At 75.4% G+C, this 44027-nt stretch carries 42 protein-coding genes; 22 read left to right on the top strand and 20 right to left on the bottom strand.

Annotation, left to right across the window (positions count from 1 at the left end):
* From AB6N23_RS03795 to AB6N23_RS03780, 4 genes are all read left to right on the top strand, one after another.
* The coding region (locus AB6N23_RS03795) for an N-acetyltransferase (RefSeq protein WP_412864764.1) at nt 1–771 on the top strand (771 nt) is incomplete at its 5' end.
* Nucleotides 772–902: 131 nt separating this feature from the next.
* Nucleotides 903–1571: a DUF2238 domain-containing protein gene (locus AB6N23_RS03790; RefSeq protein WP_412864763.1), complete on the top strand. Its 669-nt coding sequence runs from the start codon at nt 903–905 to the stop codon at nt 1569–1571.
* Nucleotides 1572–1723: 152 nt separating this feature from the next.
* Nucleotides 1724–2215, top strand: coding sequence for a GNAT family N-acetyltransferase (locus AB6N23_RS03785; RefSeq protein WP_412864762.1), 492 nt, complete (start codon nt 1724–1726; stop codon nt 2213–2215).
* A gap of 145 nt (nt 2216–2360) precedes the next feature.
* Complete coding sequence (locus tag AB6N23_RS03780; protein ID WP_412864761.1) at nt 2361–3464, top strand: right-handed parallel beta-helix repeat-containing protein; 1104 nt, start codon at nt 2361–2363, stop codon at nt 3462–3464.
* A 100-nt stretch (nt 3465–3564) separates the two neighbouring features.
* On the opposite strand, the gene AB6N23_RS03775 is transcribed toward AB6N23_RS03780, so the two are convergent.
* The 4 genes from AB6N23_RS03775 to AB6N23_RS03760 all read right to left on the bottom strand — a co-directional run bounded on the left by AB6N23_RS03775 (nt 3565) and on the right by AB6N23_RS03760 (nt 6194).
* On the bottom strand, nt 3565–3903 hold the full coding sequence (locus AB6N23_RS03775; protein ID WP_412864760.1) for a DUF3140 domain-containing protein: 339 nt from the start codon (nt 3901–3903) through the stop codon (nt 3565–3567).
* Between the two features lie 37 nt (nt 3904–3940).
* Complete coding sequence (locus tag AB6N23_RS03770; protein WP_412864759.1) at nt 3941–4171, bottom strand: hypothetical protein; 231 nt, start codon at nt 4169–4171, stop codon at nt 3941–3943.
* 137 nt (nt 4172–4308) lie between these two features.
* Nucleotides 4309–5268 (bottom strand): NAD(P)/FAD-dependent oxidoreductase, encoded by a 960-nt coding sequence (locus AB6N23_RS03765; protein ID WP_412864758.1) that lies wholly within the window; start codon nt 5266–5268, stop codon nt 4309–4311.
* Nucleotides 5265–6194 carry a methyltransferase domain-containing protein gene (locus tag AB6N23_RS03760; protein WP_412864757.1) on the bottom strand — a complete coding sequence of 310 codons (930 nt, stop codon included), beginning with the start codon at nt 6192–6194 and terminating at the stop codon, nt 5265–5267. Before AB6N23_RS03760 ends, AB6N23_RS03765 begins: the two co-directional genes overlap by 4 nt.
* A 47-nt stretch (nt 6195–6241) precedes the next feature.
* On the opposite strand from AB6N23_RS03760, the gene AB6N23_RS03755 reads away from it, so the two are divergent.
* A complete protein-coding gene (locus AB6N23_RS03755; protein ID WP_412864756.1) occupies nt 6242–6823 on the top strand; it encodes a helix-turn-helix domain-containing protein in 582 nt (193 codons plus the stop codon).
* Between the two features lie 6 nt (nt 6824–6829).
* On the opposite strand, the gene AB6N23_RS03750 is transcribed toward AB6N23_RS03755, so the two are convergent.
* Nucleotides 6830–7120, bottom strand: coding sequence for a DUF4287 domain-containing protein (locus AB6N23_RS03750; protein ID WP_412864755.1), 291 nt, complete (start codon nt 7118–7120; stop codon nt 6830–6832).
* Between the two features lie 212 nt (nt 7121–7332).
* Between AB6N23_RS03750 and AB6N23_RS03745 the strand changes: the two genes are divergently transcribed.
* The 3 genes from AB6N23_RS03745 (at nt 7333) to AB6N23_RS03735 (ending at nt 11358) form a co-directional block, all read left to right on the top strand.
* Nucleotides 7333–8055, top strand: coding sequence for a DUF998 domain-containing protein (locus AB6N23_RS03745; protein ID WP_412864754.1), 723 nt, complete (start codon nt 7333–7335; stop codon nt 8053–8055).
* A gap of 248 nt (nt 8056–8303) precedes the next feature.
* Nucleotides 8304–9350: an alcohol dehydrogenase catalytic domain-containing protein gene (locus AB6N23_RS03740; protein ID WP_412864753.1), complete on the top strand. Its 1047-nt coding sequence runs from the start codon at nt 8304–8306 to the stop codon at nt 9348–9350.
* A gap of 346 nt (nt 9351–9696) precedes the next feature.
* On the top strand, nt 9697–11358 hold the full coding sequence (locus AB6N23_RS03735; RefSeq protein WP_412864752.1) for a glycosyl hydrolase family 18 protein: 1662 nt from the start codon (nt 9697–9699) through the stop codon (nt 11356–11358).
* 448 nt (nt 11359–11806) lie between these two features.
* Here AB6N23_RS03735 and AB6N23_RS03730 read toward each other — a convergent pair whose 3' ends face one another.
* The 3 genes from AB6N23_RS03730 to AB6N23_RS03720 all read right to left on the bottom strand — a co-directional run bounded on the left by AB6N23_RS03730 (nt 11807) and on the right by AB6N23_RS03720 (nt 14551).
* Nucleotides 11807–12601 (bottom strand): aldo/keto reductase, encoded by a 795-nt coding sequence (locus AB6N23_RS03730; protein ID WP_412864751.1) that lies wholly within the window; start codon nt 12599–12601, stop codon nt 11807–11809.
* An 11-nt stretch (nt 12602–12612) separates the two neighbouring features.
* Nucleotides 12613–13866: a PP2C family protein-serine/threonine phosphatase gene (locus tag AB6N23_RS03725; RefSeq protein WP_412864750.1), complete on the bottom strand. Its 1254-nt coding sequence runs from the start codon at nt 13864–13866 to the stop codon at nt 12613–12615.
* Between the two features lie 82 nt (nt 13867–13948).
* Nucleotides 13949–14551: a TetR/AcrR family transcriptional regulator gene (locus AB6N23_RS03720; protein WP_412864749.1), complete on the bottom strand. Its 603-nt coding sequence runs from the start codon at nt 14549–14551 to the stop codon at nt 13949–13951.
* A gap of 75 nt (nt 14552–14626) precedes the next feature.
* Here AB6N23_RS03720 and AB6N23_RS03715 point away from each other — a divergent pair, with 75 nt between their 5' ends.
* The gene (locus AB6N23_RS03715; RefSeq protein WP_412864748.1) at nt 14627–16531 is read left to right on the top strand and encodes an ABC transporter ATP-binding protein; all 1905 of its coding nucleotides are present in this window, start codon (nt 14627–14629) and stop codon (nt 16529–16531) included.
* 21 nt (nt 16532–16552) lie between these two features.
* On the opposite strand, the gene AB6N23_RS03710 is transcribed toward AB6N23_RS03715, so the two are convergent.
* Both AB6N23_RS03710 and AB6N23_RS03705 read right to left on the bottom strand, forming a co-directional pair.
* On the bottom strand, nt 16553–16915 hold the full coding sequence (locus AB6N23_RS03710; RefSeq protein ID WP_412864747.1) for an MmcQ/YjbR family DNA-binding protein: 363 nt from the start codon (nt 16913–16915) through the stop codon (nt 16553–16555).
* A 33-nt stretch (nt 16916–16948) separates the two neighbouring features.
* Nucleotides 16949–17641, bottom strand: coding sequence for a nucleotidyltransferase family protein (locus AB6N23_RS03705; protein WP_412864746.1), 693 nt, complete (start codon nt 17639–17641; stop codon nt 16949–16951).
* A gap of 128 nt (nt 17642–17769) precedes the next feature.
* Between AB6N23_RS03705 and AB6N23_RS03700 the strand changes: the two genes are divergently transcribed.
* Both AB6N23_RS03700 and AB6N23_RS03695 read left to right on the top strand, forming a co-directional pair.
* Nucleotides 17770–18552, top strand: a complete 783-nt coding sequence (locus AB6N23_RS03700) for an endonuclease/exonuclease/phosphatase family protein (RefSeq protein ID WP_378204219.1) — start codon at nt 17770–17772, stop codon at nt 18550–18552.
* Between the two features lie 179 nt (nt 18553–18731).
* Nucleotides 18732–19004, top strand: a complete 273-nt coding sequence (locus tag AB6N23_RS03695; RefSeq protein WP_412864745.1) for an adhesin — start codon at nt 18732–18734, stop codon at nt 19002–19004.
* Between the two features lie 81 nt (nt 19005–19085).
* Here the strand turns inward: AB6N23_RS03695 and AB6N23_RS03690 are convergent, their stop codons facing one another.
* The 7 genes from AB6N23_RS03690 to AB6N23_RS03660 all read right to left on the bottom strand — a co-directional run bounded on the left by AB6N23_RS03690 (nt 19086) and on the right by AB6N23_RS03660 (nt 25621).
* Nucleotides 19086–19469 (bottom strand): hypothetical protein, encoded by a 384-nt coding sequence (locus AB6N23_RS03690; protein ID WP_412864744.1) that lies wholly within the window; start codon nt 19467–19469, stop codon nt 19086–19088.
* A gap of 160 nt (nt 19470–19629) precedes the next feature.
* Nucleotides 19630–20247 (bottom strand): CE1759 family FMN reductase, encoded by a 618-nt coding sequence (locus tag AB6N23_RS03685; RefSeq protein WP_412864743.1) that lies wholly within the window; start codon nt 20245–20247, stop codon nt 19630–19632.
* Between the two features lie 113 nt (nt 20248–20360).
* On the bottom strand, nt 20361–21539 hold the full coding sequence (locus AB6N23_RS03680; protein ID WP_412864742.1) for an LLM class flavin-dependent oxidoreductase: 1179 nt from the start codon (nt 21537–21539) through the stop codon (nt 20361–20363).
* Between the two features lie 131 nt (nt 21540–21670).
* On the bottom strand, nt 21671–22039 hold the full coding sequence (locus tag AB6N23_RS03675) for a hypothetical protein (RefSeq protein ID WP_412864741.1): 369 nt from the start codon (nt 22037–22039) through the stop codon (nt 21671–21673).
* A complete protein-coding gene (locus AB6N23_RS03670) occupies nt 22020–22733 on the bottom strand; it encodes a signal peptidase I (RefSeq protein ID WP_412864740.1) in 714 nt (237 codons plus the stop codon). The genes AB6N23_RS03675 and AB6N23_RS03670 overlap by 20 nt, the downstream gene beginning before the upstream one ends.
* A gap of 17 nt (nt 22734–22750) precedes the next feature.
* Nucleotides 22751–23422 (bottom strand): TasA family protein, encoded by a 672-nt coding sequence (locus AB6N23_RS03665; RefSeq protein ID WP_412864739.1) that lies wholly within the window; start codon nt 23420–23422, stop codon nt 22751–22753.
* Between the two features lie 117 nt (nt 23423–23539).
* Nucleotides 23540–25621 (bottom strand): putative bifunctional diguanylate cyclase/phosphodiesterase, encoded by a 2082-nt coding sequence (locus tag AB6N23_RS03660; RefSeq protein WP_412864738.1) that lies wholly within the window; start codon nt 25619–25621, stop codon nt 23540–23542.
* A gap of 177 nt (nt 25622–25798) precedes the next feature.
* Here AB6N23_RS03660 and msrB point away from each other — a divergent pair, with 177 nt between their 5' ends.
* From msrB to AB6N23_RS03645, 3 genes are all read left to right on the top strand, one after another.
* Nucleotides 25799–26218 carry a peptide-methionine (R)-S-oxide reductase MsrB gene (gene msrB, locus AB6N23_RS03655; RefSeq protein WP_378204245.1) on the top strand — a complete coding sequence of 140 codons (420 nt, stop codon included), beginning with the start codon at nt 25799–25801 and terminating at the stop codon, nt 26216–26218.
* A gap of 86 nt (nt 26219–26304) precedes the next feature.
* A complete protein-coding gene (locus AB6N23_RS03650; protein WP_412864737.1) occupies nt 26305–27060 on the top strand; it encodes an NERD domain-containing protein in 756 nt (251 codons plus the stop codon).
* A 37-nt stretch (nt 27061–27097) separates the two neighbouring features.
* Nucleotides 27098–27568, top strand: a complete 471-nt coding sequence (locus AB6N23_RS03645) for a MarR family winged helix-turn-helix transcriptional regulator (RefSeq protein WP_412864736.1) — start codon at nt 27098–27100, stop codon at nt 27566–27568.
* A gap of 74 nt (nt 27569–27642) precedes the next feature.
* Here the strand turns inward: AB6N23_RS03645 and AB6N23_RS03640 are convergent, their stop codons facing one another.
* Both AB6N23_RS03640 and AB6N23_RS03635 read right to left on the bottom strand, forming a co-directional pair.
* A complete protein-coding gene (locus tag AB6N23_RS03640; protein ID WP_412864766.1) occupies nt 27643–29190 on the bottom strand; it encodes an MDR family MFS transporter in 1548 nt (515 codons plus the stop codon).
* A 309-nt stretch (nt 29191–29499) separates the two neighbouring features.
* Nucleotides 29500–30993: a sugar porter family MFS transporter gene (locus AB6N23_RS03635; RefSeq protein ID WP_412864735.1), complete on the bottom strand. Its 1494-nt coding sequence runs from the start codon at nt 30991–30993 to the stop codon at nt 29500–29502.
* Nucleotides 30994–31234: 241 nt separating this feature from the next.
* Here AB6N23_RS03635 and AB6N23_RS03630 point away from each other — a divergent pair, with 241 nt between their 5' ends.
* The 3 genes from AB6N23_RS03630 to AB6N23_RS03620 all read left to right on the top strand — a co-directional run bounded on the left by AB6N23_RS03630 (nt 31235) and on the right by AB6N23_RS03620 (nt 33786).
* Nucleotides 31235–31837 carry a hypothetical protein gene (locus AB6N23_RS03630; RefSeq protein ID WP_412864765.1) on the top strand — a complete coding sequence of 201 codons (603 nt, stop codon included), beginning with the start codon at nt 31235–31237 and terminating at the stop codon, nt 31835–31837.
* Between the two features lie 317 nt (nt 31838–32154).
* Entirely contained in the window at nt 32155–32775 is a 621-nt protein-coding gene (locus tag AB6N23_RS03625; protein WP_412864734.1) for a DUF47 domain-containing protein, read from the top strand.
* 6 nt (nt 32776–32781) lie between these two features.
* Complete coding sequence (locus tag AB6N23_RS03620) at nt 32782–33786, top strand: inorganic phosphate transporter (protein WP_412864733.1); 1005 nt, start codon at nt 32782–32784, stop codon at nt 33784–33786.
* 756 nt (nt 33787–34542) lie between these two features.
* Here the strand turns inward: AB6N23_RS03620 and AB6N23_RS03615 are convergent.
* Entirely contained in the window at nt 34543–35559 is a 1017-nt protein-coding gene (locus AB6N23_RS03615) for a LacI family DNA-binding transcriptional regulator (protein WP_412864732.1), read from the bottom strand.
* A 201-nt stretch (nt 35560–35760) separates the two neighbouring features.
* Here AB6N23_RS03615 and AB6N23_RS03610 point away from each other — a divergent pair, with 201 nt between their 5' ends.
* From AB6N23_RS03610 to AB6N23_RS03590, 5 genes are all read left to right on the top strand, one after another.
* Nucleotides 35761–37788, top strand: a complete 2028-nt coding sequence (locus AB6N23_RS03610) for a beta-galactosidase (RefSeq protein WP_412864731.1) — start codon at nt 35761–35763, stop codon at nt 37786–37788.
* A 129-nt stretch (nt 37789–37917) separates the two neighbouring features.
* Complete coding sequence (locus AB6N23_RS03605) at nt 37918–39171, top strand: sugar ABC transporter substrate-binding protein (RefSeq protein WP_412864730.1); 1254 nt, start codon at nt 37918–37920, stop codon at nt 39169–39171.
* A gap of 117 nt (nt 39172–39288) precedes the next feature.
* Nucleotides 39289–40911 (top strand): ABC transporter permease subunit, encoded by a 1623-nt coding sequence (locus tag AB6N23_RS03600; protein WP_412864729.1) that lies wholly within the window; start codon nt 39289–39291, stop codon nt 40909–40911.
* Entirely contained in the window at nt 40911–41810 is a 900-nt protein-coding gene (locus tag AB6N23_RS03595; RefSeq protein ID WP_412864728.1) for a sugar ABC transporter permease, read from the top strand. Before AB6N23_RS03600 ends, AB6N23_RS03595 begins: the two co-directional genes overlap by 1 nt.
* Nucleotides 41811–41887: 77 nt before the next feature.
* A partial coding sequence (locus tag AB6N23_RS03590; protein ID WP_412864727.1) for a glycosyl hydrolase 53 family protein occupies nt 41888–44027 on the top strand: 2140 nt, incomplete at its 3' end.

Raw genomic sequence — 44027 nt, 5'->3', positions numbered from 1 at the left:
CCGGCCGGCAGGGCGAGGTCGTCGGTGTGGTGGGTGCGCCAGGTGCGCCGCCCGGCCGGCGCGGAGGCCGCGGCACCCGCCGGCGGCACGGCGAGCGGCGTGGGCGACGCCGGCACGGTGGTCGTGCACGGCGTCGCGACCGACGAGCGCCCGGACGGCACGGTCGTCGACGTCGGCGGGCTGCCCGCCGGCGCGGCGGTCGCGGCGGGGCGCATCGGACGCGTGACGATGCGGGCCGGGTCGCTCCAGCTGCTCACCGTCGAGGTGCTCGGCGAGCACGCGGCGGCGGCACCCCGGCTCGTGCTCGTCGAGCGCGTGCGCCGCGGCGCCGACCCCGTCACCACCGAGCTCGTCGCGTTCGCGCACGAGCACGTCACGGCGCGCGCGGCCGCGCTCGGCGCGTACGTCGCCGCCGGCACGGTCGTCACGCAGGCCGACGCGGCGCGGCTCGGGCTGCGCTCGGCGGACCAGGTGGGCGCGCTGCGCTGGTGCCCGTCGACCGGGCAGGTGCTCGAGGTCTACGTCGCCCCCGCGCACCGGCGGCGGCGCGTCGCGATGTTCCTGCTGCTGGCCGCGGAGGGCACGTGCGCCGCGCGCGGCTGGCCGCACCTGTGGGGCGACGGCGTGCGCACCGCGCTGGGCGAGGCGATGCTGCGGCGGCTGCGGTACGGGGTCGGGCGGATCGGCGCGCTCACGCGCCTGGCGCCGCCGATGACCCCGCCGTCGGACGCGGTGGGCGTGCCGCGGCGCCTGCTCGAGCCGGTCGACTGACGGCGCACGCCGGCTCCGGGCCGGCCCGCGCCCACGGTCGCGTCGACGGTCCGGGTGCGGGCCGCCCCGGCCCGTCGTACGGTCGCGCCAGCGCCGTCGGCCCCCTCGGCGCGCGAGCGTGAGGAGCCGACGTGACCACGACCCCGGCAGCGGTGGGCGCACCGGACGAGGAGGCGACCGTGGGACGTCCGGTCGACCAGGGTCCGCCGCCGGCCGGCCCGCGGGACGTGATCGCCGCGCTGCTGCGCGGGCCCGGCGGTGCGGTGCGGGTCGTCGGCGTCGTGTGCGTCGTCGTCGCGCTGGCCGGGCGCGGGCCCGTGGACGCGGCGCTCTTCTCGCTCGTGCTGGCCGGGCTGGTCGTGCCGGTCGTCGGCCGTGTCGGCCCGGGCCTGGACGCCGCGTACGGCCTGGGGCTGCTCACGGCGGCGTGGTGCGGCGCACTCGGCCTGTACGAGCAGGTCGCGTGGCTCGACGTCGTGATGCACCTGGTGGTGACGGGGTTCGTCGCCGCGGTCGCGCACCTCGTCGTGGCCCGGCGGACCGGTGCCGTGGTCGACCCGACCCGCCCCGCGCCGCGTGCCACGCGCGCCGCCTCGGTGGCCGTGACGGCGTCCCTCGGCCTCGCGCTCAGCGTGGCGTGGGAGGTGGGGGAGTACCTCGGCAACGCGTACGTCGACCCGGAGATCTACGTCGGGTACGCCGACACGATCGGCGACATGGTGATGGGCGGGCTCGGGTCGGCCGTCGCGGGCGCCCTGCTGCTGCGGGGTGCGCGGCGCCGGGACGACGCCGCCGCCTGAGCGAGCGGCGGCCCACCGAGGCGCGGTCGGCGCGGGCGGCCGTGCGCGCGGTTCCTCGACCGTGCCACGATCCGGTCACCGCACCGCACCGCACCGCACCGGCACCCGACCGGGCCGTCGTGCCCGCCGCCGCCCCTGCCAGGAGACGACCCGTGACCGCGACCGCCGCCGTGACGATCCGCCGCGACGACCCCCGCCGCGCCGACGTGCTCGCGCTGCTGGAGGAGCACCTCGCCGACATGTACGCGACGTCCCCGCCGGAGTCGGTGCACGCGCTCGACCCCGGTGCGCTCGCGGCCCCCGGCCTCACGTTCTGGACGGCGCGGGACGACGACGGTGCGCTGCTGGGCTGCGTCGCCCTGGCCGAGCTCGGGGAGGGCGGCGGCGAGCTGAAGTCGATGCGCACCGCCACCGCCGCGCGCGGCCGCGGCGTGGGTGGCGCCCTGCTCGCGCACGTGCTGGCCGAGGCGCGCGCCCGCGGCCACCGCACCGTGCACCTCGAGACCGGCACGCAGGACTACTTCGCGGCGGCCCGGCGCCTGTACGAGCGCGCCGGGTTCGTCGTGTGCCCGCCGTTCGGCGCGTACGTCGAGGACCCGCACAGCGTCTTCCTGCGCCGCACGATCGAGCCGCCGCCCGCCTGACCGGCGCCACCGCCGCACCGCGGGCCCACCGGATCACCCGGGCGAAAAGGGCAGGACCGGTCGAACCGGGCACCCCCGGCTCGCGACACTGGCCGCGGAGCGCCGGTCGCCGACGTCCGGTGCGTCACCGATCCGGGGGATCCTCATGCGCGTCTCGTCCGTCGTGCCCGCCGTCGCGCTCGTCGCCGCGACCGCCGTCCTCGCACCGCCCGCCCACGCCGCGCCGCCGCCCGTCCCCGCCTGCGGCGCCGTCCTGGTGTCCGACGCCCGGCTGACCGCCGACCTGACCTGCCCCGGCGGCACCGGGCTCACGCTCGCGGCCGGGGTGACGCTCGACCTGGGCGGGCACGCGCTGCGCGGCGACGGCACCGGGACCGGCGTCCTCGTGCCGGCCGCCGGCGACGTGACGATCCGGCGCGGCACCGTCGCCGGGTGGGGCACGGGTGTCGCGTCGCCGCCGACCGGGTGGGAGGAGGACCACGACGGGACGGTGACCGTCGAGCGGGTCAGGTTCGAGGGCAACGGCGAGGGCATCGACGGCACGTCCCGCATCGCGGGGCCGACCAAGACGTACGCGGTGTCGCGGTCCGCCTTCGTCGACAACGGGACCGGCTTCTCGGCGCTCGTGGGAGCCCTGACGGCGTCCCGCAGCACGTTCGAGGGCAACGACCGGGTAGTCGGGCTCGACTCGGGGTACGCGCTGCTCGAGGACTCCCGGGTGCGCGGCAACGGCACCGTGATGTCGTGCTACGAGTCCGGGTGCGACATCCGGCGCAGCACCGTCGAGGACAACGGCACGGTCGTGGACGCGGCGTTCATGACGTGGGTCGAGGTCGTCGACAGCACGCTGCGCCGCAACGGCACCGTCGTCGTCAACCACGGGCCGTACGGGCTGACGACGTTCGAGCGGAACCGGGTCGTCGACAGCACCGTGGGCGTCGACGCGGGTGGGACGTCGGCGCAGGTCGTCGACAACACGTTCCGGGGCAACGACGTCGCGTTCACCGCGCCCGCCCCGTGGGACCCGGCGCAGGTCACCGTGACGGTGGTCGGCAACCGCTTCCGGGACGGCGGTGACGGCGTGCTCGTGCCCGAGGGGGCCGTCGAGCTCGGCGACAACGAGGCCGTCGGCAACAGCCGCTGGGGCATCCACGCGCCCGACGCCGTGGACCTCGGCGGCAACACGGCGCGGCGCAACGGCAACGAGCCGCAGTGCGTCGGCGTCGTCTGCGGGGGGCCGCGCTCCTGACGCACGGCGCTCCCGACCGACGGCGCCCCGACGGACGCGCGCGGGCCGGGACGCCGTGCGCGTCCCGGCCCGCGTCCGGCGTCCGGTCGGGCGGCCGCCGTCAGGCCGTCGGCTTCAGCGGGTCGTGCCCGAGCGACATCAGCCGGTGCCGCCACTGCGCGTCGCCGGCCTCCGGCTCCGGCTCGTCGCCGCGCTCCGCGCGGATCTCGGCGACCACCGTGCGCATGACCTCGACGTCGTCCGGCGTCAGGTCGGTGCGGCGCTTGCCGAGGATGCCGAGCACCGTGCGCGAGCGCTCGTCGCCGGCCTGGTCGGGCTCCGCCTCGGTCGCGGTGCCCGCGGCCTCGGTCGCGAGCCACTCCTGCAGCTCGCGCGACGTCATGTTCACCACGTCGTGGAAGTCCTGCCAGAGCTCGTCGTCGACGGGGCTGTCCGCCATGTCGTCCCCTTCCGTCGGGTCTCGTGGGCGCGGGGCCTCAGCGGCCGAACCGCTCCTTGAGCAGCGCCTTGCCCTGCTCGGCGCCCTTGCGGCTCTCGGCCTGCGCGCGGCGGAAGAACTCGGCGAGCTCCGTGTCGCCGTCGCGCTCGGCGTCCTGCACGTACGTCTCGAGCCGCAGGACGTTGCTGAGGCACTGCTCGGTGAACCAGATGACGTTGTAGTCCTTGTCCTTCGTGCCGGTCACGGCACCCGTCTCGCCGTCGGTCATGTGCGCTCCTCCTCGATCCTCGCGATGGTGCGTGGACGCCGGGAGCGGCCGTCCGGCGGCCGTGCCCGACGCCACCCACGCTAGGTCGGACGGGGGCGCCGGGCATGCCGAGCGGGTCGGCGGGCGCCGGCCGGGCGTCAGGCCCGGTCGCCGGCGCTCGCCAGGGAGCGGTGCGCGCGGACCGCGGCCTCGGCGTCCGCGTGCACCAGGTCGGCGTTGATGCCCGCGCCGGCGAGCACGCCCGCCGCCGCCGAGGCGCCCACCATGGCCGCCAGGTCCGTGGTGTTCCCGGCCACCCACACGCCGGGCAGGTCGGTGCGCCCGCCGGGTGTCGACGCGACGTACGTCCCGAACGGGTGCTCGCTCACGGTGCCCCCGAGCTGCTCGTACAGGTCGGCGTTCGCGACGAACCGCGGCGCGACCGCCAGCGCGTCGACGTCCACGCGCGTGCCGTCGGTGAGCACCACGGCCCGCAGCGCCGCGTCGTCGTGGTCGAGCCGTGCCACGGTGCCGCGGACCACCCGCACCCCGAGCGCCGCGAGCTGCTCGTGCGCCGCCTCGTCCGGCTCCGGCCCGGTGTGCAGGAAGAGCGTGACGTCGTCGCTGAGCTGGCGCAGCAGCAGGGTCTGGTGCACCGCGTTCTCGCTGGTCGCGAGCACGCCGATCCGCCGCCCGCGGACCTCCCACCCGTGGCAGTACGGGCAGTGCAGCACGTCGGCGCCCCAGCGCTCGCGGACGCCCGGCACGTCGGGGAGGACGTCCGTGAGCCCGGTCGCCAGCAGCAGGACCCGCGCCCGCACGTCACCGCCCTCGGCGAGCGTGACGACGAGGTCGTCGCCGTCCCGGCGGGCGCCCGCGGCCCGGTCGCGGCGGACGACCGCGCCGTACGACCCGGCCTCGCGGCGACCCGCGGCGAGCAGCTCGTGCGGCGGGACGCCCTCGCGGCCCAGCAGGTTGTGCGCGCCGGCGGCCGGCGCGTTGCGGGGCTCGCCCGCGTCGACCACGAGCACGGACCGCAGGGACCGGCCCAGGGTCACGGCGGCGGCCAGGCCGGCGGCCCCGCCGCCCACCACCACCACGTCGTACCGCTCGGTCATCGTGCACCTCCGTCGTGCGTCGGGTGGGGGGTCGCGGGGACGTCCGCGGGGGCGGTGCGCGTGGTCGCGCCGTCCACGTCGGTGCCCGCCGCCGGGCGGTGCGCCACCCAGACGGTCCGGTCCGCGCGCACCGGCGACGCGTCGAGCGCCGCCGGGTGCTGCGTCAGCAGCCGGTCGAGCGCCGCGACGTCGGCCGGGGCGAGCAGGTCGTGCGCCCGCGTGCGCACCCGGTCCAGCCACGTGCGGGCGTACCGTCCGTCGACGGCCTCGGTGGCCAGGCGGTGCACGCCGTCCAGGACCAACCCCGCGCGCTCGAGGTGCGGCCCCCAGTCGGGATGACGGTTCCACGTCGACGAGGCCTCCGCGAGGCGGGAGCCCAGACCGGGGGCGTCGGGCAGGTCGTCGGGCGCCACGCGGGGCATCCGGTCGAGCTCGACGACCACGGCGAGCCCACCGGGGCGCAGCGCGTCGTGCGCGTCGCGGAGCACCCGGTCGGGGTCGGCGAGGTGGTGCAGCGACGACGCGGCCCAGACGACGTCGGCGGCGCCGGTCGCCGGCCACGGCCCGTCGAGGTCCGCCTCGAGCGTCCGGACGCGGCCGCCCACGCCCGCCCGGTCGGCCGCCGCGCGCAGGCGGTCCAGCATCGCGGGGGAGCGGTCGACGGCGACGACGGTCGCGTGCGGGAGGCGGTGCGCGAGGGCGAGCGTGCCGGTGCCCGTGCCGGCGCCGAGGTCGACGACCGTGCCCGCGTCGGGGCGGAGGTCCGCCACGAGGCCGGTGACGGTGGTGAGCCAGGCGCCGAGCACCTCGGCGTCGAGGTCGAGGAGCCCGGCCAGCTCGTCGTCGTGCTCGTCGTGCTGGTGGTGGTGGCGGTGGTCGGCGTCAGGGTGCTGGCGGTGAGGCGAGGTGCCGGTCGAGGACGTCATGCACCCACGGTAGGCATCTGATGCGTCTCAGACATACAATCTTGCGCATGACGCAAGAAGTGGACCTCGACGCAGTCGTCCGGCAGCGCGTCCGCGGCCTCCGGCTCGCGCGGGGCTGGTCGCTCGACGCCCTCGCCGCCCGGTGCTTCGTGAGCCCGTCGACGCTCAGCCGGATCGAGACCGGTCACCGGCGCATCGCCCTCGACCAGCTCGTCCCGCTGGCGCGGGCGCTCGGCACGACGCTCGACCAGCTCGTCGAGCCCGTCGAGGACGAGGACGTCGTCATCCGGCCCGACCCGGAGCACGTCGAGGGCATGACGACGTGGCTGCTCACGCGGCCCGGCGCGATCCCCGGCGTCGTCGTCGCCAAGATGCGCATCACGCCGGAGCGGGCCGCGCACGGGCCGGGCGTCCACCCGGGGCGCGAGTGGTTCACGGTGCTGAGCGGCACGGTGCGGCTGCGGCTCGGGGAGCGGACGATCCTCGTCGGCCCGGGCCAGGCCGCGGAGTTCTCGACGATGGTCCCGCACGCGATCGAGCCGCACGACGGGCCCGTCGAGCTGCTGAGCATCTTCGACCGCGACGGCGAGCGCGCCCACCTGCACGGCCCGCCGGTCCCCGACGCCTGACGGGCCCTACGCGGGCCGCGTCGCCCGCCCGTCGAGCCACAGGGTGTCGGACGCGTCCGCGTGCGAGCCGGACGTGCCGACGTGCGTGCCGGAGATCGTCGGCCCCTTCGTCAGCACGTGCCAGAAGGCCATCGCGTGCCCCCGCCCGAGCCCGTAGTCCTCGGCGAACCACGTCACCACCTGCCCCGCCGTGGTGCCGGGCGCGTCCAGGCCCTTCTCGTGCGCGACCGCGAGCAGCGCGCGCGGTGTCATGCCGGTGCGGTCCTCGATGGTGTCGAGGTAGGCCTGGAAGGACATCGGGGCTCCCGTCGTCGCGGCGACGCGGTGCGCGTCGTCCGCGGTGCCCGACCGGCCCGGGACGCCGGACTCATCGGGTCACCCGGACGGGTGCACCACGCGGGGCACGCCCTGCGCGCGCGGGCGGGCGCTGGTGGGATGGGCGTCGACGGGCCGCGCCCGGCGCGCGGACCGGCGCCGCGGGCGGCGTGACCGGCACGGGACGGGGTGGCGTGGGCGCGGACGACGACGGGGCGGTGCCCCCGTGGGCGGTGGTGCCGGCCGTGCTCGCCCCGGTCGCGATGATCGGCGGCTGGAGCGTCGCGGCCGCGCTGCAGCCCGCGTTCGACCCGGTCGCCGAGACGATCAGCGCACTCGCGGCCACGACGGCGACCGCGCCGGCGGTGATGACGGCGGGGCTCGCGCTCACCGGCGCCGCGCACGTCGTCACGGCCCTGGGCACCCGCGCGCTGCCCCGGGCCGGGCGGCTGCTGCACGCGCTCGGCGGCGTGGCGACGGTCGCCGTCGCGGCGCTGCCCGTGGACCGGGCACCGCAGGCCCACGGGGTGGCGGCCGCCGTGGCGTTCGGCGCGCTGGCGCTGTGGCCGGCGGCGGCGTGGCGTCGCGGCACCTGGACCGGCGGTACGGACGTCCGTCCGTCCGCGACCACACCCGCCGTGGGCGCACGTGCGTCGGCCACGGGCACGGCTGCCCCACGGCGTGCCGTCCCGGTGCCGACCGTCGCGCGGCCGGCGGTGGCGCTGTCGGCGTGCGGCGTGCTCCTCGCCCTGCTGGCGTGGTTCGTGCTCGAGCTGCAGGGCGCGGGCCCGGCCGGCGGCGCGTGGACGGGCGTCTCCGAGCGGGCCGTCGCCGGTGCGCAGGCCCTCTGGCCGCTCCTCATCGTCCTGTCCCTGCGCGCCCACGCCGCACGGACCCGCCCCGCCACCCGCTGCTGACGCCACCGCGCGCGCCCCCCGACCCGACCCGCCCCACCCGCCGACCGGCCCCCGACGCGACCCACCCACCCACCCACCCGCCATCCCGCCCGCCCCGCCGAGGTCGCCTCCTCGGTGGTGAGGTCGCCGGTCCGGACCGGCGACCTCGGGGCGGGACCGGCGACCTCGGGGCGGGACCGGCGACCTCGGCGGGTGGGTGCGGGCGGGCGGGTGGGCGCGGGCGGTGGCCGGTGGGGGAGGATCGGCGGGTGCGTGCGCTCGTGGTCGAGGAGTTCGGAGCCGTCCCCGTGGTGCGGGAGGTGCCCGACCCGGCGTGCCCGGACGACGGCGTCGTCGTGCGGGTCGCCGCCACGGGCGTGTGCCGCAGCGACTGGCACGCGTGGCAGGGGCACGACGACGGCGTGCGGCTGCCGCACGTGCCCGGGCACGAGCTCGCCGGCACGGTCGTCTCGGTGGGTCCGCGGGTGCGCGACTGGACGCCCGGCGACGTCGTCACCGTGCCGTTCGTGTGCGCGTGCGGCACGTGCGCGACGTGCCGGGCGGGGGAGCAGCAGGTGTGCCCGCACCAGACGCAGCCCGGCTTCACGCACTGGGGGTCGTTCGCGGAGCTCGTCGCGCTCGACCACGCCGACACGAACCTCGTCCGGGTGCCGGAGGGCATGACGCCGGTCGAGGCGGCCTCGCTCGGTTGCCGGTTCGCGACGGCGTACCGGGCGCTGACGGTGCACGGCCGCGTGCGGGCGGGCGACGAGGTGGTCGTGCTGGGCTGCGGCGGCGTCGGCCTGTCCGCCGTGATGGTCGCCGTGTCGCTGGGCGCGCACGTGGTCGCCGTCGACCCGTCGGCGGCGGCGCGCGAGGCGGCGCTGGCGGCCGGTGCGCACGTGGTCCTCGACCCGGGCGCGGGCACCCCGGACGACGTGTCCGCGCAGGTCAGGGCGACCACGGACGGCGGTGCGCACGTGTCCGTCGACGCGCTCGGCAGCCCGGCGACCGCGCAGGCCGGCGTGCTCGCGCTGCGGCGCCGCGGCCGGCACGTCCAGGTCGGTCTCCTGCTCGGCGGCGACGCCGCGACGGCGTTGCCGATGGACCGCGTCGTCGCGCACGAGCTGGAGGTCCACGGCAGCCACGGCATGGCCGCGCACGAGTACCCCGCGATGCTCGCGGCCATCGCGGAGGGCCGCCTCGACCCGGGCCGGCTGGTCGGCCGGACCGTCGGCCTCGACGGCGCCGCGGCGGCGCTGGCCGAGCTGGGGCGGCCGGGCGCGCACGCGGGGATGACGGTCGTCGTCCTCTGAGCGGGCGGTCCCGACGGGCCGCGCCTCCCGCGCGGCCGGCCCGCGCCCTCCGGCGCCCCGCGCGCCCGGCCCCACGCGCCGCAGATGCGCCCCAGATTTCTGTTATCCCGGCCGATGACTTGGTTCGCCGCCGCGCGCGATCGTCCGCGCGGCGTCGACACCGGCTTCCACCCGATCGAGTGATGGAGATGCGCCTGACCTGCGGCGTCGTACTGCCGTGAACACCACCCGGATGCCGTCGATATCGATATCGGTGGTCATAGGACGATTGACCGCGTTTTTCCCCCGGGCTACGTTCGTTCACGTCCTATTTGTTCGCCATCCTTACAAATCGACGGGAGTCGAGATGGTCAGGAGCAGTGCGCACCACCCCCGCCCGGGGTCGTCACGACGGCGTGCCCTCGCCGCCGCGCTGACGGCCCTCGGCGTGCTCGTCACCGGGCTCGTCGCCGCGCCCGGGGCGAGCGCCGCCGGCGCGGTCACCGTCACCTTCACCTCCCAGGGGGACTGGGGGACCGGCCACCAGGTGGCCGTCACCGTCACCAACGGCACCACCGCGAGCGTCCCCTCGTGGGCCGTCGACTTCGCCCTCCCCAACGGCGCCAGCGTGAGCAGCGCCTGGGACGCCGACCTCACCCGCAACGGCACGTCCGCCTACCGCGCCGCCAAGAAGGGCTGGGCGGGTCCGCTCGCCCCCGGCGCCTCGCAGACCTGGGGCTACGTCGCCTCCGGCCCGTTCGTCCGTCCCACCACCTGCACCGTCAACGGCGCCGCGTGCACGGGCGGGACGCCGACCTCGTCGCCGACCGCCACGCCCACCACCACGCCGAAGCCCACGGCGACGCCGACGCAGTCGCCCACGCCGACCCCGACGCCCACGACGCCGCCGCCTGCGGGCGCCAAGGTCGTCGGCTACTTCGCCGAGTGGGGCGTCTACGGGCGCAACTACCACGTCAAGGACATCGACACCTCGGGGTCCGCCTCGAAGCTGACGCACATCCTCTACGCGTTCGGCAACACCACCGGCGGCCGCTGCTCGATCGGTGACTCCTACGCCGACTACGAGAAGGCGTACACCGCCGAGCAGTCGGTCGACGGCGTCGCCGACACGTGGGACCAGCCGCTGCGCGGCAGCTTCAACCAGCTGCGCGAGCTCAAGAAGAAGCACCCGCACCTCAAGGTCATCTGGTCGTTCGGCGGCTGGACCTGGTCGGGCGGCTTCACGCAGGCGGCGCAGAACCCGCAGGCGTTCGCGGAGTCCTGCTACAACCTCGTGGAGGACCCGCGCTGGGCCGACGTGTTCGACGGCATCGACGTCGACTGGGAGTACCCCAACGCGTGCGGCCTGACGTGCGACTCCAGCGGCCCGCAGGCCTTCGACAAGGTCGTCACGGCGCTGCGCAACCGGTTCGGCCAGAACAACCTGGTGACGGCGGCCATCACGGCCGACGGCAGCAACGGCGGCAAGATCGACGCCGCCGACTACGCCACGGCGGCGCAGAAGCTCGACTGGATCATGCCGATGACGTACGACTACTTCGGCGCGTTCGCCCCGTCGGGCCCCACCGCCCCGCACTCGCCGCTGACGGCCTACCCCGGCATCCCGCAGGAGGGCTTCAACTCCGAGGCGGCGGTGAACAAGCTCATCGCCAAGGGCGTCCCGGCGCGCAAGATCCTGCTGGGCATCGGGTTCTACGGTCGCGGCTGGAACGGCGTCACGCAGTCCGCACCGGGCGGTGCGGCCTCCGGCGCCGCGCCGGGCACGTACGAGCAGGGCATCGAGGACTACAAGGTCCTCAAGCAGCGCTGCCCGGCCACCGGCACGGTCGGCGGCACCGCGTACGCGCACTGCGGCACCCAGTGGTGGTCGTACGACACCCCGCAGACCATCGGCGGGAAGATGACGTGGGCCCGCAACAAGGGCCTCGGCGGCGCCTTCTTCTGGGAGCTGTCCGGCGATACCTCGAACGGCGAGCTCATCACGGCCGTCTCCGGCGGCTGGCGCTGACCCACGGGCGCCGGCGCGCTGGGGTGCGCCGGCTCCCGTGAGCACCGCGTCCCGGCCCGGGTCCCCGCGGGGGCCCGGGCCGTGGCGTGCCCGCACCCGGCGGGCGCCCCGTACCGCGTGCCCGCCCCCGTGCCGGCTGTGCCGCCCGGCGCTGCGCGTCTGCGCGCGGGACGTGGTTGACGTCACGTCCGTCGGTCCGGTAGACCTGTCCGTCGGTGGCACAACGGCGTGGCGCCCGACGCATCACACGGGAGCGGTTCTCGGTAAACCGCACCCGGCGTGCTCGCCGGCCGGAGACGGTCGCGGCGAGCACGTGCGCAGTGAGAGCGCGACCACCCGTGCCCGCTGCGCGAGCTCTTCCGATGTCTTCTCCCGACGGCTCGGCGTCCGGACGCGCGCAGACCCCGCGAGCCGGGGCTCGCGGGGTCTGCTGCGTGCGGGCGAGGGGTCAGCCCTGCGTGCCCAGCGCGTCGATCGCCGCCACCTCGTCGGCCGTGAGCTCGAACCCGAGCGTCCCGAGGTTCTCCTCGATGCGCTCGCGCCGGACGGACTTCGGGATCACGACGACGTCGTGCTGCACGTGCCAGCGCAGCACCACCTGGGCCGGCGTGACGCCGTGCGCCCGGGCCGCGGCAGCGATCGGCTCCGCGTCGAGGTCGGTCCGCTTGAGCGGGCTGTAGCCCTCGACGACGACGCCACGCTCGCGGTGCGCCGCGAGCAGGTCCGCGTCGTGGTCGACCGGCGAGTACGGGATCTGGTTCACGGCCGGCGCCTCGCCGGTGGCCGCGATGAGCTCGTCGATCTGCGCGATCGAGTAGTTCGAGACGCCGATGGAGCGGACGAGGCCCTCGTCGCGTGCCTTGACGAGCTCCTGCCAGACCTCGGGGCTCGCCTGCTTGTTCGGCGGCCAGTGGACGAGCCACAGGTCGAGGTGGTCGGTGCCGAGCGCGGCCAGCGACTCCGTGAGCGTCTGCCGCTCGCGGCCGGCGTGGTCCGGCGGCAGCTTGGTCGTCACGAAGACGTCGTCGCGGTCGATGCCGCGCGTGGCGAGCGCACGGCCGACCTGCGCCTCGTTGCCGTACCCGGTCGCGGTGTCGATGTGCCGGTAGCCGAGCTGCAGCGCGGTGCTCACGGCGAGCTCGGCCTCGTCGCCCTCGGCCTGCCAGGTGCCGAAGCCGAGGAGAGGGATGGCGCCGCCGGGCAGGGTGAGTGTCGGTGTCTGCGGGTGCGTGGAGTCCGTCATGCCCTCCATCCTCACCACGCGGGCGCGGCGGCGCGCGTCGGGCACGACGGAGGTGCCTGGCCCACGGTCATCTCCCGCTCGCGGCCCGACGCCCACTGCGCCACGAGCAGGGTGGCGTCGTCCTGGAGGCGGTCGCCCTGGTGGCGCATCACCGCGTGCACGACCTGGCGCAGCGTCTCGGGCGCCGGCTCGCCGGCGGCGGCGGACCGCTCGAGCTGGTCGGTGAGGCGCTCGAGGCCGTAGAACGCGCCCGTGGCGTCGCGCGCCTCGGTGATGCCGTCGGTGTAGAAGACGGCCCAGTCGTCGGGCTCGAGCCACTCCTCGGCGACGTCGATCCGGCCGTCGCCCAGGCCGAGCACGATCCGGCGCCCGCCCGTGAGCTGCTTGACCACCTTGCCGCGCCGCATCAGCAGCGGCGCGGGGTGGCCCGCGTTGACGTAGCGCAGCCGGCCGCTCGTCAGGTCGAGCTCGGCGAGGACACCCGTCGCGAACGCCCGTTGCTCCCACTCGTCGGCGATCACGTCGTCGATGCGCTGCAGGACCGCCGACAGCGGGAGGCCCTCCCGCCGGCCGTTGCGGTACGCGGAGAGCGCCACCGCGGCGACGAGCGTGCCGTGCAGGTCGTGCCCCATCGCGTCGACGACGGCGAGGTGCGCCACGCCGTCGACGACGCTGTAGTCGAACGCGTCCGCGGCGACGTCGTAGCAAGGCTCGAGGATGCCCGAGACGAGCAGGCCCGGGCAGCCGAACGTGAGCGGCGGCAGCAGGCCGTGCAGCAGCTCGGTCGGGACCGTGCGGTGCCGGCGGCGCGCGGCGAGGTCGAACGCGTCCCCGTACCCCGACTTCCCGACGACGAGGTGGCCGACGAGGTGGCTGAGCAGCCGCAGGCGGTCCTGCACCACGGCGTCCTCGAGGTCGGTGCCCTTCGGGAGGCCGTACTGCAGCACGCCGAGGCGGTGGACGCCGTCGAGGAGGGGCACCCACACCGACAGCTCCCCGCCGGGCACCGGCACCTGCTGGACGCGGCGGAACGCGCGGCCCGCGAGCGTGCCGTCGATGGCCACGGGCTCGGCGTCGGGCACGGACGGGGCGGGCAGGGGGACGAGGCACGACTGCTCGTGGTCGACGACGTACAGGCGCAGCGTCCAGCCCAGGTCCGCGGCGGCGTGGGCCGCGACCTCGGGGAGGTCGTCCGGGCGCGCGAGGTGCACCTCGTCGAGGAAGCGGCGCAGGCAGTCCAGGGTCTGGGCGTCGTCGGCCGTCATCCCCCGACGCCAGACAGGCGTCCGACGCGCCGCCCGCCCGGACCGGTTCCCGGGCCGCGCCGGTCCGGGTGCGGCGGGCCGGTCAGCCGAGCGTCGTGCCGAGCGCCTTGCGCAGCGTGAGGAGCAGGTTCGTCACGACGGCGTGCCGGTCGGCGTCGCCGGCCCGGACGGTGGACCAGGCGAGGTAGAGCGCCGACCACAGCACCCCCTGCGACCAGTCGTCGGGCATGCGCGGGTCGAGCGAGCCGTCGGCGCGTCCGCGCGCGCACACGGCGACGAGCGCGTCGGCGTTGCTGACGTCGTCCGCCCAGGCGTCCTCCGGCACCAGGCCGGTGAAGAGGATGGTCAGCAGGTCGCCGAGCTCGAGGTACTCCTGCGCCACACGGAGCAGGGCCTCGAGCGCGGTGCCCTCGTCGAGGCGTGCGCGGGCGTGCGCGGCGGCGATGGCCGTGACCGCGTGCCGGGCGACGGCGTCGACCAGGTCCGCGCGCTCGGGGAAGTAGCGGTGCAGGGTGGTGCGGCCGACGTCGGCGAGGTCGGCGACGGTGGCCAGCGACGCGGCGGGGTCGGCGGCGAGCGCGCGCACGGCGGCGTCGACGATGGCCTGGCGGGTGCGGGCGCGCGCACCGCTCTCGGCCAGGGCGGCGGCGCGGACCGCGCGCTGCTCGCGGGTGGTGTTCGCCATGAGCGAACGGTACAACGACTCCTCGCCGTGGCATCTCGGTTGACCGAAGTGGAACAACGGTGCTCCACTCGGGGGATGAGCGACGCGCCCGCCTCCTCGTCCCGCACCGCCACCCCGACGACCACCACGCCCGAGCCCGCCGGCACCACCGCCGACGCCGACGAGGCCGGCTCCCTCCTCCCGCGCGGCGACCGCCTGCGCATCCTGCTCGACCTGGTCCGCCCCCACCGCCGCACGCTCGGCCTCGGCCTCCTGCTCGGGCTGTTCAGCACCGCGCTCGCGCTGGCGACGCCCATGGTGACCAAGTGGGTGCTCGACACCCTCGGCGGCGACAGCTCGCTCGCGCAGCCGGTCGCCGTGCTGCTCACGCTGTTCGTCGTCGGCTCGGCCGTCGGCTACGTCCAGTGGATCGTCATGGGCACCCTCGCCGAGCGGATCGTGCTCGACGCGCGGGAGTCGCTGGTGCGCCGCTACCTGCGCGCGACCGTCGCCGCGATCACCGGCCGCCCGAGCGGCGAGCTCGTCACGCGCGTCACCTCGGACACGGTGCTGCTGCGCGAGGCCGCGTCCTCCAGCCTCGTCAGCCTCGTGAACGGGACCGTGGCGCTCGTCGGCACGCTCGTGCTCATGGGCGTGCTCGACCTCGTCCTGCTGGGCACGACCATGGCCGCGATCGTCGTGGTCGGCGCGGTCATGGGCGCGCTGCTGCCCGGCATCGGCGTGGCGGAGAAGGCGTCCCAGGAGGCGCTGGGCCGCCTGGGCGGGACGCTCGACGGCTCCCTGCGGGCGATGCGGACCGTCAAGTCGAGCCGGGCCGAGGCGCGGCAGGCGGCGGCGATCCTCGGCGCGGCGCGCGAGGCCCGGGACCACTCGGTGCGGGCCGTGCGCACGACCGCGCTCGCGTGGACGGTGGCGTGGGGCGGCATCCAGCTCGCGATCATCGTCATCCTCGGGCTCGGGGCGTGGCGCGTCGCGCAGGGCGAGCTGCCGGTGTCGAGCCTGGTCGCCTTCCTGCTCTACGCGTTCAACATCGTCAGCCCCATCACCGAGCTGACGCAGAGCCTCACGCAGCTGCAGTCCGGGGTCGCGGCCGCGGCGCGGATCAGCGAGGTCCAGGCGATGGACGTCGAGCCGGACGGCCCGGTGCACGGCGCGGCGCCGACCGCGCGGGCGGACCGCGACGGCGGGGTGCGTCGCGACGGCGGGCCCGGCCACGACGACGTCCCCGTGCTCGAGCTGCGCGGCGTCACCGCGGCCTACGGCCCGGACCGCGAGCCGGCCGTCCGCGACCTCTCGCTCGTCGTGCCGCGGCACGGCCACACCGCGCTCGTCGGCCCGTCGGGAGCCGGCAAGACGACCGTGTTCTCGCTCCTGCTGCGGTTCCTCGAGCCGCAGGCGGGCGAGATCCGGCTCGACGGGCGCCCGTACGGGACGTGGAGCCACGCGGACGTGCGCGCGCGCTTCGCGTACGTCGAGCAGGAGACGCCCGTCGTCCCCGGCACCATCCGCGAGAACCTGCTGTTCAGCAACCCCGACGCCACCGAGGACGAGCTGGCGGCCGCGCTCGCCGCCGTGCGGCTCGACGGCGCGTTCGACGACCTGCCCGACGGGCTGGGCACCCGCCTGTCGGAGACGTCGGTGTCCGGCGGGCAGCGCCAGCGCATCGCGCTCGCCCGCGCCCTGCTGTGCCGGCCGGACGTGCTGCTCCTCGACGAGGCGACCGCGCAGGTCGACGGCCTCACCGAGGCGGCGGTGCACGACGTCATCCGCGCCATGGCGACGACCGGGGCCGTGCTCACGGTCGCGCACCGCCTGTCGACCGTGGTCGACGCCGACACGATCGTCGTGCTCGAGGAGGGGCGCGTCCGGGCGCGCGGCACGCACGCGGAGCTGCTGGCCGCCGACGCGCTGTACCGGGACCTCGTCGAGGCCCTGCGCATCCGCGACGCCACCGACGACACGGTCCCGGTCGACGCGTGACGACGGGGCGCGCGGCAGCCGTCAGCCCGTGCCCGCGGCCGGGTCCGGCGGTCCGAGCCCGGGGTGCCGTCGCCGGAGCACCGGCGGCGCCGCCCACCACCACGACTCGGCGAGCAGCGCGGCGACGAGGTCCTCGTCGGCGACGCGCAGGTCGACGAGCACGAGGTTCGTGCCGGCGTGGTGGTCGGTCGTCGTGAACAGCCGCGGGTCCTGCACGACGAGCGCGCGGCGCTCGCCGTCGTCCTCGACGCGCACGGTCAGCCGGTCGTCGTCCCACATCCGCCCGACCAGGGCGCGGTGGAACCAGGCGGGCCGCCCCCAGCTCGACCGCTCGGTGACCCCGGGCAGGGCGAGGGCCAGGCGACGCACGCCGTCGACGTCCACCCGCCCAGCATGGGCGCGGGGACGCCCCGGTGGCTACTCCTCGCCGCCCGGCCCGCCGCGTCCCGGCGTCGCCGGGAGCCGACCGGCGCCGTGCCCGGTCAGCCCGAGCTCGTCGACGAGGTAGAGGAACGCCCGCGCGTACGGGTGGTCCGCGGTCTCGTCGCGCACCTGGTCCCAGTCGATCTGCTCACGCAGCGCCCGTGCCATCGGCAGCAGCCACGTGAAGTCGCAGTAGTGCTCGCCGAGCACGCGCATCTTCGCCGAGATGATGTCGGTGGCGGGCAGCACGGGCATGCGCACCGCCAGCACCTCGAGCTCCTCGGCGCGCGCGAGCTGCGCGTGCGTCACCGGCTCGCCGACCATGCGGAACAGCACGTCGACGAGCTGGCCGTGGTGGTACGCCTTGAACAGCCAGTTCTCGGCCGGCTGCTGCACGTCGAGGCCCGCGGACGCCAGCGCGTTCTTGGCGCGGTCGACGTCCTCCTCGGCGATCGCGAAGTCGGCGTCGTGGCTCGGCTCCGGTGCGCCGCGCGCCCACGCCGCGTACCCGCCCACCAGCGCGAACGGGATCTCCGCGTCGAGCAGGGCGACGGCGGTGCGCCGCAGGCCGTCCTGCAGCGCGGCGCGGTCGCCGGGGGTCTCCGCCCCGGTGGGCGCGGGCAGCGGCGGCGGGGCCGCGCCGACGAGGGGAGCGGCACCGCCGGTCGGCGTCGTCTCGGTAGGCATGCACGGTGTCTACACGCCCGGCGCCCGGTTCGCAGGGCGAGCGGCGCGGCACGGGCGCGGGGGCCCGCTCGGCCCGGCCCGCGGGGCCCTGCCGCGCGGCGACGCGGACGCCGGGTCACAATCGCGGCGTGCGGCTGGCCACCTTCAACATCCTGCACGGGCGCTCCACCGTCGACGGGCGGGTCGACCTCGACCGGTTCGCGGACGCGGTGCGGCGCCTCGACGTCGACGTGCTCGCCCTCCAGGAGGTCGACCGGGGGCAGGCGCGCTCGCACGGCGCCGACCTGACCGCCGTGGCGGCGGACGCGATGGGCGCGCCGCACCACCGCTTCGTCGCGACCCTGCACGGCGAGCCCGACCTGTGGGTCGCGGCGACCGGCGACGCGCAGCCGTCGGGCGCGGCGTACGGCATCGCGCTGCTGTCCCGGCTGCCCGTGCACGAGTGGCGCGTCGTGGCGCTGCCCGCGCTGCGCGGCCGCACGCCCATCCGGTTCCCCGGCGCGCGCTGGCCGGTGCTCGTGCGCGACGAGCCGCGGTCCGCGATCGCCGGCGTCGTCGAGACCGCCGACGGCCCGTGCACCGTCGTGGGCACGCACCTGACCTTCATCCCCGGCTGGAACGCGCGCCAGCTGCGGCACGTCGTCCGCGCGACGCGCACGCTGCCCGGCCCGCGCGTGGTGATGGGCGACCTCAACATGTCCGGCGACCGGCCGGCGCGGGTGTCGGGCCTGCGGCCGCTGGCCCGGGCGTCGACGTACCCCCTGACGACGCCGCAGCGGCAGCTCGACCACGTGCTCGGCGGCGGGCGCGTGGCCGCGACGTCGGGTGCGCGCTCGCTCGACCTCGGCCTGTCGGACCACCGCGCGCTCGTCGTCGACGTGGCCGTCGGCGAGGCCGCGGGCGCACGGTAGGCGACCGCGCCGTCGCGTGCACGCACGCCCGTCGGCGTGCCCGGCCCGGTCTCGCGCAGCGGACTCCCGTTTGCGCGGCCGCGCGCCGTCCGGTCACGGTGGGGCACGACCGACGGCGTCGGCCCCGACGGCCCCGGCCGGACGGGACGGCGTCACCAGGCGAGCAGAGAGGAGCCCCCGTGCTCACCCTGACCGACAACGCCCGCACCGCCGTCGAGACCCTCACCCAGAGCGCCGGCCTGCCCGACGAGGGCGGCCTGCGCATCGCCGAGCAGGACTCGGGCGGCTTCGAGCTCGCGCTCGTCGCCGGCCCGGACCCGGGCGACGACGTGGTGACCGCGGGCGACGCGCACGTCTACGTCGACCCCCGCACGTCGCACACGCTGACCGACCAGTGCCTGGACGTCGAGGCGGTCGGCGACGGGTCGGCGTTCACGCTGACCCGGCAGTGACGACCGGCCGGTGCTGACGACCCGGCGCAGCCCCACCCCGACGCCCTCGGTGCCGCACGGCACCGGGGGCGTCGTGCCGCGTCAGCCCGCGCTCACGGACCAGATCACCAGGGCGACCCAGCCGAGGACGGGCAGGAGCAGCTGGAGCACCACGGCGCCGACCGACGTCCAGAGCGCCGCGGTCGCCACCCGTCCCTCGCCGCGCCGCCGTCCGACCACGGCGAGCACGATCGCGACCGGCCCGAGCACGTTGGGCGCCCGCACCGCCGGCACGAGGGTGCCGATCACCGCGACCACGGTGACCGCGGCCAGCACGAACGCCGCGACCGACCACCAGGGCACGGCCGCGCGGACGGGTGCGTCCACCGGTGCGACGTCCGGTGCCGCGTGCGTCGCGTCGTGCGCGGCGGGCGGCACGGCGCCCGGCTCGTCCGGGTGCTGCGGGCCGGGGGCGGGGACGGTCACGGGTGCTCCTGTCGTCGGGCCGCCGGGACGGCTGCCGCCGACCCATCATCCCGAACGCCCCCGCCACGGCGCGGCCGCGATCACCCCGTCCGCGACGGACGCCGGGCGGCGGTGGGGCGGCGGTGGGCGGCGCCGACCGGTCGGGTCGGCGGGGTCGCCGTCAGGCGCCGAGCAGGTCCTCGAAGGACGGCACCGCGTCGTACAGGCCCGTGCGGCGCACGGGCGCACGACCGGCGACGCGCTCGGCGAGCTGCTCCCCGGCGCGGCGGATGCGGTCGGGCAGCGGGCTGGTGTCGTCCGTGCCCGCGTCGGCCCAGTCGTCCGTCGCGGCGAAGACGCCCGTGGGCACGACGTCGGCGCCGAGGTACGCGAACAGCGGGCGCAGCGCGTGGTCGACCGCGAGGGAGTGCCGCGGCGTGCCGCCGGTCGCGCCGAGCAGGACGGGCGTGCCGCGCAGCGCGTCCTTGTCGAGCACGTCGACGAACGACTTGAACAGGCCCGCGTAGGACGCGGTGTAGACGGGTGAGACGGCGACGACGCCGTCGGCCGCGGCGACGGCCTCCTGCGCCTCGGCCAGCGGCTCGCGGGCGAAGCCGGTGAGGGTCATGTCGACGACGTCGTGCGCGAGGTCGCGCAGCTCGACGACGGTGACGCGCGCGGCGACGCCGCGCTCGGCGAGGGCGGAGACGGTGGCGTCGGCGAGCCGGTCGGCGAGCATCCGCGTCGACGAGGGCTGCGAGAGGCCGCCGGAGACGACGACGATCGAGCGTTCGCTCATGGTGGTGCCTTCTTCCGGTGCTGCTGGTGGTGCGGGGACTGCGGTGCGGTGCGCACCGGGCGTCCGTCCGCGCGGGGCGGGCGGGGGCGGACGCCCGGCGGTTCAGGCGGCCGTCAGCGGACGGCGGCCGCGTCTGCGGCCTCGACGTCGTCCTCGGCGGTGCGGCCGGTCCAGTGGTCGGCGGCCGCGACGGTCGCGGTGGGCACGGTGCCCGCGGCGCGGGCCGCGGCGACGCGCTCGGCGTGCGACGGCGGGTCCGCGGGGACGTGCGCCGGGCGCCGCGCCTCCGCCTCGCGCCGCAGCACCGGCACGATGTCCTCGGCGAGGACGTCGATCTGCTCGAGGACCGTCTTGAGCGGCAGCCCGGCGTGGTCGATGAGGAACATCTGCCGCTGGTAGTGGCCGACCTGCTCCCAGAAGGCGCCGTACCGGTCGATGACCTGCTGCGGGCTGCCGACGGTCAGCGGGGTCTCGCGCGTGAAGTCCTCCATCGACGGGCCGTGCCCGTACACGGGGGCGACGTCGAAGTACGGGCGGAACTCGTCCCACGCCGCCTGCGAGCTCTTGCGCACGAACACCTGCCCGCCGAGGCCGACGATCGCCTGGTCGGCACGCCCGTGCCCGTGGTGCTCGTAGCGCTCGCGGTAGAAGTGGACCATCTGGGCGGTGTGCCGCATCGGCCAGAAGATCGCGTTGTGCAGGAAGCCGTCGCCGTAGTACGCGGCCTGCTCGGCGATCTCGGGGGAGCGGATCGAGCCGTGCCAGACGAACGGCGGCACGCCGTCGAGCGGGCGCGGGGTGGACGTGAAGCCCTGCAGCGGCGTGCGGAACTTGCCGCTCCAGTCGACGACGTCCTCCTCCCAGAGCCGGCGCAGCAGCGCGTAGTTCTCGACGGCGAGGGGGATGCCCTGGCGGATGTCCTTGCCGAACCACGGGTAGACGGGCCCGGTGTTGCCGCGGCCCATCATGAGGTCCATCCGCCCGCCGCTGATCACCTGGAGCATCGCGTACTCCTCGGCCAGGCGGACCGGGTCGTTGGTGGTGATGAGCGTGGTCGCGGTCGACAGCGTGATGTGCTGCGTGCGGCCGGCGAGGTAGCCGAGCATCGTCGTCGGGGACGACGGCACGAAGGGCGGGTTGTGGTGCTCGCCCGTGGCGAAGACGTCCAGCCCGGCGGCGTCGGCGTGCTCGGCGATGGTCAGCATCGCGCGGACGCGCTCGGTGTCGTCGGGGGTCCGCCCGGTCGTGGGGTCGGTCGTGACGTCGCCGACCGAGAAGATCCCGAACTGCATGGTGCACCTCGTCGTTCCGATGATGGTCGATGCGTTTGCATCGAACAGGCGCCTCAACCGTGGCACACGCGGTGCTATTCCGTCACCTCCCGTCGGGTCACGGACCGGCGGGACGCGTCACCGCCGGGGCGTCAGCGGCGCGACCGGCGCTCGCCGGCGGCGGGTGCACGGCGCGACGCCGGTGCGGGCTCCGCCGTGGGCGCCCCGGTCGGCGCGGCCGTCGTCCCCGGCGCCGGGGTGCCGGCGTCGTCGGTGGGCGACGGGGTCGGCTCCGGCGTCGTCGTCGGCGTCGGTGTCACCCACGTGCCCGTCGACACCCGCGCCGTGAGGTCGTCCGTGTCGGTCAGCAGCGCGCTCGTGCGACCCACGGCCGGCGTGAGCGCGGCGACGGCGGCGACCAGCAGGGCCACGCCGAGCCGCACCCACGTCCCGGTGGCGGGCGCGGACGCGCGCGGCCCGTCGGTCGGGTCGTGCGGGGCGTCAGTCGAGGAGGAGCGCATCGACCCTCCTGTCGTCCGCGGTGCGCTGCCCGGCCCGGCCGCGGCGGCGGCGTGCGTCGAGCACGGACAGCACCTCCAGGGTGGCGAGGGCGAGCAGGGGCGGCACCAGCATGACGGCCCGGCCCGTGGGCGACGTCGCCCACACGAGCGTGTCGCCCCAGCCGTGGTGCACGCGCAGCAGCACGCCGCGCACCCGCTCGACCGGGGTCGCGTTCGGGTCGGGCTGGGGGTTCGCGTCGCCCTGCGTGCGCATGTACTCCTGCTGCACCGGCTGGCCCGACTCGTCGAGCACCGGCTCCATGCGGCCCGTGCCGTCGTCCTGCATCGCGTCGAGCTTGTGCAGCGAGACGATCCGATGCGTCACGAGCCCCGACCCGCCCACGGGCTGGAACGTCACGATGAGGTTCGGCTTGAGCTCGGACGGGTCCGTCACGGAGCGCAGCACGACGACGTCACCCTCGACGAACCGCGGCGCCATGGACCCGGACGTCACGACGAGCAGCCGCTCGCCCTGCAGCTGGTACCAGAGCGGCACGACCAGCGTGGCCGCGTACGCGAGCACGCCCGCCGCGACGACCGTCCACAGCAGGACGGACACCGCGCGGCGCACGCGCCGGCCCGGGGTGGCAGGCGCGTCGGGGCGCGGGGCCCGTCGTTCGACGAAGGGCTCCGCGTGGACCGGCTGCCTGCTCATCACCCCGGGCGGACGGGTCAGGGGTTGTTGACGGTCTGCTCGGAGTCGAGGCGGAACGTCAGGTCGGCGGCCGTGTTCTGGTACTCGTTGCCCGCCGCGGCGGCCATGTCCACGCGGACGCAGAGCGTCTCGGTGCCGTTGACGCCCGGGAGGACGCGGTCGCCCTCCTGGAAGCCCGTCGCCGGGTTGCCGACGATCGCCGCCGGCTCGGCGGCGTTCGTCGGGAGGCCGAACTCGGCGGTGGCGGTCGCGGTGTCGCCCAGCACGGTGCCCGTGCAGTCCGCCGACGCGAACACGCGCGCCCGCAGCTGCTGGCGCAGGTCGCCGCTGCCGGTGTCGCCGCGCCCGGGCGTGCCCTCGGCGGTGGCGGCGCTGAGGCTCACGGCGTAGCGCAGCTCGAGCGAGCCGGTGTTGCTCACCTGCACGGGCGCGATCACGGAGCCGCCGGGGGCGAGGCCCTCGACCGGCACGTCGAACGTCGCGCCCTGGGCGCCGAGCACGAGGGTGCCGGTGCTGATCCGGCCCGTGAGGCTGTCCTGGTCGGTGAACAGCGCCGACGTCGTCAGCGACGCGACGCCCACGGCGGCCAGCGCCAGGATGGAGCCGGTGGCCCACGCGCGGCGACGACGCGCGGCGTCCTCGCGCGACGGCGCCGGGTCGATCATCTCCTCGAGCAGCTCGTCCATCATGGTCGTCGTCCCCCTCGTCCGGTGCCGGTCCGGCGGGCTGCCGGGCTGCGGGTAGAGCTCACCTTCTCGGTCGCTGTCGACATGGTCGGGCACGACCTTGAGGAAGTGGCGCCAGGTTCACCCGATGGGGTGAAGCGACGGGTGGTCGCCACGTGCGGTGTCACCCGGTGGGCGCACCTCCTCGGGCGGCGCGGGCCGGGCCCACAGGAAGCCCTGCGCCTGGTCGACGCCGAGCCGCGCGAGCGTCCGGGCCGTGCCCTCGTCCTCGACGCCCTCCGCCACGACGCGCAGGCCGAACGAGTGCGCGAGGTCCACCATCGCCTGCACCACGACCTCCGAGCCCTCGCGTCCGCCGTCGCCGAGGTCCGCGACGAAGACCCGGTCGATCTTCAGCTCGTCGACGGGCAGGTCGCGCAGCTGGGAGATCGAGGTGGTGCCGGTGCCGAAGTCGTCGATCGCCACGCGCACGCCCAGCTCGCCGAGGCGCTCGAGCACGGGCACGACGCGGGAGCGGTCGGCGACGAGCGCCGTCTCCGTGATCTCCACCTCCAGCAGCGCCGGCCGCACGCGGTGGCGCGCCAGCAGCTCCTCGATCGTGTCGACCACCGCGGGGTCCGCCACGTCGTGCGCCGACAGGTTCACGGCCACGGGCACCGCCGTGCCCTCGGCCGACCACTGCGCGAGCTGCCGGACGGCCGCGTCGAGCGCGAACGACGTGAGCCGGTGGATGAGCCCGGACTGCTCGGCCAGCGGCACGAACGTGCCCGGCCCGACGAGCCCGCGCGTCGGGTGCCGCCACCGCATGAGCGCCTCGAGCCCCACCGTGCGCTGCGACGCGAGCTCGATCTTGGGCTGGTAGTGCATCTCGAGCTGCGCGACGGGCGGCACGCCGAGCGCGTCGCCGCCCGTGCCGTCGTCGCCGGCGGCACGCGCCGACTCGTGCTCCTCCAGCGCGGCGTGCAGCTCCCCCATGAGGACCAGGCGCGCCGGCGAGGAGTCGTCGGCGTCGGGGGAGTAGACGGCGACGCCGGAGCGCTGGTGCTTCGCCGCGTACATGGCGATGTCCGCCGTGCGCATCAGGGACGAGGGGTCGTCGGCGTGGTCGGGCAGGCACGCGACACCGATGGACGTGTCCACGTGCAGCGCGAGGTCGCCCAGCTCGAACGGCGCGGCGAACAGCCCGCGCACGCGCCGGCCGAGGCGCTCGGCGTTGGCGACCGACCGCACGTCGGGGAGCAGGATCGCGAACTCGTCACCCCCGAGGCGGGCCACGACGTCGTCGTCGCGCAGCGCGTCCCGCAGACGGGCGGCGACCAGCTCGAGCAGGGCGTCACCGTGGTCGTGCCCGAGCGTGTCGTTGATGTCCTTGAACCGGTCGATGTCGAGCAGGATCAGCCCGACGCGGGAGCCGTCCTCGCGCGCGTCGCGCACCGCGCGCTGCATCTGGTCGGTGAGCAGCCGGCGGTTGGGTAGGCCGGTCAGCGAGTCGAGCATGGCGAGCCGCGCGTTCTCCAGCGCGGCCGTGCGCAGCCGCCGCGACGTCGAGTGCACGATCCGGTAGAGCAGCAACCAGAGCACGACCAGGCTGCCGCCGACCACGAGCGCGACCGTGCGCACGGTGGCGGTGAGGGTCTGCTGGGTGCGGGTGTGGTCGAGCATGACCTCGGCCGCGCCGATGACCTGGTCGGGCTCCCCGGCGAGGGGCGTCCCGTCCGCGGCGGTCCCCGTGAGGCGCACGGGCACGTAGACGTCGAGGACCGTGTCCTCCTCGGTCCTCGACGACTCGTCGCCGCGGACGTCCGGCTGCACGACGGCGTCCGGCTCGCCCGCGTCCATGACCCGTCCGAACCGCTCGGTGTGCGGCAGGCCGGTGCCCGCGTCACGCGACGAGTACATGAGCCGCCCGTCCGCGCTCCACAGCCGGAGCTCGACGAGCTCGGAGCCGAAGCCCGCCGTCGCGCCCGACACCGCGGCCTGGCTGTCGTCGGGCAGCACCCCGGTGACGTACGCGTTCGCCGGCGTCGCGGCCGACGCGTACGCCGCCACGGTCACGGCCAGGCTCGTGCCGTCCCGGACCGCCTGCCCGCGCATCTGCGCGGAGGCCACGACGACGAGCGCCACCCCGACCACGGCCATGCCGACGAGGCTCACGACCGCGAACCGGCGCGTGAGGCTCGAACGACGGCGACTGGCGGGCACGTGCACCTCATGGCTCGGCGGCGCCCCGGTGGCGGGATACCTCCCGGTCAGCGTAGGTCGTCCGGGCGCGCCCGCACGACACGACGCCCGCACGGCGCGTCGGCGGGAACGCCGCGCGCCGCGGCGGTGTTGTCGCTGTCGACCCCGGCCGTCGACCCGGGGCAGGAGGAGGACGACGTGGGCTACCCCGTCCAGAAGACCGACGAGCAGTGGGCGCTCGAGCTCGAGCCGCAGGAGTTCGCGGTGCTGCGCCGCGCCGGCACGGAGCGCGCGTGGACCGGTGAGCTGCTCGACGAGAAGCGCGACGGCGTCTACCGCTGCCGCGCGTGCGGCAACGAGCTGTTCCGCGCGGACACGAAGTTCGACTCGCACTGCGGCTGGCCGAGCTTCTTCTCGCCGCTCGCGGGCGACCGCGTGGAGCTGCTCGAGGACCGCAGCCACGGCATGGTGCGCACCGAGGTGCGCTGCGCGCGCTGCGGCTCGCACCTGGGGCACGTCTTCGACGACGCCCCGCAGACGCCGACGGGCGACCGGTTCTGCATGAACTCGGTCAGCCTGACGTTCGAGCCCGCGGACGCGGGGTCGACCGGCGCCTGACGACACGCCGCGGACACGCCGCGCCCCGACGAACTGCCCCCTGCAGGTGACTGAAGTCGGGTGCGCGGCGTGCCGATAATGACGGCGTGGAGGAGGTCCTGACAGTCCGGCGATGGCGGCGGTACGGAGCCGACCGCCTCTTCGTCACGCACGAGAGCGGCGGCCGCGTGGGCTCCGTCGACCTGCAGTCCGGCGAGGTCGTCGTGGACGACCCCGTGCTCGAGGCCGGGCTGCGTCGCGCCGCCCAGGAGTACCTGCGCGCCGACGTGCCGGAGCTCGTGCTCCCGCTGCCGCGCGTCACCGGCTCGCTGGACGCGCTCGACGAGGCGGGGCTCGACGCGTGGCTCGGCACCGACCGCCCGCGCGGCGAGCGCGGCAGCCCGCTCGGCGTGCGCCTCGAGCGCCTCGCCGAGGTCGGGTGGCAGACCGTGCACGACGTGCCGCTCGGCCGCCAGGGCACGGTCGTCGAGCACCTGCTCATCGGCCCCGGCGGCCTGTTCACCGTGTCCGAGCGGCGGCACCCCGGCAGCCGCGTCGCCGTCCGGTCCCGCACCATGCAGGTCGACGGCCGCTCCGTGCCGTACCTGCGCGACGCGCGGCTCGAGGCGGGGCGCGTCCAGGGGCTGCTGCAGTCGGCCGGCTGCGCGGGCGTGAGCGTGCGCGCGGTCCTCGTCGTCACCGGCGAGCTGGAGCGGGACCCGGCGCAGCCGCCGCAGGACGCGCTCGTCGTCGGCAAGCACGAGGTGCCCAACGTCTTCCGCCTGCTGCCGGAGCGGCTCGACCAGGCCCGCGTGCACGCCTTCGCGCAGGTCGCGCGCCGCCGCACCACCTGGGTGCGCTGACGACGTCCGGGGCCGCGCGCTGCGCGAGGATGGGCCCATGAGCGACGACCCCCTGCTGCGGCTGGAGCGCGAGCTCGGGCTGTTCCTGCGCCGGGCGCGCGCCGCGGGGGCGAGCGTCTCGCGGGACGTCCACCCCGACCTCGACCCGTCCGCGTACTCGCTGCTGTCCGCGGTGGCGGCGGACAGCGGCACGCGCGCGAGCGACCTCGCCGACCGGCTGGGCGTGGGGCGGGGGACGATGTCGCGCCAGCTCGCCCGCCTCGAGCGGCTCGGACTGGTCACCCGCGAGGCGGACCCGCACGACTCGCGCAGCCACCCGCTCACGCTGACCGCCGAGGGGGAGCGCCGCCTGCACGCCGCCCGGACGGCGCGGCGCGAGTGGTTCCGCTCCGCCCTCGACAGCTGGGGCCCGCAGGAGCTCGACGACCTCGCCGAGCAGCTCGCGCGGCTGAACACGGCGCTCGCCGACCGCGCCCGCGCGACCGGCAGGGACACCCCGGGCGCCTGAGCGCGCCCCGGCGCACCGCGCACGGACGAGCCCCGGCCCCCACGCGGGGGACCGGGGCTCGTCGGCGTCGGGGCTCAGGCGCCCGCGGTGCCCGCCTCCTCGGCGGCGAGCCGCTGCTCGATGCCGGAGCGGTTGCCCAGGGGCACCTCGCGCAGCAGCAGGACGGCGACGAACGCGAGGAGCGCGATGGGGGCGGCGACGAGGAACAGGTCGGCCACGCCGACGCCGAAGGCGTGCTCGACGACGTGGCGGATCGGCGCGGGCAGGGTCGTGACGTCGGGCAGCGCCGAGGCGCCGCCGCCGGAGCCGCCCAGCAGCGCCGGGTCGACGTGGGCGGCGCGCAGGCCGTCGACCATGTAGTCCTGGACGCGGTGCGAGAGCAGCGCGCCGAGGGCGGAGACGCCGAGCGTGCCGCCGAGCGTGCGGAAGAACGCGATGGTGGCGGTGCCGGAGCCCACGTCCTGCACGGGCAGGGTGTTCTGCGCGGCGAGCACGAGGTTCTGCATGAGCATGCCGACCCCGATGCCGAGGACCGCCATGTAGACCCCGAGCAGCCAGAACGAGGTCGTCTCGTCGATCGTGCCCATGAGGCCGAGGCCCACGACCAGCAGGACCGCACCGGCGATCATGAACTTCTTGTAGCGGCCGGAGCGCGAGATGGCGCGCCCGCTGAGCGTCGAGGACAGGAACAGGCCGAGCACCATCGGGATGGTGAGCAGGCCGGACTCGGTGGGCGTGCGGCCGCGGGCGAGCTGGAGGTACTGGCTGAGGTAGACCTGCGTGCCGAACAGCGCGATGCCGACGGCCACCGAGGCGACGACGGCGAGGACCACCGTGCGGTCCTTGAACAGGCGCAGCGGGATGATCGGCTCGGCGGCGCGGTGCTCGACCGCGACGGCCGCACCGAGCAGGACGAGCGCGCCGCCGACCATGGCGGCGGTCTGCCAGGACGCCCAGTCGAACGAGTCGCCGGCGAAGGTGACCCAGAGCAGCAGCGTGGCGATGCCCGCGGAGAGCAGGACCGCGCCGGCCCAGTCGATCTGCACGCGTCGCTTGCGCAGGGCGGGCAGGTGCAGCGTGCGCTGCAGCACGACGATCGCCGCGACGGCGAACGGCAGGCCGACGAAGAAGTTCCAGCGCCAGCCGGCCGCGTCGGTGATGACGCCGCCGAGCAGCGGCCCGCCGACCATGCCGACGGCCATGACGGCGCCCATGAGGCCCATGTACCGGCCGCGCTCGCGCGGGCTGATGATGTCGGCGATGAGGACGGTGCCGAGCGCCGTCAGGCCGCCGGCGCCGATGCCCTGCAGGGCGCGCATGCCGATGAGCATCTCGGTGCTGTGCGAGAACCCGGCGAGCGCGGACGACACGACGGAGACGGCGAGCGCGACCTGGACGAGGACCTTGCGGTTCGTCAGGTCGGCGAGCTTGCCCCAGATGGGGGTGGAGATCGTGGTCGTCAGCAGCGTGGCGGTGACGACCCACGTGAACGCGGACTGCGAGCCGCCGAGGTCGGTGATGATCCGCGGCAGCGAGGTCGAGACGACGCTCGTCGCCAGGATCGAGACGAACATCCCGAGCAGGATGCCGGAGAGGGCCTCGAGCACCTCGCGGTGCGTCATGGCGGGGCGGGCGTCGGCGACGACGGGCGGGACGTCGCCGGGGTGCGCGGGGTCGCGCAACGGGGTCGTGCGGGTGTCGGGCTGGGTGCTCACGCAGGGTCTCGCTTCCGGACGTGCAGGGAGGGGGACCGGCGGCGTCGGCGGTCGGGATCGGTGGGCGCCACGGCGAGCGCCACAGAAAGTTGCTCCAGGCAACTCTAGGTCGGATCGTTACCTCGGGCAACCGTTGACGGGGTGAGGTTGTTCCCCGACGCACGAGGGCCCGGTCACACCGCGCGTGCGGCGTGCCGGGCCCCGTGGTGCTCGCGGTCAGGACCGCGGGCGGCCCCGCTGCACCTGCAGCCCCTCCATGTCCTCGAGCTGCACGCCCTTCGTCTCCGGCACCTTCGTCAGCACGAAGAAGAAGGAGAGGAGCGCGAACGCCGCGTACATGAGGTACGGGATGGACGCGCCGAACGCGTTGAGCATCGGCGGGAACGAGATCGTGATGAGGAAGTTCGCGATCCACTGCGCCGCCGCCGCCAGGCCCAGCGCCGCCGCGCGGATGCGGTTGGGGAAGATCTCGCCCAGCAGCACCCACACCAGCGGGCCCCACGACGCGCCGAAGAAGACGACGAACAGGTTCGCCGCGACGACCGCGATCATGCCCCACGGCGCCGGGAGGCTGACGTCCTCGCCCGAGCCCGTGCTGTTCATGAACGCGATCGCGACGACCGCCAGCGTCACCGTCATCCCGGCCGAGCCGATGAGCAGGAGCGGGCGACGCCCGATCTTGTCGATCAGCGCGATGGCGATGAACGTGACCAGCACGTTCGTGATCGACGTGATGGTCGACGTCGTGAACGCGTCGCCCTCGTCGAACCCGACCGCCTGCCACAGCGTGTTCGAGTAGTAGAAGATCACGTTGATGCCCACGAACTGCTGGAAGACCGACAGCAGGATGCCGACCCAGACCACGGGCAGCAGGCCGAACCGCGGGCCCCTCAGGCTCGACTGCGACGCCAGCGCCTCGTCCGTGCGGATCGTGTGCTCGATCTCGCGGATGCGCTCGTCCGCGTCCTCGTCGGGCGGCAGCACGGACGCGAGCACGCGCCGGGCCTCGTCCCGCCTGCCGGTGCTCAGCAGGTAGCGCGGCGACTCCGGGATGCGCAGCGCGAGGACGCCGTAGATCGTCGCGGGCACCACCGCGACGAGGAACATCCACCGCCACGCCTCGAGCCCGAACCAGAGCTCGCCGCTCGCGTCCGCGCCCTCGCCGGGCGTCGCCCGGGCCAGCAGCTCGTCGGACAGCAGGGCGGCGAAGATGCCGATGACGATCGCGAGCTGCTGCAGCGACCCGAGGCGTCCGCGGATCCGTGCCGGCGCGATCTCCGCGATGTACGCCGGCGCGATCACCGACGCGATCCCGATGCCGAGACCGGCCATGAACCGCCACGCGATGAGGTCCCAGACGCCGAAGGCGATGCCGGACAGCACCGAGGACAGGAAGAACAGCACGGCGCCGAGGAACATGACGCGGGTGCGGCCCCACCGGTCGGCCAGCCGGCCGCCGAGCCACGCGCCGAGCGCGCAGCCGAGCAGCGCCACCGCGACGGCGAAGCCGCTCAGCGCGCTGCCGAGGTCGAACTGCTCCGTGAAGGCCTGGACCGCGCCGTTGATGACGGAGCTGTCGAAGCCGAACAGGAAGCCGCCGACCGCCGCGGCGACGGCGAGGCCGACCGCCTTGCCGGTGTGCTTGCCGTTGAGCTCGCCGGCCGGTTCGCCGCCGTGCGGCCCGGTCCTGCGGGACACCGGATCGGACATCGTCCACCCCCGTCTGCCAGAGTTCGCGGCCGGGCCCAGCGCCTGGTCAGGACCACTCTCGCCCTGCCCCCCGGTGCCCGCACCCGGAGCGACGGCGACCAGGTTCGCGGCCCACCCGGCGCGGGGGTGCACGCGGGCGGCGGTGGCACCCGTCGGTGCCCGGGTGCATCATCGCCCGGTGGCAGCGACCGAGGGACGTGACGGCGGCGCGGGGCAGGAGCCCCGGCGCCATCACCGACCCGTGCCGTTCGACCCGGCGCAGGCCGACGCGCTGCCCGGCGACACCGACCCGCAGCTGCGCGGCGAGATCGCGCACACCACCGCGGCCGCGCTCGTGCACCGGGCGCGCGCGTCGCAGGACCCCGACGTGGTGCAGCGGCTGGTCGCGCTCGTCGAGACCGAGGGCCTCGACATGGTCGCGGCGATGTGGGCGGACAGCCCGGCCGACACCCTGCCCGGCGCGCTGTGGCGGCTGTACGTGCTGCGTGAGTGGGTGCGCCGCGACCCCGCGACGGTGGCCGACCGCTACCGCATGGGTGTCGCCTCGGCGCCCGTGCACGACGTCGTCGCGGGCGTCGTCAGCCCGCCCGGCCCCGCCGACGTGCGGGCCGTCGCGGACGCCGTGCTCTCCGGCGTCTTCGCGGGCGACCTCGCCGTGGCGCTCGAGCGGGCCGCCGCGTTCTGCCAGGTGCTGGCGACGGGCGCGGCGTTCGACGCCGACCACCTCGACGTGGTCGACCCCGGCGCGGCGGCGCGGACGACGCGCGGGGCGGCGTCGCTCGTGCGCACCGCCGAGGAGCTCGTCGCGGCCGCTGCGCTCTGGCGTGCGGGGCGGCTCGAGTGACGGTCCTCACCGCCGCGGGCGTTCGACCGGTGCGCCGGCGGGTCCCCGCCTAGACTGGACGGGACGTCGGGTCGCGGTGGCCCCGGGCTCCAATCTCAGCCGCTTCGAGCGGCCATGCGCCGAGAGGCGCCCCGCGGCCCGGCGTCCTCATCGCCCGCGCGGGTCGCCCGGGGGCGCGGCGTCGCCGTGTCGTCCGTCACCCGGTCGTGGCCCCGATCGGGCCGGGGTCGGTGCACCTGCCGTTCACGGCCCGTTAGGCTGGGCGCCGCCCGTGCACCCGCCGGGCGTCTGTCTCGTCCCACGCCCCGGAGCTCTCCGTGCGCCTGCGCCTGACACCGCGCGACACCTCGTACTTCGACCTCTTCGCCACCCAGGCCTCGTACCTGGTCACGGGGGCGAACCTGCTGGCCGAGATCCTCGGGGCCGACCGCGCCACCCGCAAGGAGATCAACAAGCGGATGGCCGAGGCGGAGCACGCGGCCGACGAGGCCACGCACGCGATCATGCGGCGGCTGAACCAGACGTTCGTCACCCCGTTCGACCGCGACGACATCTACAACCTCGCGTCGAGCCTCGACGACTGCATGGACTTCATGGACGAGGCGTCGGACCTCATCGTCCTCTACAAGGTCGACGAGCTGCCCGCGCGGGTGTCCGACCAGGTGCAGGTGCTGCAGCGCGCCGCCGAGCTGACGGCCGAGGCCATGCCCCGGCTGCGCTCGATGGACTCGCTCCAGGAGTACTGGGTCGAGGTCAACCGCCTCGAGAACCAGGCCGACAAGACGCACCGCAAGCTGCTCGCGCAGATGTTCGACGAGATCACCGACGCGGTCCTGCTGCTCAAGCTCAAGGAGATCGTCGAGAAGCTCGAGGACGCGGCGGATGCGTTCGAGAAGGTCGCGAACAGCATCGAGACCATCGCGCTCAAGGAGTCCTGAGCACAGGTGGAGACCGCGCTCGTCGTCCTCGTCGTCGCGCTCGCGCTCGGGTTCGACTACACCAACGGCTTCCACGACGCCGCCAACGCCATCGCCACGTCGGTCTCGACGCGTGCGCTGACGCCGCGGGCGGCGCTCATCATGGCCGCCGTCATGAACTTCACCGGTGCGCTGCTGGGCACCGAGGTGGCCGAGACGATCGCCACCGCGATCGTCGACCTCGAGGGGGAACCCGCGCACTCCGCGCTCGTCGTGGTGCTGTGCGCCCTCGTCGGGGCGATCACGTGGAACCTCATCACGTGGTGGTTCGGGCTGCCCTCGTCGTCGACGCACGCCCTCATCGGCGGCCTCGTCGGCGCCGGCCTGGCCGCCGGGTTCGGCATCTACGGCTCGGCGATCGTCGACAAGGTCGTCCTGCCGATGATCTTCTCGCCGCTCATCGGCTTCGGCCTCGCGTTCCTGCTGATGGCCGGGCTGCTGTGGGTCATCCGCAACCGTGCGCCGTCCAAGGTGAACCGCCGCTTCCGCATCGCGCAGACCATCTCCGCGGCCGCCATGGCGCTCGGGCACGGTCTGCAGGACGCGCAGAAGACGATGGGCGTCATCTTCCTCGCGCTGCTGACCGTCGGCTGGGCCGACGCGGACGCCGGCATCCCGCTGTGGGTCAAGCTGTCCGCCGCCGCGGCGATCTCGCTCGGCACGTACGCCGGCGGCTGGCGCATCATGCGCACGCTCGGCCGCAAGATCATCGAGCTCGACCCCGCACGCGGCTTCGTCGCCGAGTCGGTGTCCGCGGTCGTCCTGTACGTCAACGCGTTCTACCTGCACGCACCGGTCTCGACGACGCACACGATCACCTCGGCGATCATGGGCGTCGGTGCCACCAAGCGGCTCTCCGCCGTGCGCTGGGGAGTCGCGAAGAACATCGCCGGCGCGTGGATCCTCACGATCCCGGCGGCCGCGCTCGTCGCCGCCGTCGTCTTCTGGATCCTCCACCCGATCCTCGGCTGACCCCCGCACGGCCGCCGGCGCGCGACCGTCCACCACGACGCACGGGCCCCCGGGCCGGCACCCGCCGGCCCGGGGGCCCGCCGCCGTGCGGGCCCGCCCCGGCCCCCCGCCGAGTGCGGCACCTCGCACCGAGTGCGGCAGGTGCAACGGGCGCGCTCGGTGCGACCTGCCGCAGTCGGTGTGGGGGACCGGGACGGTGCCGGGCGTGTGCGTGCGAGCGGTGCCCGCGCCCGGCGCGGTGCCGCCCCGGCGACCTGCGCCCTGCCTCCGTCGAGTGCGGTACCTCGCACCGAGTGCGGCAGGTGCAACGGGCGCGCTCGGTGCGACCTGCCGCACTCGGTGTGGGGGACCGGGACGGTGCCGGGCGTGTGCGTGCGAGCGGTGCCCGCGCCCGGCGAGGTGCCGCCTCGGCGACCTGCGCCCTGCCTCCGCCGAGTGCGGTACCTCGCACCGAGTGCGGCAGGTGCAACGCGCGCGCTCGGTGCGACCTGCCGCAGTCGGCGTGAGAGCCGGGTGGTGGAGGCGCGGGCGGCCGTGCCTGTGCCGCGTCGACGCCAACGGGAGGTGCGCGTCCGGACAGGGGCGGTGCGTCCCGGCGACGGCGCGTCGTCCACCGAGTGCGGTACATGCGTCGCGAGTGCGGGTGGTGCAACACCCGCACTCGTGACGCATCGACCGCAGTCGACGGTGGAGCGGGGGCGGGACGGGGGCGGCGGGTGATTGGGGTGGTCGCCGGCCGGCCGGCCGGGGGCGTGGTCAGGCGCTGGTGCGGACGACCAGGCTCGCGGGCATCGTCACGGACTTGTGGGGCGCGCCCGCGATGACGTCGAGCAGGAGGCCGACCATCTCGGCGCTGATGAGGTCGAACGGCTGGTGCATGGTCGTCAGCGGCGGGTCGAGGGTCGCGGCGAGGCCGGCGTCGTCGAAGCCGCCGACGGCGACGTCGTCCGGCACGCGGCGCCCGTGCTTGCGCAGGGTCGCGATCGCGCCGGCGGCCATCGTGTCCGACGCGGCGAAGACGGCGTCGAGGTCGGGCGCGCGCGCGAGGAGCTCCTCCATCGCGGCGGCACCCGACTCGACCGTGTAGTCGCCGTGAACGACGTACCGCTCGTCGAAGTCGGCGCCGAGCTCGTCGCGGTAGCCGTCGAGGCGGTACCGGCCGCCGGGGGTGTCGAGCGGGCCGGCGACCATCGCGACGCGTCGGCGCCCGGTCGAGCGCAGGTGTCGCACCATCGTCCGCGCGCCGCCGATCTCGTCGACCGACACGGACGCGACCTCGCCGGTGAACCCGAGCGGCAGGCCGCAGGACACCGTGGGGATGCCGCGCGCGACGAGGTCGGCGAGCAGCGGGTCGTCGGCGTGCGTCGAGATGAGCAGGACGCCGTCGACGTGGCCGTCCGCGACGTACGCGGCGGCGTTCTCGCGCTCCGTCGGCGTGCCGGCGACGAGCAGGACGAGGGTCATGCCGCGGCGGGCGAGCGCCTCGGCGGCGCCGCGCAGGAGGATCGCGAAGTTCGGGTCGGCGAACAGCATGTCCTGCGGCTCGGTGAGCAGGAACGCGAGCGAGTTGCTGCGGCCGGTGGCGAGCGAGCGCGCGTGCTGGTTGGCGCGGTAGCCGGTGTCGGCGATGGCGCGCTCGACGGCCTCGCGCGCCTCGGGGGACACCCAGTGCCCGCCGTTGATGACGCGGGAGACGGTGCCGCGGGACACGCCGGCGGCCGCCGCGACGTCGCGGATCGTCGGGCGCCCCCGGCCCGTGGCGGTGCTGACCACGGGGTGACTCTAGACCCGCGACCGCGGGAGCGATGCCATGCGGGACCGCGTCGGCGCGCTCGGACCTGTGCGCGGTCACAGGTACATAACGACCCGTTCGAGGGGTGGCGGTCGCGTCCGCGCGCGTGCTTACCTGTGCACGGTCACAGGCTGTGACCGTGCACAGTCGCACGGCTGTGCGGAGCGACCCGACGGAGCGTCATGACCGACCCGAGCTGGTTCCCCCGCGACGCGATCGCCTACGGCGGGGACTACAACCCCGAGCAGTGGCCGCGCGAGGTGTGGGACGAGGACGTCGCCCTCATGCGCGAGGCCGGGGTCAACCTCGTGAGCGTCGGCATCTTCTCGTGGGCGCTGATGGAGCCGCGCGAGGGCGAGCTCGACCTCGGCTGGCTCGACGACCTCCTCGACCTGCTGCACGCGAACGGCATCAGCGCCGACCTGGGCACCCCGACGGCCTCGCCGCCGGCCTGGTTCTTCGCCGCGCACCCCGACGCCCGCGTCGTGACGCGCGACGGCACCGTGCTCGGCTTCGGCTCGCGCGGCATGGCGTCCCCGAGCCACCCGGCCTACCGCGCCGCGGCGGTGCGCATCGCCTCCGCCCTCGCCGAGCGGTACGCCGACCACCCCGCGGTCGTGATGTGGCACGTGCACAACGAGTACGGCGCCCCGGTGGGCGAGGACTACTCGCCCGCCGCCGTCGACGCGTTCCGCGCGTGGCTGCAGGACCGCTACGGCACCCTCGACGCCCTGAACGCCGCGTGGGGCACCGCCTTCTGGGGCCAGCGCTACCTCGAGTGGGCGCACGTGGGCGCGCCCGCCGCGACGCCCAGCGTGGCCAACCCGGCGCAGCGCCTGGACTTCGCCCGGTTCACCGACCACCAGCTGCGCGCGTGCTTCGTCGCCGAGCGCGACGCCATCCGCGCGCACGCGGCGCAGCCCGTCACGACCAACTTCATGGCCAACGAGTGCCCCACCACGGACCTGTGGGCGTGGGCGCGCGAGGTCGACGTCGTCAGCAACGACCACTACCTGACCGCCGCGGACGAACGGAACCACGTCGGCCTCGCCCTCGCGGCCGACCTCACGCGCTCGGTCGCCGGCGGCCGGCCGTGGCTGCTCATGGAGCACTCCACGTCGGCGGTCAACTGGCAGCCCCGCAACGTGGCGAAGCGCCCCGGGGAGATGGCCCGCAACTCGCTCGTGCACCTCGGCCGCGGCGCCGACGCGGTGATGTTCTTCCAGTGGCGCGCCTCCCGCTCCGGCGCGGAGAAGTTCCACTCGGCGATGCTGCCGCACGCCGGGACGCGCTCGCGGGTGTGGCGCGAGGTCGTCGAGCTGGGTCGCGACCTCGGCGCGCTGGGCGAGGTGCGCGGCTCCACCGTGCGCGCCGACGTCGCGCTGCTGTGGGACACCGAGTCCTTCTGGGCGCAGGACCTCGAGTGGCGGCCGTCGGTCGACGTGCGGCACCGCGAACGGGTCCGCGCCTACTACGAGCGCCTGTGGCGCGACGGCGTGACGGTCGACATGGCCCACCCGTCGCAGGACCTGTCCCGCTACCGGGCGGTCGTCGCGCCGGCGTCGTACCTGCTCACGCAGGCCTCGGCGGACAACCTGCGCCGGTACGTCGAGGGCGGCGGCACGCTGCTCGTGTCGTTCTTCTCGGCGGTCGTCGACGAGCACGACGCGGTGCACGCGGGCGGCTTCGGCGCCCCGCTGCGGGACGTGCTCGGCCTGACGGTCGAGGAGTTCCTGCCGCTGCGCGCCGGCGCCACCACGCGGCTCGCGTGGACGCACGGCGGTGAGCGCGAGCTCCCGTCGGCGCTGTGGCAGGACGACCTGGTCCTCGAGGGCGCCGACGTCGTCGCGACCTACCTCGACGGCCCGGCGGCGGGCGGCCCGGCGATCACCCGCAACACGGTCGGTGCGGGCACCGCCTGGTACGTCTCGACCGCGCTCGACGTCGACGCGCTGGCACCCGTGCTCGCGGCCGTGTACGCGGACGCCGGCATCACGCCGCCCGGGCTGCCCGAGGACCTCGAGGTCGTCACCCGGCACGGCGTCGAGGCCGACTACGTCGTCGCCGTCAACCACTCGGACGACGACGCGAAGGTGCCCGTCACCGAGGGGGTCGAGCTGCGCAGCGGCACGCCCGTCGCGGGGGCGCTCGACCTGCCCGCGGGCGCCGTCGCCGTCGTCCGCGTCCCGCACGGGGGTGGTCGCCCCTAGCCGCCCGTCGCGCGCCCGTCGCGCACCCCGCGTGCGCCGCCACCCGGCGGCCCACGCCGTACGTCCCCGTCGCAGCGCCGCGATCCTCCCGGACGCGTGCACCGCGGCACCACACCGGAAGGAACGCTCATGCGCAAGACCGCAGCACTCCCGGTCGCGATGGTCGCGACCGTCGCCCTGCTCGCCGCCTGCAGCGGCGGTGGTGGCGACACCTCCAGCTCGGCCGAGCCGACGTCCGGCGACGGCGCCGGCGCGGGCACCACCCTCACCGTCTGGGTGGACGAGAACCGCGAGCCCGCGGTCGCGGCCGCGGCGGAGGCGTTCGAGGAGTCGACCGGCGTCACGGTCGAGCTCGTGCAGAAGAACTTCGAGGACATCCGCGCGGACTTCCTCGCGCAGGTCCCGACGGGCGAGGGCCCGGACATCACGGTCGGGGCGCACGACTGGCTGGGCTCGCTCATCGTCAACGGCGTCGTCGACTCGATCGACCTGGCGGACGTGCAGGACGACTTCGAGCCCGTCGCGGTCGAGGCGTTCACGTACGACGGCCAGCTGTACGGCCTGCCGTACGCGCTCGAGTCGGTGGCGCTGGTCCGCAACACGGCGCTCGCGCCGGACCCGGCACCGGCGACGTTCGACGAGATGGTCGCGGTCGGCCGCGCGGCGGGCACGAAGCTGCCGTTCGTCATCAACACCAACGGCACCACGGGTGACGGCTACAACTACTACGCGCTGCAGACGTCGTTCGGCGCCCCCGTGTTCGTGCAGGAGGAGGACGGCTCCTACACGAACGAGCTGGGCATGGGCGGCGAGCCGGGCCACGCGTTCGCGACGTGGCTGGCCCAGAACGGCATGGCGGGCTCCGGCGTGTTCAGCACCGACTGGACCGACGAGATCGCGCGCCAGGAGTTCGCCGACGGCAACGCTCCGTTCGCGATCACCGGCCCGTGGGCCATCACGGGCTTCCAGGAGGCCGGCGTCGACTTCGCCGTCGAGCCGATCCCGTCGGCCGGCGGCCAGACCGCCGCGCCGTTCGTCGGCGTGCAGGGCTTCTACCTGTCGGCGCAGAGCGACAACGCCCTGCTCGCGCAGGACTTCCTCGTCAACTACCTGTCGACTCCCGAGGCGCAGCGCGCGCTGCACGACGCCGACCCGCGCGTCCCGGCCCTGCTCCAGGTGGCGGAGGACGTCTCGTCCGACCCGGTCGTCGGCGGCTTCGTCGCCCAGGTGAAGAACGGCACGCCGATGCCGTCCATCCCCGAGATGGCGGACGTGTGGGACCACTGGAACGCGGCCGAGGCCGCGATCATCTCGGGCTCGGCCGAGCCCGTCGCCGCCTGGGACAAGATGCTCGCCGACATCCAGGGCTCGATCGGCGGCTGACCCGCACCGGTGGGCGCCGGCCGCCGGTCGTCCCCCGGCCCGCGGCCGGCGCCCACCCCCCCGCGCACCGCGCGCACCGACGTCGACGTGACGAGACAAGGACGAGGCGGAGACCCGATGTCCACGCAAGCGACCCACGCGCCGGCCGAGCCCGGCACCGGCACCGGCGCCCCCGAGCCGCACGCGCGGCGGTGGGACGGCCGGGGCGGCGGCTTCCTCGTGAAGCTCGCGCTCATGGCGCTGGTCAACGCCGTCGGCGCGAGCATCCTGTGGGCGGCGTACGCGCAGGAGTCGTGGGCGATCTTCGCGGCGTCCCTCGTGCTGCTCGTCGCCGCCGACTGGGTGTACTTCAGCAGGCGGGCGCTGCCGCTGAAGTACGTCCTGCCCGGGCTGGGCTTCCTGCTCGTCTTCCAGCTCTTCTCCATGGGCTACACCGGGTACGTCGCGCTGACGAACTACGGCACGGGCCACAACACGACGAAGGAGCAGGCGGTCGACGCGCTGCTCATCCAGGCGGAGCGCCGCGTCGAGGACTCGCCGAGCTACCCGCTGACGGTCGTGCAGCGGGGCGACGAGCTGGGCTTCGCGGTCGTCGACGAGGGCGACGTGCGCGTCGGCTCCGCGGAGGAGCCGCTCGCCGACGCCCCGGACGCGTCGGTCGACGGCACGCGGGTGACGGGCGTGCCCGGCTGGGACGTCGTGCCGTACACGACGCTCGTCTCCGACACCGCGCTCCAGCAGCGCGTCGTCGACCTGCGTGTGCCCGTCTCCGACGACGCGGACGACGGCTCGATCCGCACGCGTGAGGGCTCCACGGGCCAGGTGTACTCGTCCGCGCTGGTGCACGACGAGGCCGCCGACACCCTGACGAACACCGAGACCGGCGTCGTCTACCGCGCCACCGACGAGGGCCGGTTCGTCTCCGACGACGGCGAGGCGCTGGCGGTCGGCTGGCGCGTGAACGTCGGCCTGGAGAACTTCACGCGGGCGTTCGCCGACGACACCTACTCCGGCCCGCTGCTGCGGATCACCGTGTGGACGTTCGCGTTCGCGATCGCCACCGTGGCGACGAGCTTCCTGCTGGGGCTCGTCCTCGCCCTCGTCTTCAACGACACGCGCCTGCGCGGCCGCAAGGTCATGCGGACGCTCTTCATCCTCCCGTACGCGTTCCCGGCGTTCCTGTCGGCGCTGCTGTGGCGCGGCATGCTCAACGCCAACCCCGACTACGGCGTGGTCAACCAGCTGTTCTTCCTCGGCACGCGCATCGCGTGGCTCGACGACCCGACGCTGGCCAAGCTCGCGGTCATCGGCGTCAACCTGTGGCTGAGCTTCCCGTACTGGTTCCTCGTGTGCACGGGTGCGCTGCAGTCGCTGCCCGAGGACGTCATGGAGGCCGCCCGCATCGACGGCGCCGGCCGGTGGCGCACGTTCCGCGCGATCACGATGCCGCTGCTGCTCGTCTCCACGACGCCGCTGCTCATCTCGTCGTTCGCCTTCAACTTCAACAACTTCACGCTGGTCTACATGCTCACGGGCGGCGGGCCGCGGTTCACGGACACGTCGGCCACCCTCGGGCACACCGACATCCTCATCTCGATGATCTACCAGCTGTCCGGCGTCGCCGGCGGCCGCGCCGACTACGGGCTCGCGAGCGCGCTGTCGATCATCGTCTTCCTCATCATCGGCACGATCTCCGCGCTGGCCTTCCGCCGGACGCGCAGGCTGGAGGAGGTCCTCTGATGACCACCACGACGACCCGACCCACGCCGGCGACGTCCGACCGCGCGCGCACCCGGCGCGGCCGCTGGCTCGCCGAGGTGGGCTGGAAGTACCCCGTCGCCGCGGTCGTGATCTTCTACGCCGCGTTCCCGCTGGTGTACGTGCTCTCGGCCGCCGTCGCCCGCACGGGCACGCTCACCGGCTCGACGGAGCTGTTCCGCACGTTCTCGACCGCGAACTTCGAGGCGCTGAACGCGTCCCGGTTCTGGACGTGGGGCGTCAACAGCCTCGTGGTCGGCGGCGCCACGGCGATCGGCTCGGTGCTCATGGGCGCCGCCGCCGCGTACGCGTTCTCGCGGTTCTCGTTCCGCGGCCGCCGCGGTGGGCTGACGGCGCTGCTGATCATCCAGATGTTCCCGCAGATGCTCGCGTTCGTGTCGATCTTCCTGCTGCTGCTCGCGCTCGGCGACGTCGTGCCCGTGCTCGGCCTGAACAGCACGGTGGCGCTCATCTGCGTGTACCTGGGCGGCGCGCTCGGGACCAACACGTTCCTCATGTACGGGTTCTTCAACACGATCCCGCGCGAGCTCGACGAGGCGGCGCGCATCGACGGCGCCACGCACGCGCAGATCTACTGGACGATCATCCTGCGCCTCGTCACGCCCATCCTCGCCGTCGTGGGCCTGCTGTCCTTCATCGCGACGTTCGGCGAGTTCATCCTCGCGCGCGTCATCCTCACCTCGCAGGAGCGCTGGACGCTCGCCGTCGGCATGTACGGCTGGGTCTCGCAGGAGCTCAACGCGAACTGGGGCCTGTTCGCCGCCGGTGCCGTCATCGCGGCGCTGCCCGTGCTGCTGCTGTTCCTGTTCCTGCAGAAGTACATCGTCGGCGGGCTCACCGCCGGCTCCGTCAAGGGCTGACCGCCCGCACCGCCCCACCCGCGCGCCCACGGCGCGCGTGCCCGCCTGCTCGGACGACGACGATCGAGAGGACCACCGTGTCACCACGTCCCGCCCCCGCCCGCCCGCTGCGCGCCCTCGCGGCCACCGCGGCCGCCGGCGCCCTGCTGCTCACCGCGTCACCGGGCTGGGCCGCCCCCGACGACGGCCCGGTCGAGGCCGGCGTCGTCGTCGAGCGCGTCGACGGCCTCCCCGCGGACTTCATGAACGGCGTCGACGTGTCGTCGCTGCTCTCGCTCGAGGAGAGCGGCGTGACGTTCCGCGACACCGCCGGCCGGCCCGCCGACCTCTTCGACGTGCTCGCCGACGCCGAGGTGACCTGGGTGCGCGTGCGCGTCTGGAACGACCCCTTCGACGCGCAGGGCCGCGGGTACGGCGGCGGCAACGTCGACGTCGACCGCGCCGTCGAGATCGGCCGGCGCGCCACGGCCGCGGGCCTGCGCGTGCTGGTCGACCTGCACTACTCCGACTTCTGGGCCGACCCGGCCAAGCAGCAGTCGCCGAAGGCCTGGGAAGGGCTGCCGCTCGACCAGCGCGTCGCGGCCGTCGGCGAGTACACCGCCACGAGCCTGCAGGCGTTCGAGGACGCGGGCGTCGACGTCGGCATGGTGCAGGTCGGCAACGAGACGAACAACGGTGTCGCGGGCGTCACCGGCTGGGACGCCATGGCGCAGGTCTTCTCCGCGGGCAGCGCAGCGGTGCGGGCGGTGCTGCCGGACGCCCTCGTCGCGGTGCACTTCACGAACCCCGAGACGGCCGGCCGGTACGCCGGCTACGCGCGGGAGCTGGCGGCGCGCGGCGTCGACTACGACGTGTTCGCCAGCTCCTACTACCCGTTCTGGCACGGCACGCCGGACAACCTGACCCGCGTGCTGCGGGACGTCGCGACGACGTACGGCAAGCAGGTCGTGGTCGCCGAGACGTCGTGGGCGTACACGCTGGAGGACGGCGACGGGCACGGCAACACGATCGACCAGCCGGCGGAGGCCACGGCGTACCCGGTGAGCGTGCAGGGGCAGGCGACCGCCGTGCGGGACGTCGTCGCCGCCGTCGCCGCCGTCGGCGACGCGGGCCTCGGCGTCTTCTACTGGGAGCCGGCGTGGCTGCCGGTCGGCCCGCCCGACGCGCTCGAGGCCAACCGGGCGCTGTGGGAGCGGGACGGGTCCGGCTGGGCGACGAGTGCCGCCGGGGAGTACGACCCCGAGGACGCCGGCGAGTGGTACGGCGGCTCGTCGTGGGACAACCAGGCGCTGTTCGCGCACGACGGCACGCCGCTCGAGTCCCTGCAGGTGTTCCGGTACGCGCGCACGGGCGCCGTCGCGCCGCGCGAGGTCGTGTCGGTCGAGCAGGTCCGGCTGACCGTCGCCGACGGCGACCCCGTCACCCTGCCGGCCACCGTCGCCGTGACCTACAACGACGGCTCCGTCGAGCAGGACCCGGTCACGTGGAGCGGCGCGGTCGACTGGATCCGCGGCCCGGGCGAGTACACGGTGCGCGGCACGACCGCGGCCGGCCGCGCGGTCACCGCGACCGTCGTCGTCACCGCCACGAACCTCCTGCGCAACCCCGGCTTCGAGGACGACGACCTCGCGCCGTGGTCGATCACGTGGGACAACGCGCAGGTGCGGGAGGGCGTCGACGCCCCCGAGGGCGCGCGCGCCGTCAACTTCTGGGACGACGCGCCGTACGCGCTGCGCGTCGCGCAGACCGTGACCGGCGTCCCCGCCGGCACGTACACGGTGTCCGCGACAGGGCACGGCAGCCTCGAGGGCGGCACCGGCGGCGTCGCGCTCACGGCCACGACGGCGGCAGGCAGCCGGTCCGCCGACCTGCCGCTGGCCGGCTGGCAGCAGGAGCGCACCCCCGTGCTCGACGACGTGGTCGTCGGTGCGGACGGCGTCGTGACCGTCGCGGTCGCGGGGGACCTGCCCGCCGGTGCGTGGGGCTGGGTCGACGCGTTCGTCCTGACGCCCGCCGCCGCCGGGGCCGACGTGGTCACGACCGCGCTCACGGACGCGGTGGCGCGGGCCGGGGCGGTCGACCGCGCCGCGTGGACGCCGGCGTCGCTCGCCGACCTGGACGCCGCCGTCGAGGTGGCGCAGGTCGTGCTGGCCGGCAGCCGCGCGACGCAGGCGGACGTCGACGCCGCGACGGCGCTGGTCGCGGCCGCGCTCGACG

The sequence above is a fragment of the Cellulomonas pasadenensis genome, from assembly GCF_047229365.1.
Classification (GTDB): domain Bacteria; phylum Actinomycetota; class Actinomycetes; order Actinomycetales; family Cellulomonadaceae; genus Cellulomonas.
The sequence above is the reverse complement of the archived record's forward strand: the minus strand, read 5'-3'. Positions and strand labels throughout refer to the sequence as shown.

What these genes read in the sequence shown, in the direction of transcription:
- AB6N23_RS03780 (WP_412864761.1), top strand. Translation starts at nt 2,361, where the DNA reads ATGCGCGTCTCGTCCGTCGTGCCCGCCGTCGCGCTCGTCGCCGCGACC.
- AB6N23_RS03775 (WP_412864760.1), bottom strand. Translation starts at nt 3,903, where the DNA reads ATGGCGGACAGCCCCGTCGACGACGAGCTCTGGCAGGACTTCCACGAC.
- AB6N23_RS03770 (WP_412864759.1), bottom strand. Translation starts at nt 4,171, where the DNA reads ATGACCGACGGCGAGACGGGTGCCGTGACCGGCACGAAGGACAAGGAC.
- AB6N23_RS03765 (WP_412864758.1), bottom strand. Translation starts at nt 5,268, where the DNA reads ATGACCGAGCGGTACGACGTGGTGGTGGTGGGCGGCGGGGCCGCCGGC.
- AB6N23_RS03760 (WP_412864757.1), bottom strand. Translation starts at nt 6,194, where the DNA reads ATGACGTCCTCGACCGGCACCTCGCCTCACCGCCAGCACCCTGACGCC.
- AB6N23_RS03755 (WP_412864756.1), top strand. Translation starts at nt 6,242, where the DNA reads ATGACGCAAGAAGTGGACCTCGACGCAGTCGTCCGGCAGCGCGTCCGC.
- AB6N23_RS03750 (WP_412864755.1), bottom strand. Translation starts at nt 7,120, where the DNA reads ATGTCCTTCCAGGCCTACCTCGACACCATCGAGGACCGCACCGGCATG.
- AB6N23_RS03735 (WP_412864752.1), top strand. Translation starts at nt 9,697, where the DNA reads ATGGTCAGGAGCAGTGCGCACCACCCCCGCCCGGGGTCGTCACGACGG.
- AB6N23_RS03730 (WP_412864751.1), bottom strand. Translation starts at nt 12,601, where the DNA reads ATGACGGACTCCACGCACCCGCAGACACCGACACTCACCCTGCCCGGC.
- AB6N23_RS03725 (WP_412864750.1), bottom strand. Translation starts at nt 13,866, where the DNA reads ATGACGGCCGACGACGCCCAGACCCTGGACTGCCTGCGCCGCTTCCTC.
- AB6N23_RS03720 (WP_412864749.1), bottom strand. Translation starts at nt 14,551, where the DNA reads ATGGCGAACACCACCCGCGAGCAGCGCGCGGTCCGCGCCGCCGCCCTG.
- AB6N23_RS03715 (WP_412864748.1), top strand. Translation starts at nt 14,627, where the DNA reads ATGAGCGACGCGCCCGCCTCCTCGTCCCGCACCGCCACCCCGACGACC.
- AB6N23_RS03705 (WP_412864746.1), bottom strand. Translation starts at nt 17,641, where the DNA reads ATGCCTACCGAGACGACGCCGACCGGCGGTGCCGCTCCCCTCGTCGGC.
- AB6N23_RS03685 (WP_412864743.1), bottom strand. Translation starts at nt 20,247, where the DNA reads ATGAGCGAACGCTCGATCGTCGTCGTCTCCGGCGGCCTCTCGCAGCCC.
- AB6N23_RS03680 (WP_412864742.1), bottom strand. Translation starts at nt 21,539, where the DNA reads ATGCAGTTCGGGATCTTCTCGGTCGGCGACGTCACGACCGACCCCACG.
- AB6N23_RS03675 (WP_412864741.1), bottom strand. Translation starts at nt 22,039, where the DNA reads ATGCGCTCCTCCTCGACTGACGCCCCGCACGACCCGACCGACGGGCCG.
- AB6N23_RS03670 (WP_412864740.1), bottom strand. Translation starts at nt 22,733, where the DNA reads ATGAGCAGGCAGCCGGTCCACGCGGAGCCCTTCGTCGAACGACGGGCC.
- AB6N23_RS03665 (WP_412864739.1), bottom strand. Translation starts at nt 23,422, where the DNA reads ATGATGGACGAGCTGCTCGAGGAGATGATCGACCCGGCGCCGTCGCGC.
- AB6N23_RS03645 (WP_412864736.1), top strand. Translation starts at nt 27,098, where the DNA reads ATGAGCGACGACCCCCTGCTGCGGCTGGAGCGCGAGCTCGGGCTGTTC.
- AB6N23_RS03640 (WP_412864766.1), bottom strand. Translation starts at nt 29,190, where the DNA reads ATGACGCACCGCGAGGTGCTCGAGGCCCTCTCCGGCATCCTGCTCGGG.
- AB6N23_RS03635 (WP_412864735.1), bottom strand. Translation starts at nt 30,993, where the DNA reads ATGTCCGATCCGGTGTCCCGCAGGACCGGGCCGCACGGCGGCGAACCG.
- AB6N23_RS03610 (WP_412864731.1), top strand. Translation starts at nt 35,761, where the DNA reads ATGACCGACCCGAGCTGGTTCCCCCGCGACGCGATCGCCTACGGCGGG.
- AB6N23_RS03605 (WP_412864730.1), top strand. Translation starts at nt 37,918, where the DNA reads ATGCGCAAGACCGCAGCACTCCCGGTCGCGATGGTCGCGACCGTCGCC.
- AB6N23_RS03600 (WP_412864729.1), top strand. Translation starts at nt 39,289, where the DNA reads ATGTCCACGCAAGCGACCCACGCGCCGGCCGAGCCCGGCACCGGCACC.
- AB6N23_RS03595 (WP_412864728.1), top strand. Translation starts at nt 40,911, where the DNA reads ATGACCACCACGACGACCCGACCCACGCCGGCGACGTCCGACCGCGCG.